The sequence below is a fragment of the Microbacterium sp. B35-04 genome, assembly GCF_010634885.1.
Lineage (GTDB): Bacteria > Actinomycetota > Actinomycetes > Actinomycetales > Microbacteriaceae > Microbacterium.
Genome location: NZ_MWLP01000006.1, coordinates 1 through 56848 on the forward strand (window position 1 = coordinate 1; position 56848 = coordinate 56848).

Genomic DNA, 56848 nt, shown 5'->3' on the forward strand with positions numbered 1-56848 from the left:
CTGGTCCTGATCCTGCTGGTCCTGATCCTGTTGATCCTGATCCTGTTGATCCTGATCCTGCTGCTCGTCCTCACCCTCCCCCTCAGGGTTTACGACGACGATGGCGGGCCCGGGCTTGACATGGCGGGCCACCACGATGTCGCAGATCTCCGATGTCGGGCACTCGAGTGTTCCCTCGAACAGGATCGACGTGCCGTCCTGGAAGTCCGCATCGGGACGCAGCAGGAGGCTGCAGGTGAGCTGGGAGTCGTCGGCGTCGACGGTCATTCCCAGACAGGAGCGGTCGGCGCCGCGCGACCCGCACACCCCGCCCTCGATCTGGAGTCCGCCACGATCGGTCACCGCGTGCTGGAAGGTGAACCGCACGCCCTCGGGAACCGTTCCGCCCCAGAACACCGCGATGGTCTTGCACCATACGCCCGCGTCGATGATCTCCGCCACGCCTTGATCGCCGTACGCGGGACCGCCGTACTGCGCGACGGGTCCGGTCCGAACGCGGTCCTGAGCCGGATCCTCATCTCCGTCCGGATCGGTCTCCCCGTTCTCCCCATCGTCCGTTTCAGTGGGCGACGGTGAGGGGCTCGCCGACACCGTGCGCCCAGCATCCGTCTGCGTCACGAGGCCGGCGCAGCCCGCGGTGGCGAGCACGACCGCGATGCTCAGCGTCGCTGTGGCGACGACCCTGCGTGACAGCGCCATGGTGCGCCTCCTGACGGCCGCGTGTGCGGCTCACGTCAATGATGAGCGTGCTCGGGCGCGCTGGATACCCCGGTCGATGCGAGCGGACTCAGGAGGCGGATGCGTCCGGCGTGTCGACGGCGCCGCCGAATCGACGATTGCGACCGAGGTACGTGTCGATGCCGTGCCACAGGTCCTGCCGCGAGAAGTCCGGCCACAGTGTGTCGAGGAAGACGAACTCCGCGTACGCCGACTCCCACAGCAGGAAGTTCGACGTGCGCTGCTCGCCGCTCGAGCGCAGGAAGAGGTCGACATCGGGCATGTCCGGGCGATAGAGCCGTCGCTGGATGAGCTTCTCCGACACGGCTGACGGCTTGATCCGGCCCGCCGCGACGTCGTCGGCGATGGAGCGCATCGCGTCGACGAGCTCGATGCGGCCCCCGTAGTTGACGCACATCGTGAGGGTCAGGACGTCGTTGCCCGCGGTGAGCCGCTCCGCGAACTGCAGCTCTTTGATGACGCTCGACCACAGCCGCGGCTTGCGCCCTGCCCACTGGATCCGCACGCCCCATTCGTTGAGCTGGTCGCGGCGACGGTGCAGGACGTCGCGGTTGTACCCCATCAGGAAGCGGACCTCTTCGGGCGAGCGCGACCAGTTCTCCGTGGAGAATGCGTACACCGACAGGTGCTTGACGCCGGCCTGGATCGCGCCGGCGACGACATCGAGGAGGGCGGCCTCGCCGGCCTTATGCCCCTCGATGCGCGTGAGACCCCGGCGGTTCGCCCAGCGGCCGTTGCCGTCCATCACGATCGCCACGTGGTTCGGCACCGCCCCTCGCGGGTACGTGGGAGGGTGAACACCGGTCCAGTCCAGCGGGCGATACGGCACCGCGTCGCGATGCGTGTAGGGCTTCGGGGTCACCGGTCGCCTTCCTGCGGGGCTGAGACGTGCGAGAGCGAACGGATGCCGCGCTCCAGGTGCCATTGAGCGTAGGCCGCGATGAGCCCCGACGCGGCCGCCGTCGAGCCGGCGGATGCGGCATCCACGATTTCCCACTCCCCCGCCATGAGCGATTGGAGCAGTGACACGGTTGCGGCATCCACGCGAGCGGCACCCGTCGGAGCGCAGTCGCGGCAGATGATCCCGCCCTGCTGTGCGACGAATGTGTCGTGCGGGCCGCTGCGCCCGCAGCGGGCGCACTCGCCGAGTCCGGGCGCCCATCCAGAGAGCGCCATGGCGCGGAGGAGGTAGGAGTCCAGCACGCTGCGCGAGGCGTGCTCGCCGCGCGACAGAGCGCGGAGACCGCCGACGAGGAGCAGGTACTGCTGAGGCGTCGCCTCTGCCTCGTTCAGCCGGTCCGCCGCCTCGACCATCGCGTGGGCGGAGGTGTAGCGGTCGTAGTGCGCGACGATCTCGGCGCCGTACGAGCCGAGGGACTCGGCCTGCTGAACGATGTCGAGCGACCGGCCCTGGTACAGCTGGACGTCGGCGACCATGAACGGCTCGAGACGCGCGCCGAAGCGCGACGACGTGCGGCGGACCCCCTTCGCGACCGCGCGCAGCTTGCCATGGCGGCGGCTGAGCATCGTCACGATCCTGTCGGCTTCCCCCAGCTTGTGGGTACGCAGGACCACGACTTCATCGCGGTAGGTGGGCACCCGTCAATTATGGATGCGGTCTCCCCGACTCGGGCGCTGACGCCCCGCGCGCTGTCAGGCGAGGGCCGCGGCGACCTCGGTGAGATCGGGCAGAGCCCGGTCGATGGTCGCCATCGTGGCGGTGAGCGACATCCGGAAGTGGCGCGGCTCGTCGAAGAGCGTGCCGGGCATCACATAGACCCCGCGCGCAGCGAGGGCGTCGCAGAAGGCGGCCGCGTCGCCGCCCGGCGCTTCGCCCCACAGGTAGAAGGTGCCCTCGGGGCGGGTGACACGCACGCCCGCATCGGTGAGCGCGCCGAACAGCCGATCGCGCTTCCGGGCGAGTTCGGCCATGTCGAGCGACACGGACTCGAGCGCCGGCACCGAGTACTGCATGACGGCGTCGGGGAATCCCCATCCGATCGCGAGACCCACGGGCATGAGCGCGGCACGCAGTTCGTCCCGTTCGGTCGGCGGAATGAGCGGCGACAGGGCGAGGTACCCGAGACGCTGCCCCGGTGCGAGCAGCACCTTGCCGTAGCTGTAGTCGATGACCGTCCACGGGTACGAGCCGGCGGGGCTCGCGAAGTCCATGCCGTCGAAGCGGATGCGCCGATACGGCTCGTCCGATACGAGCCAGATGCGGCGACCGTGCGTGCGCGAGGCCTGTTCGAGCACGTCCGCGAGCGCCTGCCAGGTTTCCTGCGAATAGACGCGTCCGGTCGGGTTGGCCGGCGAGTTGACGACGACGAGCCGCGTGCGCGGGCCGATCGCGCGAGAGATCGCGTCGATGTCGAGATCGAACGTCTCGGGATCGAGCGCGGCCCGGACGGGGCGGAGGTTCGCGGCGTGGAGCATGGGCTCGTAGCAGAACCATCCGGGCACGGGGATGACCACCTCGTCGCCCGCGTCCGCCAGCAGCGCGAACGCCAGCGAGAGCGCGCCGAAGGCGCCTTGGGTCATCGCTATGTCGTCGGGTTCGAAGTCGAGGTCGAGTTCGATGCGAAGGCCTGCCGCGATCGTCTCCTGCGCAACCCTCTCGCTCGACTTGTAGGCGAACCAGTCCACCGACCGTGGCTCGACCTGCGCCTGAATCGCCGCCGTCAGTCCCGGAAGGGCCAGCTCGTGCGGGTTGCCGAACGTGAAATCGAGGGCGTCGGTGTCGTCGGCCGTCGCCTGGATGCGTGCGAAGAACGCCGTGACGACGTCGACCGACGCCTTCGCCCGTGCCGCGCGATCGGACATCGCCATCGCCATCGCCTCTCCCCAGTGCTGCGAGCCCCTCCGCAAGGATCCCAACGGACGGGGCGTCGGTCAACCCCGGATCACATAATGTATAGTGTTCACTATGTCTGGCACACAGATTCTCGACACCCTCCTCGCCCTCTCGCAGGTGCTCGAGGCCGATCAGGCGCGCGAACTCGAGCGGCGCGGACTCACTCAGCCCCGCACCCATCTGCTGTGGGTGCTGTACCACGGCGGGCCGGTGACACAGGCTCAGCTGGCCGAGGCGATCGGCGTCACGCCGCGCCACGTCACGACGCTCGTCGACGCGCTGGAGGCGACGGGCTTCGCACGTCGGGAGCCGCATCCGTCCGATCGCCGGGCCGTGCTGGTGCACCTGACCGAACGCGGACTCTCGATCATGGAGACGATGGATGCCGAGCACGAGTCGCTCGGCAGCGACCTGGTTGCGGGGCTGGACGACGAGACCGTGCGCGTCACGGCCGACGCGCTGCAGCATGTCCTGACGACGCTGCAGCGCCTCGTCGCCGAGCATGCGGCGCGACAGGACGAGCGAGTGGTGCACGCATGAGCACCCCGACCACGACCCCGACGCCGCGACCGATGCCCGCGTCGTTGGGGCAGCGCCTACGACGTCTCGCTGCACTCGCGTGGCGCGCGGAGATCGGGATCTGGCAGAGCCTCTACCGCTGGATCTTCCGCCGCCCGCGCGTTCCCGCCGGGGCCACCGGGTTCGCTTACCACTCCCCCGTGTTCACGATCCTCATGATCTTCATCGTGCTGTCTGCGGTGGAGATCCCCATCATCGATCTCATCGTCCACCCGTGGCCGTGGGTGCGCATCCCGCTCCTGATCCTCGGGATCTGGGGGCTCACCTGGATGATCGGCCTCGCGCTGAGCTACCTCACGCGTCCCCATGCCGTCGGTCCGGACGGCATCCGTGCGCGCGTGGGCGCGGACGTCGATGTCGACCTGCCGTGGGAGGCGGTGGCGTCGGTCGAGCGGTCGCGCGACGTCGCCGAGAAGGCGCCGAAGCTGCGCGACGAGGAGCACGGGCGCACGCTGTCCCTGCGCATGGCGAACGAGACCAACATCCTCATCGTGCTCGAGAAGCCGGTGCGCACGAGGTTGTCGGGCAACGCGGTCGAGATCGATGCGGTGCGGCTCTGGACCGACGACGTCGACGGCTTCCTGCAGGCGGTCCGCACCCACATCCCCTGAGTTCGACGCCCGCTCATCGGATCAGGCGTCCTCGCCGCGTGGTCAGCGCGCGGCACGGCGGGCTGCCTCCCGCGCCGTCGCGAGCGCCGTGAGCTCGGCGTCGACCTCGTCGAGGATCTCGTTGTGCGCAACTGCCGCGATGCCGTCTCGTAGCCGCCCGGCCACGCGGGCGGCTCGTCGCCGGGCGCCCGCCCGCACCGCGAACCCCGACACGAGTGCGAGCAGGAGGCCGAGCGCCGCACCCGCCACGAGCAGCAGGGTCGGCCAGGGCACGTCGAACTCGCCCACCGTCAGCGTCGGCACGAGGCCCTCCGTCGGCATGCGGAGATAGTCCAGGAGGGCGAGCAGCCCGAGCCAGGAGCCCCCGGCGATGGCGACGGCGAGCAGCAGCCACTGCATCACGTTCGCCACACCCCACCAGCGCGAGCTGCGCACTTTGACTGTCCGCACGATCGCGCGGTCGACGGAGTCGACGATGCCGGCCGAGGCCGCGACCGCGCGTGCGTTGACGCGTTCCTGCGCGCCGCCGGGGAGCGCCGCGGCGGCGGCGGCGACGTAGGTGCGGGTGGCGGTCGCGACCTGCGCCCGAACGGCCGGGGATGCCGTCGGAAGCGACGAGCGGATGAGCTCCGACTCCGCAGGCGCGTCCACCTCGCGCCGGCGCTCGGGCGGGCGAAGCCCCAGTGTGCGCAGCGGGTCGGCGCGCAGCGCTCGCACCCAGCGTGTCGGTGGCCACCCGGTGCGGGCGAACCCGTCGCGCAGGCTCGAGTCGCGCACCGCGTCGACGACGAGAGGAATACCGGCCGCGTGCTCGAGCGCGTCGACGAGGCTGCGGCGGGCGTCGGCGAGTGCGCGTGCGTCCGGCGCCGTGCCGGGAAGGGCGGCGAGGAGCTCGGCCGCCGCGTGACGCACATCGGCCGTGAGACGCGCGGTCGCAGCCTCCCGCCGGTCGACGGCGCGCGCGATGAGGGCTTCGAGCTGGGGCATCCCTTCGCCGCTGCGCGCGGACGTGCCGAGGATGCGCGCTCGGAGTCCATCGGCCTGCACGAGGCGCGTCAGGTCCGCCAGGCACGCAGCAGCGTCTTCGTGGGTCAGGCGGTCGAGCTGGTTGAGCACGACGACCACCGAGTCCTCGTGACCGGCGAGGGGAATGAGGTAGCGGGAGTGAAGGACGGCGTCGGCGTACTTCTGCGGGTTCGTGACCCACACCAGCAGGTCGGCCCGCTCGGTCACGTGGTCGGCGCGCACCCTGTGCTCGGTGACCACGGAGTCGTGGTCGGGCAGGTCCAGCAAGACGAGGCCCTCGGGGTGCCTCGCTGAGACGTCGAGTTCGTGACGCTCCTTCACGCCGAGCCAGTCAAGGAGGGCAGCCGAGCCGGCTGCGATGTCGGAGGACTCGGCGATGGCGGCAACGGGGAATGCCGTCGTGGGGCGCTGCTGGCTCGTGCGGGCGAGGTCCGCTCCGGTGAGGAGATTGAACAACGTGGACTTGCCCGTGCCGGTCGCCCCTGCCAGTGCGACGACCGTGTGCTCTGCCGACAGCTGCGAACGCTCCCCCGCGCGTTGCAGGGCCAGCCGCGCAGCGGCGATCACCTCGTCCGCGATCCGTCCCTCCGCGGCATCGGCCGCGACACGCAGATCCTCGGCGCGCTGGGAGAGTGTCGTCCGCGCCATCAGCCCTGCCTGCCCAGCAGCCGCTGCCAGAATCCGGGCTTCCTCGGCTCCTCCGTGGGGCCTGACGTCGTCGGTGCACCGGATGCCTCGGCGCTGACGCCTCGCGCGGCGATGTCGACGGCACGAAGGTGCGCGCCACGGAGCGCGGGTACCGGACTCGCGGCGCGTGGGGCGCTCACCACCCGCGCGCGGCGTTCGTCGGCGGATGCGCGCGTCAGCTCCTCAGCGGCATCCCGCAGCTCGTCGCCTGCCGACTCCGAGACGGCGAGAGCAGTGACCGCCGTGAGAGCGATGGAGGCATCGGCCTCGAGAAGAGACCCCAGGCGCCGACTGAGTCGCTCGGATGCCTCGGCCGTGAGCCTGCGGACGGCGTCGTCGCCGAACACGGCTTCGAGCACCTTCTGCGCGAGCAGCGCCGTGCCCCCGGCGACGCCGACCTCGATGCCGGTGAGGCCTCCCGTGCTGCCGAAGACGACCAGCATGAGCGCCACGCCCAGACCGTTGACGCCGAAGCTCAGTCCCCTGGCCAGGCCGCGGCGGTCCGCTCCCTGCTCCTGCACGATGGCGAGCACGTCGCCCTGCCATGCGCGGATCTGCTCGGCGATCGCCGATCTGAGGTCGGCCGTGCTGACGCCCGTCACGCCCGCCGTCGCTCCGGCGTCGACGAGGATCCCCGCGCCGGCCGGGTCGCTGCGCCAGGCGGAGCGCACCCGTTCACGCGCCGTCTCCATCGCATCGATCGTGATGGCCTCGAGTCCACTGGCGATCGCGAGCTCGACCGGCTTCGCATCGGGTTCGCCGCCGCGCAGGAACGAGACGACGGCGTCGCGGGCGCGGCTCACGCCGCGTTCTATCGAGCGCATGAAGGTGCTTGCGCCGACGAAATCCTGCCATCGCGTGAGCACCTCGCCGCGGAGCATCGCGCCGTCCGTGGTGGCCGTCGCGATCTGCGACGACGCGTCGGCGTACGCACCCTCGACGATCTGGCGAAGGCGGGCGGCTGAGGCCGCCTGCCCGTCGGCTGCTGCGGCGACACCTTGCACGGCCTCAGCGAGATCGGCCAGGACCCCGTCGCGCGTGGCGAGCGCCACATCATCACGGGCGTCCGCGCTTCCGCCCAGGTCGGTGAGCCACCCGGAGATGTCGGCGACGGCTGCGTCGGGGAGCAGCCCGTCGGGATCGAGCCGGGCCTCGGGGACGACGAAGAGCGGCGCGTCGCCGAGGTCGTGCTCGAGCATCATGCGGCGGAGGTCCGCCACGACGGCTTCACCGCCCGCGTCGACGCGGTCCAGGACGAGGGCCAGCTGGGCATGGCGCCCTGCGGCTGCGCGCAACAGCTCCCACGGGACGGCGTCGGCGTAGCGCGCACCCGTCGTGACGAACAGCCACAGGTCCGCGGCCGCCAGCAGCTGTGCGGCGAGCTCTCGGTTGGCCACCTCCACGGAGTCGATGTCGGGGGCGTCGAGAAGCGCGAGCCCCGGCGGCATCCCGGCGAACGGAGCGAGGCGGAGCGCCCGCACACCGGACGCGGCGGTGCCGTCACGCTCGGCGACGGATGATCCTCCCGAGGCGACGGTCGTCGTGTGCACCCGCGTCAAGGTCGGGAGGATCCGCTCGGGCGCGAACCACGGTGCGTCAGCGGGGTGATGCACGAGGACGGGCGAACGGGTGGTCGGCCGGAGAACGCCCGGGGTCGTCAGAGCCGCACCCAGGACGGAATTGACGAGCGTGGACTTGCCGGCGCCCGTCGATCCGCCGACGACGACGAGAAGCGGGGCTCCGTCCGACCGCAGCCGCGGCAGGAGGTAGTCATCGATCTGCGCGAGGATGTCGTGCCGGCGCGCTCGCGCCTCCGCGACGCCGGTTCCCTCCAGCGGCAGCGTGGCAGCGGTGAGCCGGCCGCGCACGACGTCGACCGCACTGATGAGGCGGCCACGGGCGTGGGCCGCGGCATCCCTGCTCCCGTCGTCGCCGTCCGGCATGTCCCCATCCTGCACCACGTGTCCCTTTGCATACCCGGCATGCTCGCGCGAGGCGCGCGGCATGTTGCGGCTCCGGACGCGACAATGGAGGGGTGAACGAGCCTGTCTTCGTGATCCCCCTGTGGGCGGACCTCATCGCCGTCGGGCTCGGCGGCATCCAAGGCGCCCTGTTCGCATCCGGGTTCCGCGGTCAGCGGCGACTCGACATGCTCGGGGTCGCCATCATCGGCATCGTGGTCGGCATGGGCGGCGGTCTCATCCGCGACCTGCTGCTGAACGTCACGCCCACCACGCTCCAGAGCAACTGGTACCTGCTGACCGCGGCCGGCGCGGCACTGTTCGGGATGCTGCTCGCCGGCCTGTTCCAGCGGCTCAACGCGGTCATCGTCGGCCTCGACGCGCTGGTGATCGGTCTCTTCGGCGCGTTCGGCACCAGCAAGGCCCTCGCGCTCGGGCTGCCCCTCGTCCCGGCGGTGTTCGTCGGGGTCTGCGCCGCGGTCGGCGGCGGCATCCTTCGCGACATGATCATGGGGCTGCCCGTCGCGATCATGCACGTCGGCTCCCTCTACGCGGTGGCCGCGGGGGCCGGATGCCTCGTCCTGGCGATCTCGCACGAGCTCGGCGCGAACCTCGTGGTCGCCGCCGTGATCGGGATCGTGGTGACCACGGTGATCCGCCTGCTTGCGGTGATCTTCGACATCTCTCTGCCGGAACAGCGCGCGCTGTATCGGCGCAAGGTCGCCGTCGAGACGTCGGCGATCCCGATCGTCAAGCCCTGAGCGGGCTCAGCAGCCCTGCAGTGCCGGCATCCGACACCGGCCGAACGCACACCGACGGGCGCACGCGGGGATCACCCGCGCACACCCGTCGACGGTTCGCGCTCAGACGGCCGCGAGGGCCCCGGAGCGCTGCCGCGTGCGGATGGCGCGGTTCACGCCCGACACGATCGCTTTGAGCGATGCGGTCGAGATGTCCGAGTCGATGCCGACGCCCCACAGGCGCTCACCATCGACCTGCAGTTCGATGTACGCCGCAGCCTGGGCGTCGCCACCGGCGCTGAGGGCGTGCTCGACGTAGTCGTAGAGCGTCACGTCGAATCCCTGTGCGCGGATGATCTCGAGGAACGCCGCGACCGGGCCGTTGCCCCGGCCGGATGCCTCGAACCGGTCGTCGCCGTCACGCAGCGTGATGTCGAGCGCGACGTCACCCGACAGGTCGCTGCGGGTGCTCGTCGCCAGCAGCTCGAAGCGACCCCAGCGCTCATCCGCGACCTCGGCCGGCAGGTACTCGTCGGTGAAGATCTTCCAGATCTGGTCGCTGGTGACCTCGCCGCCTTCGGCATCCGTCTTGGCCTGCACAACACCCGAGAAGTCGATCTGCAGCTTGCGGGGCAGGTCGAGCGAGTGGTCGGTCTTGAGCAGGTACGCGACCCCGCCCTTGCCCGACTGCGAGTTGACGCGGATGACGGCCTCGTAGGAGCGGCCGAGGTCCTTGGGGTCGATGGGCAGGTACGGCACGGCCCAGTCGATCTCGTCGACCGTGACGCCGGCCGCGGCGGCCCGGGCCTCCATGGCCTCGAAGCCCTTCTTGATCGCATCCTGGTGCGATCCGCTGAATGCGGTGAACACCAGGTCGCCGGCCCAGGGGCTGCGCTCGTGGACGGGCAGCTGGTTGCAGTACTCGACCGTGCGCTTGACCTGGTCGATGTCGCTGAAGTCGATCTGCGGATCGATGCCCTGCGTCAGCAGGTTGATGCCGAGCGCGACGAGGTCGACGTTGCCGGTCCGCTCGCCGTTGCCGAAGAGGCACCCCTCGATCCGGTCGGCGCCGGCCATGTAGCCGAGCTCGGCTGCGGCGATCGCGGTGCCGCGGTCGTTGTGGGGGTGCAGCGAGAGAATCACGTTCTCGCGATGCGCGAGGCGACGGCTCATCCACTCGATCGAGTCGGCGTAGACGTTGGGGGTCGCCATCTCGACGGTGGCGGGCAGGTTGATGATGACCTTGCGCTCGGGCGTTGGCTCGAAGATCTCGATCACCTGGTTGCACACGTCCACCGCGAACTCCAGCTCGGTGCCGGTGTAGCTCTCGGGCGAGTACTCGTAGAACACCCGGGTCTCGGGGATGCGCTTCTCGAACTCGCGGCACAGCCGCGCGCCCTCCAGGGCGATGTCGATGATGCCCTGCTCGTCCGTGCGGAAGACGACCTCGCGCTGCAGCACGCTGGTCGAGTTGTACAGGTGGACGATCGCCTGCTTGGCACCGACGATCGACTCGTACGTCCGCTCGATGAGGTGCGCGCGCGCCTGCGTCAGCACCTGGATCGTGACGTCGTCCGGGATGAGGTTCTCTTCGATGAGCTGCCGCACGAAGTCGAAGTCGGTCTGGCTCGCCGAGGGGAAGCCGACCTCGATCTCCTTGTAGCCCATGCGCACCAGAAGGTCGAACATGACCCGCTTGCGCTCGGGGCTCATCGGGTCGATGAGCGCCTGATTCCCGTCGCGCAGATCGACAGCACACCAGCGGGGGGCGGTCGTGATGCGCTGAGCCGGCCAGGTGCGGTCGGGCAGTTCGACGGTGATCTGCTCGTGGTACGGCAGATACTTGTGGACCGGCATGCCCGAGGGCTTCTGATTGTTCTTCATGATGGATTGCTTCTCTCGTCTGTCACGAGCCTCAACCCGATCGGGGTGGCTCGATGCCTGATGATGCGGGCCAGGCGAAAGCTCCGCGACGAGGAAGGCCCTAGAACGAGGTCTCGTCGCGGCGGCTAAGAAGGAGAAGCCGGCCGAAGCGCATGGCACCAGGCTACACCCGGTTCCGCGCGCAGCGCGAACCGCTGGAACGCGGATGCCGCGGCATCCGCCTCTGAGACGATCGAGGCCGTTGCGACACCATGAGGGTATGAGAGGTCTGCGCCGTCTGCTCGGCATCGCCGCCATCGCCGTGTTCGTCCCCCTCGTCGTCGCATCCTGCGCGAGCGAGAATCCGGGCAGCACGCCCGCGTCGCCGCCACTGGGCACCGTCACCCCCGTTCCGCCGGCGGGCGAGGTGTCTGCCATCGGCACCGTGCTGGATGCGTCGGGCGATGCCGAGCTCTGCCTGGGGCCGGTGGCGGAGTCGTACCCTCCGCAGTGCACCGGGATCCCGCTCGACGGCTGGACGTGGGACGGCGTCGAGGGCGCGGAGTCGTCGGACGAGGTGACCTGGGGCGCGTACGCGGTCCGCGGCACGTACGACGGCACGACGTTCACCGTCACCGAGGACCCGATCCTGCTCGCGCTGTACGACCCGATCCGGCCCGAGGATCCGACGGGCGGCAAACCGGGGGCCGGCGACGAGTCCGAGCTCGCCGCGATCCAGGAGGAGCTTCCCGATCGCCTCGGCGACGCCTACCTGAGTTCGTACCCGCAGGACGGGTGGCTCTGGGTCGACGTCGTCTGGGACGACGGCAGCTGGCAGGATGCCGCGGACGCGGAGTACGGCGAAGAAACGGTCATCATCCGGTCGGCGATCACGCCGACCGGCGGCTGAGCCGCAGCGCCCGCGGACGCAGCGTCAGAAGCCGAGGCGGCCCAGCTGCTTCGGGTCGCGCTGCCATTCCTTCGCGACGCGAACGTGCAGCTTCAGGAAGACCTTCGTTCCCACCAGCGGCTCGATCTGCGCGCGAGCACGCGCTCCGACGTCGCGCAGGCGTGAGCCCTTGTGGCCGATGATGATCGCCTTCTGACTGTCGCGCTCGACGATGAGGTTCGCATAGATGTCGGTCATCGACCCCGTGTCACGCTCGGAGATGTCCTCGATCGTGACGGCGATGGAGTGCGGCAGCTCATCCCGCACGCCCTCGAGCGCCGCCTCACGGATGATCTCGGCGATGCGGTCCTCGGTCGACTCGTCGGTGACGACGCCGTCCGGGTAGAGCGCCGGGCCCTTCGGCATGAGGACGAGCAGCTCGTCGGTCAGCACGTCGAGCTGATCACGGGTGAGGGCCGAGAGCGGAATGACGGCGGCCCAGTCCTCGCGCAGCTGGTCCACCTCGATCAGCCTCTCGGTGATCTCGTCGCGAGTCGCGGCATCCGTCTTGGTGACGATCGCGACCTTCTTCGCCCGGCCGTACCCGCTCAGCGACTCGGCGATGCGACGGTCGCCGGGACCGACCTTCTCTGTGGCCGGCACGCAGAAGCCGATCACGTCGACATCGCCCAGCACCTGCTCGACGAGGTCGTTGAGGCGCTGTCCGAGCAGGGTGCGAGGCTTGTGGAGGCCCGGCGTGTCGACGATCACCAGCTGACCGCCGGGGCGGTTCACGATGCCCCGGATGGCGCGCCGCGTCGTCTGCGGCTTGTCGCTGGTGATCGCCACCTTCTCGCCGACGAGGGCGTTCGTGAGCGTGGACTTGCCCACGTTCGGGCGGCCGACGAAGGTGACGAAGCCGGAACGCCCAGCGACGGACCCAGGTTCGGGGGTCGACCCCGGGACAGCGGCTGGCTCGACGGCCGGCGTGGCGTCGTTCTCGGTCATGGGGTGTCTTCCTTCTTGGGCAGGCGGATCTCGCCGGTGCGAGGACTCGTGATGCGGATCTCGCCGGTGCGGGGCCGGCCGGGAGGGTCGAGGGCCGGGTCGCCGCGTTCGACGAACACCGTGGAGATGCCGCGGCCGCGTCCACGGGATGCGCCGCCGGTGAGGACCAGGCCCGCATACTCGGCCGTCGCGCCCGGCTGGGGCACTCGACCGAGAGCCTTGCCGAGGAGGCCGCCGATCGAGTCGACGTCCTCGTCCTCCAGTTCGAGGCCGAACAGATCGCCGACCTCGTCGAGGCCGAGGCGCGCGCTCACGCGGTAGTGACCGGGCTCGAGCTCGGTGACCTCCTCGGCGCGTGGGTCGTACTCGTCCGAGATCTCGCCGACGAGCTCCTCGATGAGGTCTTCGAGCGTGACGAGCCCCGACACGCCGCCGTACTCGTCGACCACGAGGCAGACGTGCACCGCGTCGCGCTTCATCTGCTGCAGCAGCGTCTCGGCCTTCATCGACTCTGGAACGAACACGGCAGGTCGTGCGATGCGCTTGATCGGGGCATCCCGCCACCCCGTCTCGTCGCGGAAGCCGAACTGCACGAGGTCCTTGAGATACAGCACCCCGACCACGTCATCGGCGTCGTCGTCGACGATGGGCACGCGTGACACGCCCTTCTCGAGGAACACCTTCATCGCCTCCCGGGTCGACGTGGACGCGTCCACGGTCACCATGTCGGTGCGCGGCACCATGACGGCGCGCACGAAGGTGTCGGTGAAGTCGAACACCGAGTGGATGAGCTCACGGTCGTCCTGCTCGATGAGCTCGTTCTCCGCGGCTTCGTCGATGATGCTGAGCAGCTGCTCCTCGGACGCGAACGACGACCCGCGCGAACCACCCGGCGTGATGCGGGTGCCGAGGGCGACGAGGCCGTGCGCGAGTGGACCGAGGATGATCCTCACGCCGCGGATGACGGGCGCCGCGCCCCGCAGCAGGGCCTTGGCATGCAGTCGGCCCAGGGTGCGCGGGCTCGCGCCCACGACGACGTACGACACGCCCGTCATCAGCACCGCGGCGGCGAGCATCGCCCACCAGATGTTGTTGAAGAGGTCGGTGAACGCGACCGTCACGAGCACGGCCGCGGTGGTCTCTGCGAGGACGCGGATGAAGATCACCGCGTTGGCGTGGGCGTCGGGATCGGCCGCGATCCTGCGCAGCGCCTCCGCGTTGCGGTCACCCGCGCCGAGCTCGGCGAGGTCTGCGCGCGAGGTCACGCTGAGCGCGGCGTCGATCGCGACCATCAGGGCGCCGAACGCGAGCAGCAGCGCCGCCGCGATCAGGAGGAGCGCAGCGGTCATGTGCGGGGTCGTCGACGCTCGGATGCCTGGAACGAGGTGATGAGCTCGCGCTGCAGTCCGAACATCTCCCGCTCCTCCTCGGGCTCGGCATGGTCGAAGCCGAGGAGGTGGAGGAGGCCGTGCGTGGTGAGGAGGATCAGCTCGTCGAGCGTCGAGTGCTTGGCCGCCACGGCCTGCGTCTCAGCGACCTGGGGGCACAGCACGATGTCACCGAGCAGCCCGGGCGGCGTGGGTGCGTCCTCGGTGCCCGGACGAAGCTCGTCCATCGGGAAGCTCAGCACGTCGGTCGGGCCCGGCTCGTCCATCCACTGCACGTGGAGTGCCTCCATCGCCCCCTCGTCGACGAGCAGGATCGCGACGTCGGCGTCGGGGCTCACATGGAGCTCGGCGAAGTTGTGCTCCATGAGCCGCAGCAGGACGGTCTCGTCGACGGCGATACCGGATTCGTTGCCGATCTCGATGGTCATGAGCGTCCTCGCTTCGGAAGGTGGTCACGGGGTCCGCTGCTGCGGGGCGCGGCGGCACGTCGCTCCGCGCGGTTCGCGAACTCGGCGGCCTCGTCCCGCTCGCGGCGAGCGGCGAGGCGGTGCTCGTCGTACACGCTGTAGGCGTCGACGATCCGCCCCACGAGCGTGTGGCGGACCACGTCGTCGCTGGTCAGGTAGGCGAAGTGGATGTCGTCGATGTTGTCCAGCACCCGGGTCACCAGGCGGAGACCCGACGCACCCTGGGGCAGGTCGACCTGCGTGATGTCGCCGGTGACGACCATGCGGGTGCCGAAGCCCAGCCGAGTGAGGAACATCTTCATCTGCTCGGGCGTGGTGTTCTGCGCCTCGTCGAGCACGACGAAGGAGTCGTTCAGCGTGCGACCGCGCATGTACGCCAGCGGTGCGACCTCGATGGTGCCGGTGGCCATGAGCTTGGGCACGAGCTCGGGGTCCATCATCTCGTTGAGCGCGTCGTAGAGCGGCCGCAGATACGGGTCGATCTTGTCGGTGAGCGTGCCGGGCAGGAACCCCAGCCGCTCCCCCGCCTCGACGGCGGGCCGGGTCAGGATGATGCGACTGACCTCCTTGCGCTGGAGTGCCTGCACGGCCTTCGCCATCGCCAGGTAGGTCTTGCCGGTGCCGGCGGGACCTATGCCGAACACGATGGTGCTCTCCTCGATCGCGTCGACGTACGCCTTCTGCCCGAGGGTCTTGGGGCGGATGACGCGACCGCGTGACGACAGGATCGCCTCGCCCAGCACCTCCGACGGCCTCGGCCCGCCTTCCGTGCGGAGGATGCGGTTCGACGAGGCGACGTCCTCCTCGCCGAGCGCGTGCCCGGCCTTCGTCATTGCGAGCAGCTCGTCGACGAGCGTCCGTGCCGCTGCGACGGCGCCGCGCTCACCGGTGAGCGTGATCTCGTTGCCGCGCACGTGCACATCGACACCGGGGTGCTCCCGTTCGACGACCCGCAGCAGACGATCCTGGGGACCGAGCAGCTGTACCATCGCGACGCCGTCCGCGTAGATGCGCTCGATCGTGCTGCCGTCGTCGCTCACGGATTCATGACCGTCTTGATCAGGCACCGACACTCTTCTCTTCGAGGCCTCCCGCGAGCACATGGGCGTGCACGTGGAAGACGGTCTGGCCCGCGTTCGGGCCGGTGTTGAACACGAGGCGGAAGTCTCCGTCGGACTGCTCCGCCGCGAGGGTGTTCGCCAGGCCGACCAGTTCGGCCATCAGCTCGGGATCACCGGCCGCGAGCTCGACGACGTTCCGGTACTCCTCGGTCTTGGGGATCACCAGCAGGTGCAGTGGCGCCTGCGGGGCGATGTCGCGGATCGCGAAGGCGTTCTCGGTCTCCGCGATGATCTCGGACGGGATCTCTCCGTTGCGGATGCGCGTGAAGATCGACGGCTCGCTCATGCCGCAAGTCTACCGACGGGGCCCTTCGACTGGCTCAGGGACCGGGGTGACGGGCTCAGGTACCGGGGTCGAGCCGTCGAACCGCTCACCAGCGGCCGAGGGCGGTGCTGACGACCGCGAGGGCCGCAGGGCCGGCGGTCGATGTGCGCAGCACGGTGTCGCCGAGACGCACGAGCCGCGCGCCGGCGGCGGCGAGAGCGTCGAGCTCTTCGGGCGCGATGCCGCCTTCTGGTCCGACGACCAGCACGACATCGCGGTCGTCTCCGTGCTCGACCGCGAGGGCGCTGAGCCGCTCGGTCGCCGTGGGTTCGAGGATGAGGAGACGGGATGCCGCCGCCCGCTGCACGAGCCCGGCCGTCGACGTCAGCTCCGCCACGCCCGGCACCCAGGGGCGGTGGGCCTGCTTCGCCGCCTCGCGCACGATGGTCGTCCACCGCGTCCGGCCCTTCACCGCCTTCGCGGCGTCCCACCGCGAGACGCTGCGTGACGCCTGCCACGGCACGATCTCATCGACGCCGAGCTCCGTCGCCGCCTGGACCGCCAGTTCGTCGCGATCGCCCTTGGCGAGTGCCTGCACGAGCACGACGCGCGGGCTCGGCTGCGGGGCATCCGTCCGCGCGGTGATCCTCACCACGACCTCGCGAGGTGCGACCGACTCCACCACGCCGGTGAGCCAGGCGCCCCGGCCGTCGCCGACGGTCACCTCCTCGCCGGCGCGGACCCGCCGCACGCTCGAGGCGTGGTGCGCCTCCGAGCCCTGGAGGATCACCGCATCGCCCGGCGCGGCGGTGGCCGGCTCGTCGAGGAGGAAGTGCAGGGCCACCGGTCAGGCGTTCCGGAACCGGTCGCGCAGCTTGGCGAACAGACCCTGGTGAAACTCCGAGAGCCGCGGGGCCGGTGCCTTGGTCCGCTTGGCGAACTCCTCGATGAGGGCACGCTCCTTGTGGTCGAGCCGCGTCGGCGTCACGACGTGCACGCCGACGCGGAGGTCGCCGCGCTGGGATCCGCGCAGCGGCGTGATGCCGCGGCCCTTGATCGTCAGGATGTCGCCCGCCTGCACGCCCGGGCGCACCTCGAGGTCGACCGGGCCGTCGAGCGACTCGATCGTCGTCGTCGTTCCGAGGATCGCGTCGGGCATCGACACCTCGAGCGTCGCCAGCAGGTCGTCGCCGTCGCGGCTGAACACCTCGTGCGGCGAGACGGTGACCTCGATGTAGAGGTCGCCGTTGGGGCCGCCGGCGGGGCCGACCTCACCCGAGCCGGGAAGCTGCAGCCGCAGTCCGGTCTCGACGCCGGCGGGGATGTCGAGCGACACGGTGCGGCGTGCGCGCACGCGGCCCTGGCCCTGGCAGGTCGCGCAGGGGTAGGGAATCGTGGTGCCGTAGCCCTGGCAGACGTTGCACGGCTGCGTCGTGACGACGTTGCCGAGGAGGCTCCGCACCTGACGCTGCACGTTGCCGGTGCCGTGGCAGATGTCGCAGGTCACGGGGCTGGTCCCGGGCTGGCAGCACGAGCCCTGACAGGTCTCGCAGAGCACCGCGGTGTCGACGTCGATGTCCCGGTGCGTGCCGAACACCACGTCGCCGAGCTCGAGCGTCACGCGCACCAGGGCGTCCTGCCCGCGCTCCCGCCGCGACCGGGGACGGCCGCCGCGGCCGCCGCCGGCCGAACCGAAGAAGGTCTCGAAGATGTCGTTGAAGCCGCCGAAGCCGCCGGCGCCGCCGAACGGCGAGTCGTTGCCGCCCATGTCGTACCGTGCCCGCTGATCCGGATCACTCAGCACGTCGTAGGCGTGCGTCACGAGCTTGAATCGCTCGGAAGCGTCTTCTCCGGGGTTCACGTCCGGGTGCAGCTGCCGGGCGAGCTTGCGGTACGCCTTCTTGATCTCGTCGGTGGTGGCGTCGCGTGAGACGCCGAGGACCTCGTAGTGGTCAGCCACTTTCGCCTTCCTGCCGCGGCGAGGCCGCGGAATCGATGATGCGCGTCCGCGTCAGCGGGAGTTGTCGTCCTGCTCGAGCATGCGCGTGAGGTAGCGCGCGACGGCACGGACCGTCGCGAGGTTGGTGGGGTAGTCCATGCGCGTCGGCCCGAGCACGCCGACGCGGGCGAGCGATCCGGTCGCGTCGTAGTCACTGGCGACGACGGATGCCTCGCCCAGGCCGAACGCCTCGTTCTCACGGCCGATGCTCGCGGCGAGGCCCTGCTCGTCGGCCACCATCTCTCCCATCAGTCGCAGGAGGGTCACCTGCTCCTCGATCGCCTCGAGGAGGGGGTAGATGCTGCCGCGGAAGTCGGATTCGCTGCGTGCGAGGTTGGCGCTGCCTGCCATCACCAGCTTGTCCTGGCGGAACTCCTCGAGCTCTTCGGCGACCGCGCGGATGATCTCGTCCGTCGCCTGCTCGTGCGCGGGCGCCTGGGCATCGGGCACCTCGAGCCGCTCCGCGATGCGCTGGAGCCCCTCGCGGACCGGCCGGCCGACCAGCAGCGTGCCGAGGCGGGCGCGGATGTGCGCGAGGTCGGTGTCGTCGAAGTCCTCGCCGACGAACGTCAGGCGCTGCGACACGCGGCCGGTGTCGGTGACGACGATCACCAGCATCCGTCCGCCGCCGAGCTGCACCAGCTCCACGTGGGTGACGTTGGCGCGTGCGAACGACGGGTACTGGACGATCGCGACCTGGCCGGTGAGTTGGGTCAGTGCCCGCACCGTGCGCACGAGCACGTCGTCGAGGTCGCCCGAGCCGTCCAGGAACGAGGCGATGGCCGAGCGCTGGGCCGAGGAGAGCGGGCGGATCTCGGCGAGGTGGTCCACGAAGACGCGGTAGCCCTTGTCGGTCGGGACGCGTCCCGAAGACGTGTGCGGCGCGACGATGAGCTCTTCGTCTTCGAGCAGCGCCATGTCGTTGCGGATGGTCGCGGCGGACACGCCGAACGCGTGCCGCTCGACGATCGTCTTGCTGCCGACCGGCTCACGCGTGTCGACGTAGTCCTGGACGATCGCCCGCAGCACCTGCAGACCTCGCTCGCTGACCATCCCGCCTCCTCACGCTGCTGTCGGCACCAGGGCGCCTGGCACTCGCATGACTCGAGTGCCAATTCTATCCGATGCCCCTGCCAGGATCGCCGAACGACGCCGTGTGCGGTGGGGGCGCGCCGCAGCGGATGGTGCCGTGCGGCAACGTGGTGTCGTCACTCGGTGAGCGCGCGGACGACGGCGTCGGCCAGCAGGCGTCCCCGCCGGGTCAGCACGACGTGTCCCCGCAGGGCAGTCGGGCCGTCGATGAGACCGTCCGCGATGAGCGCGGCGACCGCGTGCCGGCCTTCGCCCTGCAGTTCGGAGACGGGCAGCCCCTCACGGACCCGCGTGCGCAGCAGCACACTCTCGAGCGTGCGGGCCTCGGCATCCGGGCTCTCCCGTCCGGCGGCGGGCGACTCGCCCGCCGCGAGCCGCTGTGCGTACGCCGCGGGGTGCTTGACGTTCCAGAACCGCACTCCCCCGATGTGGCTGTGGGCTCCTGGACCGAAGCCCCACCAGTCCGAACCGAGCCAGTACGCGAGGTTGTGCCGCGAGCGGTGCCCGGTGTCTCGGGCCCAGTTCGACACCTCGTACCAGTCGAATCCGCCGCCTGCGAGCAGGTCGTCGGCGAGCTCGTACATGTCGGCCTGCAGGTCGTCGTCCGGGGCTGCGACTTCTCCGCGGCGGATCTGGCGGGCGAGCTTCGTACCGTCCTCGATGATGAGCGCGTAGGCCGAGATGTGGTCGGGCTCCAGGGCGATCGCGGCCTCGAGCGAGGCCCGCCAGTCGTCGATGGACTCGCCGGGGGCGCCGTAGATCAGGTCGACGCTCACGTCGAGGCCGGCATCGCGTGCCGCCGACACCGCGGTGCGGACGTTCTCGGGGTCGTGGGTGCGATCGAGTGCCGCGAGGACGTGCGGGACGGCCGACTGCATGCCGATCGAGAGCCGGGTGACACCGGATGCCGCGAGCTCGGCCGCGACGGCCGGTGAGACGGTGTCGGGATTGGCCTCGACCGTCACCTCTGCCCCCTCTACGACTCCGAAACTGTCGCGCACGCCGCCGAGCATGCGCGCGAGATCGCCCGGTGGCAGCAGCGTCGGCGTGCCGCCGCCGAAGAACACCGTCGTGGCCGGGCGATTGCCGCCCGCCCGCTCGAGCACCGCCGCCGCGAGGTCCACCTCGCGCAGGAGAGTGTCGGCGTACTGATCCTGGCGGGCGCCGCGCAGCTCCGACGAGGTGTAGGTGTTGAAGTCGCAGTAGCCGCAGCGCACGCGGCAGAACGGCACGTGCAGGTACACGCCGAAATCGGTCGAGGGATCGACGCGGGCGCCCGCCGGCAGCGAGCCGTCCGCGGGAACGGGCTCGCCGAGCGGAAGAGCCGCGCCCATCAGCGAGTCACGCGGGCGTCGTGTACAGCGGCGAGATGGCGCGCAGGTAGCGCGTGAACAGCTCCCGCCGACGGCGCTTGGTCAGCCCGGGCAGCACGCGGTAGAGCACCGCACGGGGTGCGTCGAAGGCGCGCACGGTGAACCACACCTCGTCGTTGTCGTACCAGTCGAGCATGAAGGACTCCTCGCCGCTGACGACCGAATCGCTCACCGTGCCGAGGGCGAAGCCGATGCGGCGCGGCTCCTCCACGGCGAAGATGACGCGCAGCTCGGCGTCGGCGCGCAGGCCCTTCACCCGGCCGTCGACCTTGATGGTCGTGCCGGCACTGACGTACGGCGTGCCGTCTGCGTCGAAACGCTGCTCAGCCTCGGTGCGGCTGGGAGCGACCGGGTTGCCCTCGGCGTCGAAGCTCACGCCGGAGTACATCGGGCCGGACGCGGGGCGCACGTCGGTGACGTCCAGCCCGGCGCCGCGTTGCGCCGTCCACGACAGCAGCGCCTCGCCGGCAGCGTGGAAACGGGCTTCGCCGCTGCCGATGCGCCACGACTGCTCGGCCGGGATGCTGCGCTCCGGCGGATAGTGCATGAGATCGGGCGCCTGCGTCGCCCCGACAGCGGCGTAGTCGACCGTGTCGTCCCGGAAGTTCCCTCGACGCATGACGACCAGCCTACTTGCCGTCCTTTTTCTCGGTGTCGCCCGACAGCGCGGCGATGAACGCCTCCTGGGGGACCTCCACGCGACCGACCATCTTCATGCGCTTCTTGCCCTCCTTCTGCTTCTCGAGAAGCTTGCGCTTGCGGCTGATGTCGCCGCCGTAACACTTGGCGAGGACGTCTTTGCGCATTGCCCGGATCGACTCGCGGGCGATGATGCGCGCCCCGATCGCGGCCTGGATCGGAACCTCGAACTGCTGTCGTGGGATGAGCTTCTTGAGCCGCTCGGTCATCAGCACGCCGTAGGCGTATGCCTTGTCGCGATGGACGATGGCGCTGAACGCATCCACCGGCTCGCCCTGCAGCAGGATGTCGACCTTCACGAGGTCGGCCTCCTGATCGCCGCTGGGCTCGTAGTCCAGCGAGGCGTACCCCGCGGTCTTCGACTTCAGATGGTCGAAGAAGTCGAAGACGATCTCGCCGAGGGGCATGCTGTAGCGGATCTCGACGCGGTCCTCGCCGAGGTACTCCATGCCGAGCAGCGTGCCTCGCCGGGACTGGCAGAGCTCCATGATCGTGCCGACATAGTCCTTGGGCGCGAGGATCGCGGCCTTGACCATCGGCTCCGTCACGCTGGCGATCTTGGTGCCGGAGGGGAACTCGCTGGGGTTCGTGACGGTGAAGCTCTTCCTGTCGTCGGTCACCACCTCGTAGGTCACCGACGGCGCGGTCGAGATGAGGTCGAGACCGAACTCGCGCTCGAGGCGCTCGGTCACGATCTCGAGATGAAGCAGGCCCAGGAAGCCGCAGCGGAACCCGAAGCCGAGAGCGACCGAAGTCTCGGGCTCGTAGTTGAGCGAGGCATCAGACAGCTTCAGCTTGTCGAGCGCCTCACGCAGCACCGGGTAGTCGCTGCCGTCGATGGGGTACAGACCCGAGAAGACCATCGGCTTCGGGTCGGTGTAGCCGGGCAGCGCGTCCTTCGACGGCTTGCCGGCGTTTGTGACGGTGTCACCGACCTTCGACTGGCGCACATCCTTCACGCCGGTGATGAGGTAGCCCACCTCGCCGACGCCCAGTCCCCGGGTCGGTGTCGGCTCGGGCGACGAGACCCCGATCTCGAGCAGTTCGTGGATCGCCCGTGTCGACATCATCTGGATACGCTCACGCGGGTTGAGGGTGCCGTCGACCATGCGGACATACGTGATGACGCCGCGGTAGGAGTCGTACACCGAGTCGAAGATCATGGCGCGGGAGGGCGCATCCGGATCACCCTTTGGCGCCGGGATCTGCGCGACGACGTGGTCGAGGAGGTCCTCGACGCCCATGCCGGTCTTGCCGCTGACCCGGAGCACGTCCTCGGGGCGCCCGCCGATCAGCCCGGCGAGCTCCTTCGCGTACTTCTCGGGATCGGCGGCGGGGAGATCGATCTTGTTGAGGACCGGGATGATCTGCAGGTCGTTCTCGAGGGCCAGGTACAGGTTCGCGAGCGTCTGGGCCTCGATGCCCTGAGCCGCGTCGACCAGCAGGATCGCGCCCTCGCACGCGGCGAGCGACCGCGAGACCTCGTACGTGAAGTCGACGTGCCCGGGCGTGTCGATCATGTTCAGCGCGAAGGTCTGGTCACCGGTCGTCCACGGCATCCGCACCGCCTGCGACTTGATCGTGATGCCTCGCTCGCGCTCGATGTCCATGCGGTCGAGGTACTGCGCGCGCATGTCGCGGTCGGAGACGACGCCGGTGATCTGCAGCATGCGGTCGGCCAACGTCGACTTGCCGTGGTCGATGTGGGCGATGATGCAGAAGTTGCGGATCAGCTCGGGCGGCGTGGCAGAGGGCTCGAGAGGCTTCAGGGCGCGGGGTGACATGTCCAGACGATTGTACGGGTGCGGGATGCCTCGCCCCTGCGAGTCGGCAGGTTCGGGGTGCGACGGCGGCGATTCCGCATCCCCCAGACGGCCGCGACCGTCACACGGGTGCGGGAAGACGGCTCAGCCCTTCGAGCAGTTGGGCGCGGTCACTCGCCACGCACACGCGGATCCAGCCCTCCCCTGAGGCGCCGAAGGCGCTCCCCGGCGCGACGGCGACGCCCTCTTCGTCGAGGAATCGCTCGCACCACGCCTTGACGTCGCCTCCCGAGACGTGCGAGACGTCGATCCACAGGTAGAACGCGCCGGTGGGGGTGAGGTAGCGGAGTCCACGCGCGGAGAGGACGGCGGTGGCGGCGGCCAGGTTCTCGCGGTAGTGCGCCGCGCTGCGCGCCACGGCGGCCTGGTCGCCGGTGAGCGCCTCCGCCGCCGCCCGTTGCGACGGCTCGTCGACGCAGCTGACGACGGACTCCTGCACCCGCAGCATCGTCTGGCGCCAGCCGGGCGGCGTCACCAGCCAGCCCACGCGGGCGCCGGTCATCGCGTAGGTCTTGGACAGCGAGAACACCGACAGCACGCGCCCGTCGGGATCGAGCGTCGCAGGGCTCACGTGAGGGGCTCCCCAGGTGAACCGCTCGTACACCTCGTCGCTGATGAGCCACAGGTCGTGCCGTCGGGCCAGGGCGAGGAGCTCGCCCAGAGTCGAGCGGTCGAAGGTGGAGCCGAGCGGGTTGGACGGTGTGTTCACGATCAGCGAGCGCGTGCGCGGCGTCACGAGGGAGTCGAGCTCCGCGAGATCCGGCTGGAAATCGCGCGCAGGGCGCAGCGGGTACGGCACGGGGACGGCTTGGAGCAGGTGGGCGTTCATGGTGAACGTCGTGTAGCCCGGGTCGGGAACGAGCACCTCGTCGCCGCGTGACAGCGTGAGCGCCATTGCGAGGTGCAGCGCCTGCGTGGCGCCGACCGTCACCCAGATCTGCTCGATGTCGACGTCCAGGCCGTTCTCGTGTGCCAGCTTCGCGCGGATCGCCTCCCGCAGCGCGGGCGTGCCGCCGTTGGGCGTGTAGCGGATCGCCCCTTCGCGCCACGCGTCGGCCGCGGCATCCCGGATCCGCGATGATGCGACCTCGCCCGGCTCGCCGACCGCCAGGATGATCGTTCCGGGCCGGCGCAGGGCACGCTCGAGGATGTGGCGCACACCCGAGCCCGGCATGTGCGCGATGTGCGGAGCGATCTCGGGCATGCCGCCATGCTAAGCGGCGCCCACAGCTAGCCTGTCGTCATGGTGGTGCAGGTCGTGCTCGTCCACGGCATCCGGACGTCCGCCACGATGTGGCGCGCCCAGGTCGAGTATCTGAACGCGCGCGGCACGCCGGTGACGGCCGTCGACCTGCCGGGCCACGGATCCCGGATGGCCGAGGACTTCACCCTCGAATCGGCCATGGCGACGATCGACGAGGCGGTGCGCGCCGCCGCCGAGCGCGGACCGGTCCTCCTCGTGGGGCACTCGATGGGCGGTCTGCTGTGCATCGAGTACGCGGGTGCAGAGGATCCGCCGCCCGTCACGGGCTTCGTCGCGGCATCCTGCACCGCGATACCGCGGGGTGTGGGACTCGCCGCCTATCGCGTGCTCACGCGCGGATTCGACTCACTGCCCGACCGGGGGATGTGGCTGACGAATCGCATGCTCGATCGCATCCTGCCCGATGAGACCCGCGCCGACTTCGGCGCCGGCGGCTACGCACTGGATGCGCAGGACATCGCGCTGCGCAGCCTCTCGGTGCTGGATCTGCTCGCCGCCCTTCACCGCATCGACGTGCCGCTATGGTTCGTCAACGGGCAGTACGACCAGCTCCGGGTGAACGAGAAGCTCTTCATGCGCATCGCGCAGCACGCCGAACTCGTCGTGGTCCCACGCACCACCCACCACGTCACCGTGATGCGCCCGCGGGCGTTCAACGTGCTGCTCGAGGTGGCGCTGGCGACCCTCGAGGCCTCAGACGGCTGACGTCGTGCGATTGCGATCGCGGACGCGGATCGCGTACGCCATGAAGCCGCCGATGATCGACAGGATGCCTCCCACGAGGAAGAGCAGCCAGAACCCGCCCACGAGCGCCACGAGCCCCGCGCCGAGGAGCGGCCCGATGAGCTGTCCCAGGCTCGCCGACACGTTCACGAACCCGAGATCCCGGGCATGGTCCTCCGCGCGCGGCAGCAGGTCGGTGCCGAGGGCGAGACTCACCGACATGTACGCCCCGTACCCGACGCCCAGCAGGGCGGCAGCGATCATCGCCGAGGTGAGCGAGGGAGCGACCACGAGGATGATCGAGGCGAGGCCCTGGATCACGGCGGGCCACACCACGAACGGCAGTCGACGTCCGGTGCGATCCGAGATCCGGCCCGACACGATGGACGACGCGACCACGAAGAGCGTGTAGACGAGGATCAGCAGCAGCAGCTCGTCCTCGGCGGTCGCGGCATCCCGATGCAGCCCGTAGAGCAGGAAGAAGAGCAGCAGACCCGTGCCCAGCGCGTTGCCGATGTTGACGGTGAGACGGCCCGCGAGCAGCCAGGCGAAGTCGCGGTCGCGGAGGGCGGCGAGGCGCTCTCGGATCGTCCTCGGCTCCCGCGCCACGGCCACCTCCGCGCGCGCGGGCGGGTCCGGAAGGAGCAGGGCCGCGACGGTGCCCACGACGGCGAGGAAGCCGGCCAACGCGAGGTAGCCGACGACGACGCCGAGCTCCAGCAGCACGATGACCCCCACCCCGACCACGATGCCGAGGGCCTGCGACGAGGAAACGGCAGCGGATGCCGTACCGCGCTGCGTCGTCAGCTGGTCGGCGATGAGCGCCGTGAAGGCCGCGGACGCGACGGCGACGCCCACCGAGACGCCGACCCACGCGAGCCCCACTCCCCACGGGCCGGAGGCGAAGGCGATCGCCGTCAGCGACGCCGTGCCGAGCCAGACACCGCCGAGCGCCCAGGGGCGCCGGCGCCCCCATCGCCCGCGGGTGCGGTCGGAGAGACCGCCCGCGAGCGGCGCGGCGATGACACCGGCGACACCGCCGATCGCGAGGACGAGTCCGGAAGAGACGACGCCCGAAACCCATCCGGCGGCGTCATCCGGTGTATCGAGCTGCAGGGGTATGAGCAGTTGCAAGGGCGTCAGCTGGACCGTCCAGATCGCGAGCCAGGCCAGGGTGAAGAGCGTGAACCAGCTCGCGCCGACCTTGCCGGGCTGCCGCGCGCTCACGAGCGCGCCTCGGCGATGAGCGTGCGGTACCAGTCGAACGAGGCTTTCGGCGTGCGCTGCGCCGTGTCGAAGTCGACGTGCACCAGCCCGAAGCGCTGTGACCACCCGTCCGCCCACTCGAAGTTGTCCAGCAGCGACCACACCGTGTACTCGCGGACATCGACACCCGCGCGGACGGCGGCGCCGACGGCACCGATGTGGCCCGCCAGGTACGCGACGCGTTCGGCATCGTCGACAGGGCCGTCGACGTGCTCCGGCTCGGGGAACGAGGCGCCGTTCTCGCCGATCACCAGCGGAGGAAGGTGCTCTCCGTAGCGTTCGCGGAAGTCCAGGAGAAGCTCCGTGAGCGCCGTCGGCACGATCGGCCACTCCGGTCCGAACCCGGTGACGGGCGCGCCCGGCGTGGGGACGATCTCGAAGGGAACGGGGCTGCCCCCGGCTGCGGCCGCCACCGTCGTCGGGTTGTAGAAGTTGATGCCGTAAAAGTCCCCCGGCGTCGAGATGAGCTCGAGATCGCCATCCTCGACCGGCATCGGCGGGATGCCGAACGCGTCCAGGTCGGGGTACGCCCCGGTGAGCACGGGCTCGGCGAAGAGGCGGTTGTGCAGCACGTCGTAGATCGCGGCGGCGGTGAGGTCGGCATCCGTCCCGCTCGCAGGGAGTACCAGCGTGTGGTTGTTGACGATGCCGACCTCTTCAGCGCCGGCGGCCCGCAGCGCCCGCTGCGCCAGGCCGTGGGCGAGCAGCTGATGGTGCACCGTCGGCAGCGAGCCGAACAGCAGCTGACGGCCCGGCGCCAGCGTGCCGACGGCATAGCCCTGCAGCGAGGTCGAGACGGGCTCGTTGAGCGTGTACCAGTGACGGATGCGGTCGCCCAGCGCATCGGCCACGATCGCCGCGTACTCGCCGAAGCGCTGCGCCGTGTCACGCTCCAGCCAGCCACCACCCTCTTCCAGCACGCTCGGCAGGTCCCAGTGGTACAGCGTCGCGAACGGCGTGATGCCGGCGTCGAGGAGATCGTCGGCGAGGCGGCGGTAGTAGTCGAGTCCCGCGTGGAGGACGGGGCCGCCCGGTTCGGGCTGCACGCGCACCCACGAGATCGAGAAACGGTAGCGGTCGGCGCCAAGCCCCGCGAGCAGGGCGACGTCTTCGCGGTGGCGCCGGTAGCTGTCCGGGCCGGGGTCGGCCGTCGCCGCTCCGTGGACGGCGCCGGGAGCATCGACGAAGTCGTCCCAGATCGATCGACCCCGTCCGTCCGCGGTGCGTGAGCCCTCCACCTGGAAAGCGGCCGTCGCCGTCGACCAGCGGAAGCCCGGCGGGAATGGGGCGAGGTCGACGGACGGATGCTGCGGCACGGTGGACTCCTTCGTCAGGGGCGCAGGCCTCGGGCGACGCGCGCGGCCACGCCTAGATCATGCATCATGAGGGGGATGCGGTGTGCGCACGGCGTCGGTCAACCGCACGTCGACCGACCTGATAGAATCCTTGTTTGGCTTGCGTGTGGGTTCGCCCTCACGACCGTCGCGAAGCGCCCCTCTCTCGCTGACCGGCACATCCATCCGATTCCCTTCGAACGAAAGAACGTCGACACGTGGCGAACATCAAGTCGCAGATCAAGCGCAACAAGACCAACGAGAAGGCGCGCGAGCGCAACAAGGCCGTCAAGAGCGAGCTGAAGACGCACGTCCGTCGCACCCGCGAGGCGATCGCTGCGGGCGACAAGGCCGCCGCTGAGAAGGCTCTGGGCACGGCGTCCAAGAAGCTCGACAAGGCCGTCAGCAAGGGCGTCATCCACAAGAACCAGGCGGCGAACCGCAAGTCGGCCATCGCCAAGCAGGTCTCCGCGCTCTGAGACTTCGACACGCTCTGCGACCGTGAGGTCGCCGCCGGCCGCGAGATCGCCCGGTGAGCATCCGTCGAAAAGGCCCGTCCCGTCAGGGGCGGGCCTTTCGCATGTGCGCCGTGCTCAGGCGCCGTACGGGGCGCGTGTCGCGATGACCGTGATCATGCGCTCAAGGGCGAAGACGGCATCCCGAGAGCCGCCCTTGACCTCGGCATCCGCCCGTGCCGTCGCCTGGATGGCGCGGCCCAGGCTCTCTTCGTTCCACCCCATCAGGTCGCGCCGGGCGCGATCGACCTGCCAGTCCTTCATACCCAGCCGGGCGGCGAGGGCCGCCGAGGGCTCGCGGTTGCCCGCCACCCGCGCCATGGTGCGCAGCTTCATCGCGACCGCCGCCACCAGCGGAACGGGGTCTGCCCCCGACGCGAGCGCGTGGCGGAGCGCGATGAGCGCCTCGCCGTAGCGGCCGGCGATCGCCGTGTCGGCGACGGTGAACGCCGACGTCTCGACGCGGCCGCCGTAGTAGCGCTCGACGATCTGGTCGGTGATGTCGCCGGGCACGTCGGCGATCAGCTGCTGGCAGGCTGCCGCGAGCTCGGTGAGGTCGTCGGCGAACGCGGAGACGAGAGCGCGCAGCGCGGTGGGTGCGATGCGCTTCTTGGCGGCCTGGAACTCCCCCGCGGCGAAGTCGAACCGGTCGGAATCGCGTTTGACGGCAGGGCACGCGATCTCGACGCCGGAGCCCTCCCCCGCGCGGATCGCGTCGAGCAGCTTCTTGCCGCGGACGCTGGCGCCGGTGTGGCGGAGCACGACGGTGGCGCCGTCCTGCGGCACCGAGAGGTACGAGAGCGCCTCTGCCAGGAACGTGTCGGAGCACTTCTCGACCCCGCTCACGCGCACGAGGCGTGCCTCGCCGAACAGCGACGGCGACGTGACCCCGAGGAGCGTTCCGGCGGCGTAGTCGTCGGCGCGGATGTCGGACACCTCGAGCGCCGGGTCCTCCGCGCGCAGGTAGTCCCGCACCCCGGCGATCGCGCGCTCGGCGCAGACCTCTTCGGGACCGGAGACCAGGACGATCGGCGCGGGTTGGGGCGCCCGCCACGACAGCTGGGGAATGGCGCTGCGCGCCGCCTTCGCGGGTGCTCGGCGCGCAGGGGAAGCCATTCCCCCAGCCTACCGACGACCACCGACGGCGGCCGCGCCGCCCGCCGAGGACCGGGGGTCAGCCGCCGCGCTCGCGCCAGATCGCAACCGCCTCCCCGGAGGCCCAGAGCGCGATCGCGCCGTCCTTGTCGGTGCGTACGGTCCGCGCGCGCAGGCCCTCGAGAATCGTGAGCGTCTCCTGTCGCGGATGGTCGTAGTCGTTGTCGATCCCGACTGTGAGGAGCGCCACCGTCGGCTGCGCGGCGACGTACAGCTCGGCATCCTGATCGGCACTGCCGTGATGAGCCACTTTGACGACCGCGTACGGCGGTGCGAGGGCGCCGGATGCCGTCAGCACGCGCTGCGGCGATGCGGACAGGTCGCCGAGCATCAGTGTGGGCGGGATGCCCCCGCCGCGCACGTCGAGGACGACACTGGCGTCGTTGCCTTCCGGGAAGGCGCGACTGCCGGGCTTCGGCCAGAGCACACGCCAGCGCGCCGTGCCGAGGGAACCGGTGAGCCCCGCCGACGCCTCGGTCGCCTCTGCCCCCTGCGCCGTAAGCGACGCGATCTGCGCCCTCGCGTCGGCATCGCCCCGACCGTGCAGCACGGTGCCGACACGGCCGCGCACGGCGGCGAGCCCGCCGATGTGGTCGAGGTCGTAGTGGGTGAGCACCAGCAGGTCGATGCGCTCGATCCCGGCGCGGGAGAGGCAGGCGGCGAGCGGCTCGGGGGCCGGGCCGGTGTCGACGAGCGCGACGGCACCGGCCGAGCGGAGCAGCACGGCGTCTCCTTGGCCGACGTCGCACGCGAGCACCGACCAGTCGGCCGGCAGCGTCCAGCGGCCCGCGATGGACGTGAGCGCCCCCGTGCCGAGCGCCGCACCCACGACCACCGACACGAGTGACACGGATGCCGCACGCACGAGCCTCTGCCCCCGCGTCCCGCCGCTTCGCAGCACGATGACGAAGCCGATGGCGAGCCCCAGGACTGCCAGCGCCACGGCGCCCGGCCACCCTTCCAGCCAGGGCAAGGCGTCCCCCGGGAGCTGCGCCGCCGTCGTGGCGGTCGCGGCGATCCACGACGCAGGGACCCACGCGAGCGCCGCCAGACCGGACTGCAGCCAGGGCAGGGGCGCGCTGAGGCACGCGGCGAGTCCGATCACGGTCGCCGCCGGCGCCGCCGGACCGGCGAGGAGGTTCGCGAGGACGCCGTACACCGGGACGGTGGGCTCGATGAGGATCAGGAGTGGCCCGCAGGCGAGCTGGGCGGCGAGCGGCACGGCCAGTGCGAGCGCGAGCGGGCGGGGCACCGCCCGGGCAAGTCCCGCCGCGAGCGACCGGGCGCACAGCAGGAGGGATGCGGTCGCGGCGACCGAGAGTGCGAAGCCGAGCGACGCGGCGAGCCAGGGGTCGAGGATCAGCAGCACCGTCACGGCCGTCGCCAGGAGTGCGATCCCCACCCCGGCCCGACCGAGGAGCACCGCGAGCATCGCGATGGCTGCCATGGCAGCGGCCCGCACCACGCTCGGCTCCGGGGTGACGAGCACCACGAACCCGACGAGCACCGCGAGTCCAGCGGCCACGCGCAGTCCGCGCGAGGCGCCGAGCGCGGCCGCGAGGGCGAACGCGATGCCGACGACGAGCGCGCAATTGGCGCCCGACACGGCAGTGAGGTGCGAGAGCGATGCCTCCTTCATCGCCGTGTCGAGCGTCGGTGACACGATCGACGTGTCGCCGACCGCCAGTCCCGGCACGAGACCTGCCCCCTCGCCGGGAAGGCCTCCCACGGCGCGCACGAGCCCGCGCCGCAGCTCCGCCGCTGCCGCGGCCCCACCCTCGGCGGCGTGGACGACGTCGACGCCCCGGGACGCCCAGAGCACCACGACGGCGCGCTCACCGGCGCGCGCCGGCCTCGCGGTGCCGCGGATCTGCACGACCGCGCCGACGTCGAGGCGAGCGAGGCGGTCGACGTCGTCCATCGCGACGCGCACGCCGACCTCGACGTCCGCCGCCTGCCCCTCGTTGCCGGTGCTGAAGCGTGAGGCGCGGGCATCGAACGCCAGAGTCCCGTCGGCACGGCGCTCGACCTTGCCGACCACTTCCGCCCGCACCTCCACCGCCCGTCCCCCGTCGAGCGCGAGATCCGCGATACTCGCCCGCGCGGGCTGCGCCCAGGCGACGTGGGACGCGGACGCGGCTGCGGCGGCGGCGGCGAGCACTGCGACCACGAGCGCACGGCGCACCGCGTCGCGCGGCATCCGGAATCTCCCCGGCAACCGCCCCGCAGCGGCCCGAACGCGGACGCGTGACGTCGGCCGCCCACTTGCGCGAAGGACCGCGAGGGTGCACAGCGCCGCGACGGCCCACAGCGCCAGGGCGATCCAGGGCGACGCCCCGGGCGCGAGGACCGCCGCACCCGCCACCGCCCAGCACGTGGCCGCGACCGGCAGGAGTCTCAGTGCAGCGGCGCGCGGCACGTCACACCGTCACGAGGTCGCGGAGGGACTCCAGCATCGTGTCGCCGATGCCCGGCACCGCGAGGAGGTCTTCGACACTCGTGAAGCCGCCGTTGTCGTCGCGCCACGCGATGATGCGCTCGGCGAGGGCGGGGCCGATGCGCGGCAGCGTCTCGAGCTGCGTCGCATCCGCCGAGTTGAGGTCGACCAGACCGGCAGCGGGCGCGGGGGCGACGGCACCGGCGGGCGGTGCCTCGCCCGTCCGCGGCACCGGCAGCTGCTCGCCGTCGTCGAGCGTGCGGGCCAGGTTGACGGCGTTCCGGTCCGCTTCTTCGGCGAAGCCGCCCGCAGCGGCGACCGCATCCACCACGCGGGCGCCCGCCGGAAGCACGTACAGCCCGGGACTGCGCACCGCACCCGACACGTGCACGTAGAGGTCTGCACTGCCGGTGACGGCGGGTGCGGGCGTCTGGTCGACGACGACTTGATCGACGGGTGCCATCGCGCCGCGCAGGATGCCGATGCCGACGGTGACGGCGAGTGCCGCGATCACGAGCACGACGACGGCGCCGATGCCGAGCCGGCGCCGTGACGAGGCATCGGGAGCGGGCGGCTCGTCGCGGTCACCGGCTGTCACCGGATTCACGCTAAGAGTCCGGTGACAGCGCGGGCGCGCGAAGTCCCGCGGATGTGGAGATCGCGGGACGAGGCCCTCCTGGGGAGGAAGGTCAGTGGGTGCTGAAGCTCACGACCTTGGGCGGCCGCACGACGGTGCGCGTGATCTCACGGTCGCCGAGCGCGCGGATGACCTTCTCGTCGGCGCGGGCGAGCCGCTCGAGCTCGGCGGCGTCGATGCGGGCCGGAACCTGGATCGTGCCGCGCACCTTGCCGTCGACCTGCACGATCGCCGTGACGCGCTCCTCCACCAGCAGGGTCGGGTCCGCGGTGCGCCACGGGACGAGCCCGACGAAGCCGTCGTAGCCGAGGATCTCCCACATCTCCTCGGCCAGGTGCGGGGCGAACAGGTCGAGGATCATCGCGGTGGTCTCGGCGGCCTCGCGCACGGCGGGGTCGGCCGGGCCTGCGCCCGAGTCGATGACCTTGCGCGTCGCGTTGACGAGCTCCATGAGGCGCGCGACCACGACGTTGAACTTCGTCTGCTCGACGAGCCCGGGGGCGTCGGCCAGCAGGCGGTGGGTGACACGGCGCAGAGACACGTCGCCCTCCGCCCAGACCACGTCCGGGTCGCTGGCCACGTCCGTGGCGACACGCCACGCGCGCGCCAGGAACTTCTGAGCCCCGGTGGTCGACACATCCTCCCAGTTGATGTCGTCCTCGACCGGGCCGGCGAACACCATCGCGACGCGCGACGCGTCGGCGCCCGGGTCGACCATGCTCGATGCGAACTCGACGAGGTTGCCCTTCGACTTCGACATCTTCGAGCCGCCCAGCAGCACCATGCCCTGGTTGACGAGGCTCGTGAACGGCTCGGTGAAGTCGATCAGCCCCATGTCGAACAGCACCTTCGTGATGAAGCGCGCGTACAGCAGGTGCAGGATCGCGTGCTCGACGCCACCGATGTACGAGTCGACGGGTGCCCAGCGGTTGGCCTCGGCGGACGGGAACGCCTGCGTCGGGTCGTTCGGTGCGAGGAAGCGCAGGAAGTACCAGGAACTGTCGACGAACGTGTCCATCGTGTCGGGGTCGCGCAGCGCCGGCTCGCCGGTCTCGGGATCCGTCGTCTTCATCCACTCGGTGGCGCCGCCCAGCGGCGAAGTCCCCCGGGGCTTCAGGTCCAGTCCGCGCGCATCGGGCAGCTCGAGCGGGAGCTGGTCCTCCGGCACCGGGACGATGCGGCCGTCCTGCGTGTGGATCATCGGGATCGGCGTGCCCCAGAACCGCTGGCGCGAGATCAGCCAGTCACGCAGGCGGTACGACTTCGCGGCACGACCCGTGCCGGCGGCCTCGAGCTGCTCGATGACGCGCGCGATGGCGTTGCGCTTCGACAGGCCGTTCAGCGACCCGGAGTTGATCAGCCGGCCCTCTCCGGTGAGTGCGATCCCGGTGCGGGCGGGGTCGACGTCGGACAGCGTCTCGACCGGGCCCGGATCGATCGGCACGCCGTCGTCGTCGAGTTCGATGACGGGGATGGCGCCGGTGATCGGCGCCGTCGTGTCGACCACGACCCTGACCGGCAGGTCGAACGCGCGGGCGAAGTCGAGGTCTCGCTGGTCGTGGGCGGGAACGGCCATGACGGCTCCGTGGCCGTAGTCCGCCAGCACATAGTCGGCCGCCCAGATCGGCAGGCGATCGCCGTTCACGGGGTTGATCGCGAAGCGGTCGAGGAACACGCCCGTCTTCGGGCGGTCGGTCGACTGGCGCTCGATGTCGGTCTCGCGCTGCACGCGCTCGAGATAGTCCTGGAAGCGCATGCGCACCTCGGCTGTCGAGCCCGCGGCGAGCTCGGCGGCGAGGTCGCTGTCGGGGGCGACGACCATGAAGGTCGCGCCGTGCAGCGTGTCGGGGCGCGTCGAGAAGACGGTGACCTTGTCGGCTCGGCCCTCGATCTCGAAGTCGATGTCGGCGCCGACCGAGCGGCCGATCCAGTTCCGCTGCATGCGGAGGACCTTCTGCGGCCAGAAACCCTCGAGCTGGTTCAGGTCGTCGAGTAGCCGATCGGCGTAGTCGGTGATCTTGAAGTACCACTGCGTCAGGTTCTTCTTGACGACCTCGGCGCCGCAGCGCTCGCAGTGACCGTCGACGACCTGCTCGTTGGCGAGCACCGTCTGGTCGTTCGGGCACCAGTTGACCGGGCTCGCCTTGCGGTACGCCAGACCGCGCTCGTACAGGCGCTGGAACAGCCACTGGTTCCAGCGGTAGTACTCGGGGTCGCTGGTGTGCAGAATGCGCGACCAGTCGTACGACGAGCCGTACGCGCGGAAGCTCTTCTTGTGCTGCTCGATGTTCGCATACGTCCACTCGCGCGGGTCGGAGCCGGCGCCGCCCTTGATCGCCGCGTTCTCGGCCGGCAGGCCGAACGAGTCCCATCCGATCGGGTTCAGCACGTTGTAGCCGCGGTGGCGCCAGAAGCGAGCCACGACGTCGACGTAGGCGTAGTTCTCGGCGTGCCCCATGTGCAGGTCGCCGGACGGGTACGGGAACATCCCGAGCACGAACTTCCGCGGACGCGTGTCGTCGGCACCGCCGGCCCGGAAGGGGTCGGCCTCGGCCCAGCGCGCCTGCCACTTCTGCTGGATCGAGTACGCGTCGTAGCCCTCGGCGGGCGCAGAGGTGACGGGGGTGTCGGTGTGACTCACGAGGGAAGTACCAATCATGGGATGCCGGGAAGCGCGCGCAGCGCGCGAAGCGCGTCTTCCAGGTTAGCGGAAGGGCGCGTTCACCAGCCGGGCGGCAGCGACGCACCCAGGGCGGCAAGGGGCGCGCGCGCCTTGATACCCACCTCGGCGACCTCGGCTGCGGCATCCGATCGCCACGTGATCCCGCCGCCGGCGCCGACATAGGCGCTGTCGTGGCGGACGACGATCGACCGGATCACCATCGCCAGGTCGAGCCGGCCGTCGTCGCCGATCCAGCCGAAGCACCCTGAGAACACTCCCCTGGGCGCCGCCTCGAGGCGGTGCAGGATCGTCATCGCCGACAGCTTCGGCGCCCCCGTCATGGAACCCGCGGGGAACGTCGCCGCCAGCAGGTCGCCGACCGTCGTCCCTGGTCCGAGGCGTCCGGACACGGTGCTCACGAGCTGATGCACGGCGGGGTACGACTCCACCTCGAGGAGCGCGTCGACGCCCACCGTGCCGGGCAGGCACACCCGCGAGAGGTCGTTGCGCATGAGGTCGACGATCATGACGTTCTCGGCGCGCTCCTTCTCGCTGGCGCGAAGCTCGTCCGCCAGCGCCGCGTCGCTCGCGGGATCCTCCCCGCGCGGCCGGGTGCCCTTGATCGGCCGGGTGCGGACGATGCCGGCGCCGTCGCGGCCGGGCCGCACGTCGAGGAAGCGCTCCGGGCTCGCGCTGAGCAGGGCGATCCGCCCCGACCGCACGAAGCCGCCGTGGTGCGCCGGCGTCGCCGCGCGCAGTCGCGCATACGTCTCGACGGGATCGACGGATGCCTCGACCTCGAACCGCGTCGTCAGGCACAGCTGGTACGCGTCGCCCTCGCGGATCGCGTCGCGGCAGCGTTCGATGAGCGCGGCGTACTCGCCGGGCGCGTGGCGGGAGCGCGCCGGCCCGTGCTCGGGGGCCGGTGCCGGCAGGGGCGGCCCGGGAACCGCGGCGATGGCGGCCACCACGCGCGGGACGTCGTCCGGCCCTCCGTACACGTGGATGCGCTCAGCACCATGGTCGAACGCGACGAGGCGATCGACGCGCAGCCAGAGGCTTTGCGGCACGCTGTCGCCATCCTGCGATGCGGGGGCGCCCGCGCGCGCGGCGGCGGCGTCATAACCGCTCCACCCGACCCAGCCGCCGCGGAAGGCGGCGCCGCCGTGTCCTCGGGCGCCGCCGTGTCCTGGGTCGTCGCCGTCCGACTGGTCTGCGCACACGGTCGCGGTCGCACGGGCAGGGTCATCGGGCGTGCCCGTGCCCATCCAGCTCCAGCCGTCGCGGGCGCCGGGTCCGGCATCCAGCCAGAAGACGTGCGGTTCATTGCTGAACAGGGCGGCGAAGACGGATGCCGGATCCGCCCAGTCCGCGGCCTCCGCGGCGGCGAGGGTGTCCGACATCTTCCCAGGTTAGAGGGGCGCACCGGCCTCTAGGCTCGTGGCGTGAACGAGTTCCTGACTTGGTTGCTCGACGCCGTCCAGAGCGTCGACCCGGTGCTCAGGACTCTTCTCGCGGGCTTCGCCATCATGCTCGAGACGAGCGTGCTGATCGGGCTCGTGGTGCCCGGCGACACGATCGTGATCGTCGCCGGCACAGCGGTCGCGTCGCCCCTCGAAGGTGTCCTGCTCGGCATCGCCGTCGTGGTCGGCGCGCTCATCGGCGAGAGCATCGGGTTCTGGCTCGGCCGCTTCCTCGGCCCGAAGATCCAGCACTCGCGTCTGGGCAGCCGGATCGGCGAGGCGAACTGGGAGCGCTCGGAACGGTATCTGCGCCGGCGCGGCGGCCCGGCGATCTTCATCTCGCGATTCCTCCCGGTGCTGCATTCGCTGGTGCCGCTCACCGTGGGCATGAGCGGCTATCCGTACCGGCGGTTCCTCGCGTGGACGATTCCGGCGTGCGTGATCTGGTCGGCCCTCTACATCTCGGTGGCGGCTCTCGCCGCCGGCACCTACCGCGAGCTGGCCGACCGGCTGCACTACGCGGGCTACATCTTCGTGGGCGTCATCGTCCTGTTCCTGGCCCTCGTGTTCGTGAGCAAGAAGGTCATCGAGCGAGCGGAGCGCAAGCATCTCGACCACGACGATCCCGACGAAGCGTCGGTGGCGGACATGAAAGACTGAGATGGTGCCGCAGACCGTTCTCCCGCCCGTGCGCGCCAAGGTCCTCTGGCTGGCGCGCCTGGAATACCGGTTCCACGCATGGCGCGAACGCCGTGCGCGCCGACGGGGCCAGAAGCCGACGGTGACGCCGTTCCCCGGCTACGGGGGGCCCGGCTGGGTCCGCGTGCTGGGGCGCGTCATGATCGTCCCGCCGGCGAAGGTCTCCGAGGCCGGAGAGTACGCCGGCGTCCGCGGCTGGCGCAGCTTCGTGGCCGTTCCGATCGGCTACGCGCAGGTCACGGTGGCGATCGCGGGAGTCGATCATGTGGTCGTCGCCGACCGCGGCGGTGTGATCGACACGCGCCTGCCGGCGGCGCTGGAGCCGGGCTGGCAGACGTTCACGATGTCGGTCGAGGGTGGCGAGCCGGTGGAGACGCGGGCGTTCATCGTGGCCCCCGACGTGAAGTTCGGCATCGTGTCGGATGTCGACGACACCGTCATGGTGACGGCCATCCCCCGTCCGCTCCTCGCGGCCTGGAACTCCTTCGTCGTCGACGAGCACGCCCGTCAGCCGGTTCCCGGCATGGCGGTGCTGATGGAGCGCGTCGTGCGCGAGAACCCGGGCGCGCCCCTGGTGTACCTCTCGACCGGCGCCTGGAACATCGCGCCGACCCTGATCCGGTTCCTGAGTCGCCACGTCTTCCCCCCGGGCGCGCTCCTGCTCACCGACTGGGGACCCACGCACGACCGCTGGTTCCGCAGTGGCAAGGCCCACAAGCTGTCGAACCTGCGGCGCCTGGCCGACGAGTTCCCGCACGTGCGGTGGCTCCTGGTCGGCGACGACGGTCAGCACGACGACGCCATCTACACGACCTTCACCGACGAGCACCCCTCCCGGGTGGTCGCGGTCGCCATCCGCCGCCTCTCCCCGGCTGAGGCCGTCCTCGCCGGTGGGCGGACGGCCGTCAACGACCACGCCGCGGCCGAGGTGCCCTGGGTGAGCGACAACGACGGCGCCGGCCTCCTGGAGCGGCTCGAGGGCGTCGGCGTCCTCGGGAGCACCGGCACCGCAGCCGTCTGACGTCGGAGCCCGCGCGTAGGCTGGCCGCATGTGCGGACGCTTCGTAGTGGCCAGTGCCGGTCCCGAGCTCGTCGGGGTGCTTCGTGTCGATGTCGAGGGCGAGGACCTTCCCGCGCCGTCGTACAACGTCGCGCCGACCGATCGTGTCGCGATCGTGCTGGACTCGGCCAAGACCGAGCCGCCCACCAGGCGGCTGGAAGCAGCCCGCTGGGGGCTGATCCCGTCTTGGGCCAAAGACACCAAGGTCGGGGCGCGCGCGTTCAACGCCCGCTCTGAGGAGCTCGAAGACAAGCCCATGTTCCGCAGCGCCCTAGAGAAGCGACGGGCGGTGGTGCCGACATCCGGCTATTACGAGTGGATGAACGTCGACGGTGTGAAGACCCCGCACTTCATCCATCCGGCCGACGGCGAGCCGCTGTTCCTCGCGGGACTCTACGAATGGTGGCGCGACAAGACCAAGGGCGATGACGACCCCGAGCGCTGGCTGCTGAGCTTCACGATCCTGACGAGGGACTCGATCGGGCATCTCGGATCGATCCACGATCGCATGCCGCTCTTCCTGGATCCCGATCACGCCGACGCGTGGCTCGACCCCACCACCGACAACGTCCGCGACGTGCTCGACGCGGCGATCGACGCGGCCCCGGCCCTGGCCGACACGCTCACCGATCACGAGGTCTCGAAGGCCGTGGGCAACGTTCGCAACAACTCCCCCGAGCTCATCGAGCCGGTCGAGTCCTGAACGTCTCACCGCAGCAGCAGCGGCGCCCCCGCGTATCCTCGAACGGTGACGACCGCGCCCCCTGCCGCTCCGGTGCTCGCCGGCGACGTCTGGCGTGCGCGTGAAGCGGAACACGAGGAGCGCGCCCGCGCGCTGACGCGCGCGCATCGTGAGCGGGCGAGCCGCGGCGAGGCGCATCCCGTCGAGGACTTCCTCTTCACGTACTACTCGTACAAGCCGTCGGTGCTGCACCGGTGGCACCCCGGCGAGGGCGTGGAGCTGGCGGATGCCGCGGCCGACGCCCGATCCGGCTGGCGCTGGTATCGCTCCGGTGCGACAGAGGGCTCGATCGCCGTCGACGGTGCGGGCTTCCGTGCCGATCGCGGCGCCCTCGTCGCGAACGTCGGCAGGATCCTCCGCGCCACGGCCGACAGGCCTCCGGGCTTCGGCTGCTTCGGCCTGCACGAGTGGGCGATGGTCTACCGCGAGCCGCAGCACCGGCATCCCGTGCCGCTGCGGCTCGGGCGGGACGAGACCGACGCGGTGGTCGAGGCGCACGAGCTGCGCTGTACGCACTTCGACGCGTTCCGCTTCTTCACGCCCGAGGCCGTGCCGCGCAACCGAGAGACGCCGACCCGAGAACGGCAGGCCGAGCTCGAGCAGCCGGGGTGCCTTCACGCCGGGATGGACCTGTACAAGTGGGCGTTGAAGCTCGGGCCCCTCGTTCCCGGGGACCTGCTCCTCGATGCGTTCGAGCTCGCCCGCGACATCCGGGTGCTCGACATGCGGGCCTCGCCGTACGACCTCGCCGGCTGGGGCTACGACGCCGTGCCGATCGAGACGGCCGAGGGCAAGGCCGCCTACGTGCGGGCCCAGCGAACGTTCGCGGATCGCGGCCGGGCGATCAGGCAGCGGCTGGTCGACGTGGTCGCGGGCTGAGTCACTCCGCGGGGGCGCAGGTCGTGCAGGGCAGGTCGCCCCCGCCCGCCTCGGCGACGGCGAATCGCAGTTCGATCACGCGAATCGCGGCGTCTTCGAGCCGGTCGGCCGGCAGCGCGCCGGACTCCACGGCGGCGACGATGCCGTCGATGATCCGCGTCGCGGTGTCGGGTGTCGAATACACCACCGTCAGGACCATGTCGTTGCCCGCGGCAAGCGCGGCCACGGCGTTGGCGACGGGGTCCGCGTACTGCGGCTGGCCGGAGCCCTGCAGCATTCCCAGGTCGTCCGTGACGGTGACGCCGTCGAAGCCCAGCTCCTCCCGCGCGATCCGGTGCCACTCGGCTGAGAGGCTCGCCGGCGCGGGATCCACGGCGGTGTAGGCGAGGTGCCCGAACATCAGCAGCTCAGCGCCGGTGTCGATGCCGGCCCGGAACGGCAGGGCATCGGCCGCACGCCACTGGTCCAGCGTCAGTGCCGTCGACGGGATCGCCGTGTGCGAGTCGCCGGGGGCGGCGCCGTGCCCGGGGAAATGCTTGAGCGTCGAGAACACCGAGCCCTCCTCGCCCCGCACGGCGGCGGCCACACGGGCAGATGCGGCGTCGGGCGTCGCGCCGAGCACGCGCCGATGGATGAACGAGCCGGTGTCGGGCGTGACGTCCGCCACGATGCCGAAGTTCACGGAGATCCCGGCCTGCCGCACCAGAGCCGCGCGGCCGGCGAACGCCGCCTCGGCCGCGGACGGGTCGGCCTGCTGCAGCTCGAGGGGCCCGGGGAAGGTGTCCCACCGCAGGCGCGAGACGTCGCCGCCCTCCTGGTCGATCGCGACCAGCGGGGGCCGTGCCGGGTCCACCGTCAGCGCGGCGGTGATCGTCTGGAGCGCCGCTTCGTCGCCCGGGATGTTCGCGCCCATCAGGAGGAACCCGCCGGCGCCGGACGACTCCATGTAGGCGTGGAGGGCGGCGGCATCCGTGGTCGGGATGTGGCCCATCACGACGCTCGCCGCGCGCTCGCGTAGCGACATCGCCGCCACGGCCGCTTCGGCCGGCGCCGCCTCGGGCGTCGGCGACGGCTCCGGTTCTGCCGACACCGTCGCTGACGGCGACGCAGACGGTCGCACAGCCGGGCTGGAGGCGCACGACGTGCACACCGCGGCGAGCGCCACGACCACCGCGAGCAGGGCGAAGCGCGGCGCAGAAGTCACCGGGCAAGCCTAAGCGTGTCCGGTGCAAAGCAACTGGGAACGACCAGCTGATCAGTGGCGCGCGACGATGGCCGCGGCATCCGTCCCCATCGGCAGCACGCCGTACTGCGCCCCGCGCTCCTCGCCCACGCGAGCGGCGATGAACGCCTCGGCGTCGCGGCCGGGCGCGTGCCGGAGCATGAGCGACGCCTGGAACGCCAGTGCGAGATCCTCGCTCAGGCGGCGGGCCTGCGACGCGGCCGCGTCCGGATCCGCCGTCAGCCGCTGCAGCAGGCCCAGCGTGCGGTCGACGTGGCGATCGAGCACGACGGAGGCGCCGGCGGTGCTCGCGAGCTCGTCGGCGAAGGCGTCGCCCGAGTCGCGGTCACGAGTGAGCGCCCGCAGCACGTCGAGGGCGATGACGTTGCCCGAGCCCTCCCAGATCGCCATGACGGGCTGCTCGCGATAGCGGCGGGCGAGCGGGAACGTTTCGGTGTACCCGTTGCCGCCCAGGCACTCCAGCGCCTCGTAGGCGTGATGGGGGCCGCGTTTGCACACCCAGTACTTCGACACGGGCGTCGCGAGGCGACGAAGGGCGACATCGCGATCGGATGCCTCGGCCTCGAAGAGCTGCGCGAGGCGCATGCCCGTGAGCATCGCCGCCTCGTACTCGAGAGCGAGGTCGGCGAGCACGCCGGTCATCGCCGGCTGGTCCACGAGCGGCGCCCCGAACGCCTCTCGCCCGCGCGCGTGCCACAGCGCTTCGGCGAGGGACTGCCGCATGCCCGCCGCAGTGCCCAGCACGCAGTCGAGGCGCGTGCGCTGCACCATCTCGATGATGGTGCGCACCCCGCGGCCGGGCTCGCCGACGAGGAATCCGACGGTCCCGTCGAACTCGACCTCCGCCGAGGCGTTGGAGCGATTGCCGAGCTTGTCCTTCAGCCGCTGGATGCGGAACACGTTGCGCATGCCGTGCGGCAGGGCGCGCGGCACGAACAGGCACGTCAGCCCTTCATCGACGCCGCTGCTGCGCGTGTGCGCCAGCACGAGGAATCCGTCCGACATCGGCGCCGAGCAGAACCACTTGTGGCCGGTGAGCTGGTACGCGTGACCGCCCATCGACTCTCCGACCGTGGTGCCGGCGCGCACATCGGATCCGCCCTGCTTCTCGGTCATCGCCATGCCGATGAGCGCGCTGCGCTTCTCGCCCTCCACGATGAGGCGCGGCTCGTACTCGCGCGAGTACAGGCGCGGCAGCCAGGTGTCGGCGATCCACGGCGAGCCCTCGATCGACGCGACGGCGGCATGGGTCATCGAGACCGGGCAGGCGTGCCCGGGCTCGACCTGGGCGAAGAGCATGAACATGGCGGCGCGCGCGACGTGCGCGCCCGGCTTCGGGTCGGCCCATGCCGAGGTGTGCGCTCCACGGGCGATGGCCTCGCCGATCACGCGGTGATACGACGGGTCGTACTCGACCTCGTCGAGGCGGTAGCCCCAGCGGTCGTGCGGGTACGCGATGGGGGTGTGGACGCTGGCGAGCTCCGCGTCGCGCTGGAACGAGCCCGAACCGACGACTCCCCCGGCCTCGCGCAGCGCGTCTTCGGCCCAGTCGGCGCCGAACGCGCGCACCGCGCCGCCCAGCGGCACGTTGAGCGCGTACTCGTCGACGTCGACGCGCCAGGGCGGTTGGTTCTCGACGTAGTGCGTCGCCGCGCCGATCACCCGCTGGCCTCGCGCGAACGCGGTCATGACCGCTCCGTCTCCACCGCCATCGCGCGGGCGTACTGCTCGCCGGGACTGAGCGGTGCCCGCGTCACGATGTCGTGGACGAACTCGAGCTTGTGGCGGACCGGTGTGACGATCTTGAACGGATACAAGTCGCCGAACCCCATCGCACGGTTGATGCGGTTGAAGCCCTGCGACAGCCATTCCCAGTCGGTGAGCAGACGCTGGATCGGCTCCCGCTCGTACGAGGCGAGCGGCACGACATCCGTGTCGCGGAGGTTCGTCACCGACGCATCGAGATGGATGCCGATGACCGCCGCGGTCTGCAGGGTGCCGGTGATGTGGAGATAGTGGGCGAACGTCTCGGCGAAGTCCTCCCACGGGTGCATGGTGGCGTACTCCGAGATGAACGACTGGCTCCAGTCGGAGGGAGCGCCAACCCGGTAGTGATGCTTCAGCGCGTCGCGGTAGCTGGAGCGCTCGTCGCCGAACAGCTCACGGCAGCGCGCCCACAGGGCGTCATCAGTGAGCAGCACGTTCTGGTAGTAGTGACCTACTTCGTGGCGGAGGTGCCCGAGGATCGTCCGGTAGGGCTCGCCCAGGCGCACGCGCAGCGCCTCGCGACGATCGTCGAGGCTTTCGGCCAGGTCGATCGTGATGATGCCGTTGGAGTGCCCGATCGTGACGGGCTTGCCGTCGGACAGGCTCGAGATGAGGTCGAACCCGAGGCCGCCCTTCTCGACGTCCCAGCCGACGATCGGCAGCCCGAGGTCGGCGAGCTGGAGGATCAGGCGACGCTTCGCCTCTTCGGTCTTCGCGAGCTTCTCGAGCGCGACGGTGTCGTTGCCGGCCGGTCGGCGACGGGTGAGCCGGCACGAGAAGCACCGGCCGGCCGGCGCGTTCTCCCACACGAGCCAGTTGCAGGCCCAGTCGCGGTTCGAGCAGGTGTACCAGGTCTCACCGTCGATGACGGCTTGATCGTGACGGATGCCGTGGAACTCGCGTGTCGGCACGTGATAGCCGATCTCGCCCTCGCAGTTCGGACACCGCAGGGTGTCGAGGTAGACGAAGTGGCGACAATGCGGACAGCGGGGCTGCGAGCTCACGGTCTCACCGTAGCGTGCGCGGGTGGGAGCGGAGGCATGCGTCATGCCGCCGGGACGAGCTCCACGCGCAGCAGCAGATCGCCATCAGGCCCCGGCGAGCCGCGCCCGTCGGTGTTGCTCGTGAGCACCCAGAGCGACCCGTCGGGCACTGCGACGACGTCGCGGAGACGCCCGTACTCGCCGGCGAAGGCCGGGATGGGATCGTCGACCGCTCCGTCCGCCCGCGTGTCGACCTGCCAGAGCCGCTCGCCGCGCAGACCCGCGACGAACACGGTGTCGCCGGCGGCGGCGATGCCGCTGGGGCTCGCGTCGCTGGTGGCCCACTGAGCGACCGGATCGACGAAGCCCTCCCGGCCGGCGACGCCTTCGACGAGCGGCCACCCGTAGTTCGCGCCGGGTTCGATGCGGTTCAGCTCGTCCCACGTGTTCTGTCCGAACTCGCTCGCCCACATCGCGCCGTCGGCGGTCCACGCGATGCCCTGCACGTTGCGGTGCCCCATCGACCAGACGCGGGTGCCCCACGGGTTGCCCGGCGCCGGAGCGCCGTCCTCCGTGATGCGCAGGATCTTGCCGCCGAGGGCGTCGGGATCCTGCGCGGCGTCACGCTGCTGCGCGTCGCCTGTCGTGACGTACAGGTAGCCGTCCGGGCCGAACGCGAGACGCCCGCCATCATGCGTATTCGCGCGCGGGATGCCGTCCAGCACCACCTCGGGCTCGCCCAGCCCGAACGATCCCGGCTCGCCGTCGAGCGGCATCCGCACCACGCGATTGTCGTCCGCGGCACCGAAGTAGGCGAAGAGCATCGGTGTGTCGCCGGTCGTCAGCAGAGCGAGTCCGTGCAGCCCCGATTCGCCTCCCGACACGACACCCGGCACAGCGCCCACCTCGTGCAGCGCTCCGTCTGCCGTCAGCTCGAGCACGGCGCCGTCATCGCGCTGCGAGACGAGCGCGCCGCCGTCGGCGAGGGGCACCACCGACCAGGGCGCGGCGAGGCCGGACGCGAGCGTGCCGGTCACCTTCCCGACGCGCCACCGGCCCTCGCTCGTCGGCGAGGCGCTCGGCCCCATCGTGGCCGCCTGCGAGGGAGGAGCCGGTCGCGGGGTGGTGGCGCTGCAGCCGGAGGCCGCGATCAGCACCACGAGGAGGCATCCGATCGCCGCCCGCGAAGGATGTCTCGTCATCCGTCCGCCACGGCGGCCTCGAGCGCGGCGAGGTCGATGCGCCGCATGCGGAGCATGGCCTGCACGGCGCGATGCGCGATGTCGGGGTCGGGGTGGCGGATCAGCTCGACCAGGCGGTCGGGGATGATCTGCCATGACAGGCCCCAGCGGTCCTTGAGCCACCCGCACGGCTGCTCCTGACCTCCGTTCCCGGTCAGCGCGTCCCAGTAGCGGTCGACCTCGGCCTGAGTCCGGCAGGGCACGTAGAGCGAGAACGCCTCGGTGAATGGGAACTGCGGTCCGGCATCCATTCCGAAGTAGTCCCGGCCCCCCAGGCGGAAGTGCACGTGCATGACCTTCCCGCCCATTCCGGGGACCTCGTCGGGGTAGCGGTCGATGCTCACCACCTCGGAGTCGGGAATGAGCGCCGTGTAGAACGTGACCGCCTCCTCGGCGGCGTCGTCGAACCACAGGAACGGGGTGACTGCGCTCATGGGTCCCACCTTCGCCGACGCGACCCGCGCACGCAATGGGTGGATCCGGGTGGTCAGGCCTGCCGCAGGGGAAGCCGCACCGCGACCCGCAGTCCGCCCTCGGCCCGCGCGACGATCGTCAGCGTCCCGCCGTGAGCCCCGGCGATGCTCCGGACGATGGCCAGGCCCAGGCCGACGCCGGCGTGGTCGTCGGTGCGGATGCGTTCGCTTCCCCGCTGGAACGGCTCTGCCAGAGTCGAGACGAGTTGCGGACTCAGCGTCTCCCCCGTGTTCTCGACCGCGATCTCGGCCGCGCCCGACTGGACGGATGTGACGATGTCGACCGTGCCGCCCTCAGCCAGGTTGTGGACGATCCCGTTGTGCACGAGGTTCGACGCCAGCTGCAGCAGCAGTGCGGGTGAGCCGGACGCGGGAGTGACGCCGCCGTGCGTGCGCAGCGTGATGCCACGCGCTTCTGCGACCGGCAGGAGCGCCTCGGCGGCCTCCTCCGCGACGAGCGACAGATCGACGTCCTCCCGGGTGAAGGACCGCTGGTCGGCCCGGCTCAGCACCAGCAGCGCCTCGGTGAGGCCGATGGCTCGGGTGTTGACGATCGACAGCCGGCGGATCAGCTCATCGACGTCGCGGTCGGGGTCGTTGCGGGCGACGTCGAGCAGCGTCCTCGTGATCGCCAGCGGGGTGCGCAGCTCGTGCGAGGCGTTTGCGGCGAACCGGCGCTGCTCGGCCACGTGGGCTTCGAGCTGCGCCAGCATCGCGTCGAAGCTGTCCGCCAGCTCGCGGAACTCGTCATCGGCGCCTTCGAGGTCGATCCGATGCGACAGCGAGCCGTCCGCGGCCCGGCGCGCGGCATCCGTGATCCGCCTCAGGGGTGCCAGCATCCGCCCGGCGAGGAACCACCCACCCAGCAGTCCGAAGGCGAGGAGGAACAGCAGGGCCCAGACCGCGGCGGGCGCGAAGGCGCGGATGAGGTCGCCGCGGTTCGGCACGAACGGGCCAGGACCGGTGATGGGCCCGTTGGGGACATAGCGCAGCAGGAACACCCACACGATCGCGAGCAGCACCCCGCCCGCGACCATCAGGAACCCCGCGTAGCTCAGTGTCAGCTTGAGCCGGACGCTGAGCCCCGGCTCCCTACTCACCGCCGGCACTTCCACCCGCCTCGATCCGGTACCCGACTCCGGGAACGGTGGCGATCACCCACGGTTCGCCGAGTCGCTTCCGCAGGGCCGACACCGTGATGCGCACCGCGTTGGTGAACGGGTCGGCGTTCTCGTCCCACGCCCGCTCGAGCAGATCCTCCGCGCTGACGACGCCGCCCTCCGCGCCCATCAGCACCTCGAGCACCGCGAACTGCTTCCGGGTGAGCGCGATGTACCGATCGTCCCGGTACACCTCACGGCGGAACGGATCCAGCCGCAGCCCCGCGATCTCCCGCACCGGCGGCCGGCTGTGCGCGCGCCGACGGTCGAGGGCGCGCAGGCGCAGGACGAGCTCCTGCAGGTCGAACGGCTTGGTGAGGTAGTCGTCCGCGCCGAGACCGAAGCCGGTGGCCTTGTCGTCGATCCTGTCCGCAGCGGTGAGCATCAGGATCGGGATGCCGCTCCCCGAGGCCACGAGGTGCGCGGCGATGTCGTCGCCCGAGGGTCCCGGGATGTCACGATCGAGCACCGCGATGTCGTAGGCGTTGATGCTCAGCAGCTCCAGTGCCGTGTCGCCGTCGCCCGCGATGTCGGCCGCGATCGCCTCGAGACGCAGGCCGTCGCGGATGGCCTCGGCCATGAGGAGTTCGTCTTCCACCACCAGCACGCGCATGCTCCGATGGTACGAGCCGGCGCATATCGTCCACCTATCCGAAACCGCATACGCCGTCGCAACACCCGCCCGCGTGGGGTGGGAGCATGACTGCAACAGCTCACACGCGCACGCGACCCGCGGTTCTCCGGAGGCTGATCCTCGCAGTGGTCGTCGTGTGCGCGGTCTCCATCGGCGCTGCCGTCCACCAGTCGGCCGCAGGTGCCGGCGCGCCCGGCCCCGGCGACCCGGGTACGGCCGCGCATCCACCGGCGACAGGGGCGATGGATGCTGCGGCCGCCGATGGCGCGATCACCGAAGCGGACGGGCTGCTTCCCGGCGGCGTCACGGTGTCCGCCGGCGCATACGCGGGCATCGCGCGCCTCACCCCCGCTCTGCTCGATGCGCTGCGGCACGCGTCGGAGGATGCCGGGCAGCAGGGCATCGTGATCCACGTGAACAGCGGCTGGCGATCGGCCGAATACCAGGACCGGCTTCTTCAGCAGGCGGTGGCGCAGTACGGCTCCGAGACGGAGGCGGCCCGTTGGGTCGCCACGGCCGCCACCTCGGCGCACGTCGCCGGCGAGGCGATCGACATCGGGTCGTTCGACGCCGTCGCCTGGCTGTCGGCCCACGGCGCCGGGTACGGACTCTGCCAGACCTACGAGAACGAGTCGTGGCATTTCGAACTGCGCGCCGACGCCATCAGTCGCGGCTGCCCCGCGCCGTACGCCGATCCGACCGCGGACCCCCGGATGCAGGGGTGAGGCACGCAGGTCGCCGACAAGACAGTGTCGGCGCGACGGGAAAACCGAAAGGCCGCCCTGATCGGGCGGCCTTTTCGGTGGACCTGAGGGGACTCGAACCCCTGACCCCCTGCATGCCATGCAGGTGCGCTACCAGCTGCGCCACAGGCCCGGATGATGCTCCCGCACTCGCGGGGCAACTCGTCAAGCTTACAACATTCCGAGCGGTGCTCCGAACCAGCGTCAGTCCTCGGCGGCCGCCGGCGCGGGAACATCGACGGGCACGACGGGGCAGTCCTTCCACAGTCGCTCGAGCCCGTAGTAGATGCGCTCCTCCTCGTGGAAGACGTGCACCACCAGGTCGCCGAAGTCGATCAGCACCCACCGCGATTCCTGGCGGCCTTCACGGCGCAGGCGCTTGTAGCCGGCCTCGAGGAGCTTGTCCTCGATCTCGTCCGCGATCGCCGCCACGTTGCGCTCGCTGCGCCCCGTGACGAGCAGGAAGATGTCGACCAGCGGAAGGGGCTCCGACACGTCGAGGGCGACGAGGTCCTCGCCGCCCTTCGAGTCCGCCGCGGCTGCGGCGATCTGCAGCATGTCATGTGACTGCGCACTCGCGACCATTAGAAGACTCCTGTCGCAAAGGCGAGGATGAGGACGCCGACCAGCGCGAGGGCGAGGACGCCCGCCGTGATGGCGAGCGACATCATGAGCTTGCCGCCCTTCTCGGGCGTGGGTGGCTTGATGACTTCGCCCGGCGTCTTGGCCGTGCTCACGGCGGCGCTGGCGGCGATGGGCGTCGGCGACGAATGCGACGGCAGCTCGCCGTCGACCAGCGTGGCGTCGATCTCCTTGCCGTCGGCCGTGCCCTTGGCATGGCCCGTCGAGCCGAGACCCTCCGGCAGATTGAACGTGCCGGTGATGATGACCTCGCCCGTCGCGGTGACGGGAGCCACCAGCGGCGCGACTTCGGGCGCCTGCGAGACGATCAACGTGTTGGGGATCGCGATGGATCCGGTCGTCCGCGACAGCAGCTGGTCGAACGACGGCGGGAACTCGACAGCCGTCGGCGCCGGTGCGGCCGGCGCGTCGTCGAGGAGGCTGGCGCCGAGGAGCGGGCTGACCGCTTTGGGCGCGGCGGCCGGCTCGTCGACGGCCTCTTCGTCGGCGGTCGGGGCGTAGCCGAAGACATCTGCGAACGGCTCGTCCTCGTCCTCGTCCGCTTCCTGGAGCTCGGGCGCCTGCGGCGCCGCGGAGAACGCGGGAACGGCCACCGACGCTGCGGCGGCCGGCTGCTGCCAACTCGGCGCCGGCGCCACCGGCTCGGACTCGGGCGGCAGGCCGAACAGCGCGTGCATTCCGCTGTCGGTCGTCACCTCGGAGTCGTCGGGAGGTGCGGTGACCAGCGGGCTCTCGGTCTCGCGGAACGGCGCGGCCGGCGGGGGCGCGACGGGGAATGCGAACGCGGGGACCGCTCCCGACGTCGCCGCCGCATGGGCCGCGACGACCTCGGGGGTGATGACGGGCACCGAGGCGGTGCGGATGCGCTCCTGCTGGCGCGCCTGACGACGGGTGAGCGGGGAGACCCCGAGATCGACCGCAGAATCGGGCATGGGTGCCGGCGCGACGGCGGCAGGTTCCGCAGGCCGTGGGAACGGCGCAGCCGTGACCGGCGCTGCGGCGAAGGGCGCCGCGGTGAGGGGCGCTGCCGTGACCGGCGCCGCGGCGAAGGGCGCCGCAGTGATGGGTGCGCCGGAGAACGGCGACGGCGGCGGCGAGATCGGCTCTGCGACCGGCGCGGGCTCGACCGGCGCGGCCGAGGCCTCGACGGGCTCGTCCGACTCCGGGTCGTCCGAGATCACGGGATTGGATCCCGTGTTCCGCAGTTCGCGGATCTGCTTACGGGTGAGGGCTGGCGTTGCCGGGTGCTCGGGTGTACTCATTCCTTGCTCCGGTAGAGATGATGCTTCGCAATGTATTGGACGACCCCGTCGGGCACGAGGTACCACACGGGGTGTCCTCGCTGAACTCGATCACGGCAGTCCGTCGACGAGATGGCGAGGGCGGGGACCTCGAGCTGACTGACATCGTCGCTGGGCAGTCCGTCCGTGTTCAGAACGTGTCCGGGCCTGGAGACGGCAACGAAGTGGGCGAGGTCCCACAACTCATCATGGTCTCTCCAACTGAGAATTTGCGCTATGGCGTCCGCGCCCGTGATGAAGAACAGCTCCGCGTCCGGCCGCTGGGCCTTCAGATCGCGGAGCGTGTCGATGGTGTAGGTCGGGCCGTCGCGGTCGATGTCGACGCGGCTGACGGTGAATCGGGGATTGGATGCCGTGGCGATGACAGTCATGAGATACCGGTGTTCGCTCGGCGAGACCTCGGTCTTCTGCCAGGGCTCGCCGGTCGGCACGAAGATGACCTCGTCGAGGTCGAACCACTGCGCGACCTCACTGGCCGCCACCAGGTGCCCGTGATGGACCGGATCGAACGTGCCGCCCATCACCCCGACCCTCGGAGCCGTCGTCACCGACATCCAGCGGCCTCAGTGACCGTGCCCCGCTTGCTGTACGTCGTCGGCGTGGGCTCTCGCGTATGCCTCCGCCTTGTGCGAGTGGCGGTTCGCCACGTTGCGGTACGACAGGGTCACGAGCGCCAGTGCGGCGAAGACCACGACCGCGACGATGCCGTACCCGACGGTCTCGAGGGCGACATTGCCGTGGTGCTCGGACTCCTCAGCAGCGAGGGCGATGATCGTGGCGAGTGTCATTCGTGCTCCGTTCGGGTTCGCCGCGAGGGCGCGGGACGGGTCAAGTCTATTCCGTTACGCGCGGACCTGCCCGGCACCCCGCGCGAGCCGCATCCCGCTGTGAGGTCGAAGAGGCCGATGGGACCCCGGAATCGACTCTCATCCGCCCAGCGCGTCGACCGCGGTGCGGACCGGACCCGTGGCGGCGGGCGCCGCGGGCTCGGGGTTGGGCTGGAACCAGGTGCCGATCTCGTCGCCCGACAGCGCTTCTCCGACGAGGTCGGCGCTGGTGACGAGGACGCCGATCCCGGATGCCGCGGCCAGCCGCGCCGCCGACACCTTGGTCGCCGCTCCCCCGGTGCCGACGCTGTTGACGACCACCGAGCCGAACTCGAAGCCGTGCAGGTCGTCGCCGTACGCCACGCGCGTGATCGGGGTCGCGCCGGGCTCGTCCGGCGGGCGGGTGTAGAGGCACTCGATGTCGCTCAGGAGCACCAGCGCGTCGGCCCCGATCAGCTGGGCCACGAGGGCGGCGAGCCGGTCGTTGTCGCCGAAGCGGATCTCGTGTGTCGCGACCGTGTCGTTCTCATTCACGATCGGGAGGATCCGCAGCCCGAGAAGGCGCTCCATCGCACGACGGGCGTTCGAGCGGTGCATGGCGTTCTCGAGGTCGCCTGCTGTGAGCAGCACCTGACCGGCGACGATGCGAAACGGGCGCAGTGCGTCCTGGTAGCGGTAGATGAGCACGTTCTGCCCCACCGCTGCCGCCGCCTGCTGGGTGGCGAGGTCGCTCGGGCGCTCATCGAGCAGGAGGTACGGCATCCCGGTCGCGATGGCACCGGAGGAGACGAGCACGACCTCGGTGCCGCGCCCGTGGGCGGCGGCGAGGGCGTCGACGAGCGGCTTGATCTTGTGGGCGTTGTCGCCGCTGATCGATGACGAGCCCACCTTGACGACGACGCGGCGAGCCGCCGGGATGTCGCGGCGCTCGCGCGCGCTCACTCGGCGTCCTCCTCGTTTCGGTAGCGCTCCGCGACGCGCTCGGCCTCGAGCTCGGCGCGCGCCTCGGCCTTCGCGTCCATCATGTCGTGGTACTTCTCACGACGCTCGGACGTGGTGCGGCGGGTGTCGCGCAGCAGACGCGGATCGGTGCCGCGCGGCGCGGCCATCAGCTCCGCGTTCGACGAGATCGACGGCTCCCAGTCGAAGACGATGCCGTCGCCCTCGCCGATGACGACGGTCGCACCGGGGGTCGCGCCGGCGCGGAACAGCTCGAGCTCGACGCCGAGCTTCTCCAGGCGGTCACCGAGGTAGCCGACAGCCTCCTCGTTCTGGAAGTCGGTCTGCTGCACCCACTTGAGCGGCTTGTCGCCCAGGATGCGGTAGATGTTGCCGTAGGTGCCGCCCTCGACACGCACCGAGAACTCCTTCTGCGTGCCCCGCGGCCGGATGACGATGCGCTCCGGCGCCGGCGTCGCAGCGAGCGTCGCGCGGTGCTGGGCGACGATGTCGCCGAGTGCGAACGTCAGCTGTCGCAGCCCCTCGTGGCTCACCGTGGAGATCTCGAACACTCGGAAGCCGCGCGCCTCGAGATCGGGGCGCACCAGGTCGGCGAGTTCCTTCGCCTCCGGGACGTCCACCTTGTTGAGCGCGATGAGCTGGGGGCGCTCCAGCAGCGGGAGCTGGCCCTCGGGGACGGGGTATGCGGCGAGCTCGGCGAGGATGACCTCGAGGTCGCTCAGCGGGTCGCGGCCGGGTTCCAGCGTCGCGCAGTCGAGGACGTGCACGAGCGCCGTGCAGCGCTCGACGTGGCGCAGGAATTCGAGCCCGAGGCCCTTGCCCTCGCTCGCGCCCTCGATGAGCCCGGGCACGTCCGCGACGGTGTACCGCTGCTCCCCCGCCTGGACGACGCCGAGGTTCGGGTGCAGCGTCGTGAACGGATAGTCCGCGATCTTGGGACGGGCGGCCGAGATCGCCGCGATGAGGCTCGACTTGCCTGCCGAGGGGAAGCCGACGAGTGCGACATCCGCGACCGTCTTCAACTCGAGGAAGACGTCGCCCTCCCAGCCGGGCGTGCCGAGGAGGGCGAAGCCGGGCGCCTTGCGCTTGGGGTTGGCGAGCGCGGCGTTGCCGAGTCCGCCGAGGCCACCGGGAGCGGCCACGAAGCGCATGCCCGGCTCGATCATGTCGACGAGCGTCTCTCCCGACTCGTCCTTGACGACCGTGCCGACCGGCACGAGCAGTTCGAGCGTCTCGCCGGCTGCGCCGGAGCGGTGATCGCCCATGCCGAAACCGCCGTTGCCGGCGGAGCGGTGCGGCGAGTGGTGGTACGACAGCAGGGTCGTGACCTGCGGGTCGGCGACGAGCACCACGTCACCGCCGTGACCGCCATTGCCGCCGTCGGGACCGGCGAGCGGCTTGAACTTCTCGCGTTTGACCGACACGCAGCCGTTGCCGCCCTTGCCGGCGCGCAGATGCAGCGTCACTCGGTCGACGAACGTGACCATGCGGTCCCCCTGACGTTCTGATGTTCCCGGTCGCCCGGGAACGAATAAAGAGAAAGGGCGAGCCGAAGCCCGCCCCTTCCGGAAATCTGCGCCACTTTCGCGGTGCCTGAGCCTGTCGAAGGCTACTGCGCAGCCGCCACGATGTTGACGACCTTGCGGCCGCCCTTCTTGCCGAACTCGACCGCACCGGCGGCGAGAGCGAACAGCGTGTCGTCGCCACCGCGGCCGACGTTGGCGCCGGGGTGGAAGTGCGTGCCGCGCTGACGGACGATGATCTCGCCTGCGAGGACCTGCTGACCGCCGAAGCGCTTCACGCCCAGTCGCTGAGCGTTGGAGTCACGACCGTTGCGGGTGGAGCTTGCGCCCTTTTTGTGTGCCATCTCTGCGTCTCTTCCTGGACTTACTTGATGCCGGTGACCTTGACGCGCGTGAGGTCCTGACGGTGCCCCTGGCGCTTCTTGTAACCGGTCTTGTTCTTGAACTTCTGGATCACGATCTTCGGGCCGCGCTCCTCACCGAGCACCTCGGCGGTCACCGTGACCTTCGCGAGCTTGTCGGCGTCGGTCGTGACGGCGTCACCGTCGACGAACAGCACCGCGGGGAGCTCGATCTTGTCGCCGATCTTCGCGGCCTGGCGGTCGAGGACGACGATGGTGCCGACCTCCACCTTCTCCTGCCGGCCTCCGGCGCGCACAACTGCGTAAACCACTTCACACCTGTTTCTTCTGGGAGCGCACGCGCTCATGACGTCATCAAAGACTTGGTGCGGATATCTCGACGCACCAAAGGTCTACTTTATCAGATGCTCGGACAGACCGCGAAAGCGCGCCCGACCGTGTCGCGAGTCCGGCCCGTAGGATCTGCATGTGGCCATCTTGATCGACGATCCTCGATGGCCGGCGCACGGCCGGCTCTGGGCGCATCTCGTCACCGATTCCGACCTCGACGAACTCCACGCCTTCGCCGCCGCGAACGGGATCCCCCGCCGCGGCTTCGACCTGGATCACTACGACGTGCCGGAAGAGGCGCACGCCCGGCTGATCGCCGCGGGCGCGCAGCACGTCACCGGCCACGAGCTCGTCAGGCGCCTGATCGCCTCGGGACTCCGCGTGCGGGCGCGCGATCGCCGCTGACGCGTCAGCGGGACGCGGATGCCGACAGCTCGAGCACGGTGGCCGCGCGAGCAGGTCCGTCGAAACCGCGGATGGCCTCGCCGAGCCGGCGCGCGCGATCGCGCATCGCCCGGTCACGGAGTGCCGTGCCGATCGCTCGGCGGATCTCGGCGGGCTCGGCGCGGCGCGACATCGTGACGCCGACGCCCGCGCGCGCCACGGCTCGCCCCATGCGCGGCTGATCCGAGGTCGCGTCCAGCGGCAGCGCGAGCACCGGAACCCCGTGCGCGAGCGCAGCCAGCGTTGTGCCGTGGCCGCCGTGACACACCAGCAGCGATGCGCGTGGGAGCAGCTCGTCATGCGGCATCCATTCATGCACCTCGACGCCCGGCGGAGCGGCGACCTCACGCGGCGACATCGCCGGTCCGAGTGTCGCCACGACCCTCGCGTCGAGCCCGTCGACGGCGGCGAGCACGCGCCGCCACGTCTCGGCGAGGTCGGCGAACCGGAACGTGCTGAGGCTTACCACCACGGTCGGCTCCGACGGAGTCGCGTCGCCCTGGGCGCGGGCCATCGCACCGGCGTAGACGACCGCACCCGGCGACGCCGACAGCGCCGGCTGAGGCGGGAACGGCGTCATAAGACCGGGGACGGATGCCACGACGATCGGCGCCGCGTGCGCCCGAGGCCGGCCCACCCGCAGGCCGCGGGGCCAGACCATCGCACCGAGTGCCCGGAAGCCGGGCACCAGGAAGCCGTGCATCGTGTGCTCGAGCACGGCGAAGCGCTGCTCCATCCGGTCGAGAACGTCCTGGACGGCGAACAGCATGCAGTCCACGACGACGACGTCCGCCGGGTCAGCGGCGAGCTGCGACAGCGTGTCGTCCGCGAGCCCGCGATCGGTGAACAGCCGCAGCATCCCCGCCGGACGCGGGTCGAGCGCGAAACCGGGCGCACTGGCGTAGGCGGTGAACCGCAGCCCGGCGTCCCGGTACGCGGCGGCCTGCGAGTCGTGTCCGAGAACGCGCACTGCGTGGCCGCGCTGCACGAGGGCGTGGGCGATCGCGATGGTGGGCATGCGGTTGCCTCCGCCGTCCCACGTCACGAACACGTAGCGCGCCATGGCGGCCCCCGTTCCCCGGCCCCGCGCCCACCTTAGCGAGCGCGCGCCTGCGGCGACAGAGTCCGCGCTCCCGGTCCGGCGGAGGCCGCACCGGGAGCGCGGGCGCCTCAGTCCTCGGACGTCGTGTGCGGCACCGGGGTGCCGGTCAGCGCCGCGGTGGTCACGCGACGCCGCGAGCGTCCCTGACCGGGCGCCTTGGGCTCGGGAAGGGCGTTCAGCACCGAGTCCAGGAGCAGATCCTTCTCGGTCCGGGAGTCCTTCTTCGAGCCCGCGTCCGGCCGCTTCTTGCGCTGCTTCTTGGGGCGCTCGGCGGGTGCCTGCTCCACCACGGGCGCCGGCTCGGCCGCGGCGGCCTCATCGTTGTGGTGGATCGTGGATGCCGCGATCTGCGCGAGCGCGGACTTCACGCCCTCCGTGATGACGTGCGTGCCGTTCGAGCCACCGTTCGCCGGCGCGGGCGCGCCGCCGCGCGGGCGACGTGCCGAGGTGGGAGCTGCTGCAGGTGCGCGGTGCTTGACGACGGGGTCGTGGTGCACGATGACACCGCGCCCGGCGCAGACCTCGCACGCCTCGCTGAAGGTCTCGAGCAGGCCGAGGCCGAGCTTCTTGCGCGTCATCTGCACGAGGCCGAGCGAGGTGACCTCTGCCACCTGGTGCTTCGTCCGGTCGCGGCTCAGGCACTCGACGAGGCGGCGCAGCACGAGGTCACGGTTGGACTCGAGGACCATGTCGATGAAGTCGACGACGATGATGCCGCCGATGTCGCGAAGGCGCAGCTGGCGGACGATCTCTTCCGCTGCCTCGAGGTTGTTCTTGGTGACGGTCTCTTCGAGGTTGCCGCCGGAGCCGACGAACTTTCCGGTGTTGACGTCGACGACCGTCATCGCCTCGGTGCGGTCGATGACCAGCGACCCGCCCGAGGGCAGCCAGACCTTACGGTCCAGTGCCTTCTCGATCTGCTCGGTCACGCGGAAGGCATCGAACGGGTCCTGGTCGCCCTCGTAGCGCTCGACGCGGTCGAGGAGGTCCGGCGCGACCGACTCGAGGTACTTCGAGATGGTGTGGTGCGCGTCCTCGCCCTGGATGAGCATCTTCGAGAAGTCCTCGTTGAAGACGTCGCGGACGATCTTGAC

At 70.7% G+C, this 56848-nt stretch carries 54 protein-coding genes, 1 tRNA gene and 1 pseudogene (1 of these 56 cut by a window edge); 12 read left to right on the forward strand and 44 right to left on the reverse strand.

Annotation, left to right across the window (positions count from 1 at the left end; translation table 11 throughout):
* From B1729_RS01505 to B1729_RS01520, 4 genes and pseudogenes are all read right to left on the reverse strand, one after another.
* A pseudogene (locus B1729_RS01505) lies at positions 1-699 on the reverse strand (hypothetical protein); the annotation flags it as partial.
* 88 nt (positions 700-787) lie between these two features.
* Complete coding sequence (locus B1729_RS01510; protein WP_163630341.1) at positions 788-1600, reverse strand: isoprenyl transferase; 813 nt, start codon at positions 1598-1600, stop codon at positions 788-790.
* Positions 1597-2337, reverse strand: coding sequence for a DNA repair protein RecO (gene recO / locus B1729_RS01515; RefSeq protein WP_163617218.1), 741 nt, complete (start codon positions 2335-2337; stop codon positions 1597-1599). The genes B1729_RS01510 and recO overlap by 4 nt, the downstream gene beginning before the upstream one ends.
* Before the next feature lie 54 nt (positions 2338-2391).
* Positions 2392-3567: an aminotransferase class I/II-fold pyridoxal phosphate-dependent enzyme gene (locus B1729_RS01520; RefSeq protein ID WP_204318836.1), complete on the reverse strand. Its 1176-nt coding sequence runs from the start codon at positions 3565-3567 to the stop codon at positions 2392-2394.
* Between the two features lie 97 nt (positions 3568-3664).
* Here B1729_RS01520 and B1729_RS01525 point away from each other — a divergent pair, with 97 nt between their 5' ends.
* A complete protein-coding gene (locus B1729_RS01525; RefSeq protein ID WP_163617220.1) occupies positions 3665-4132 on the forward strand; it encodes a MarR family transcriptional regulator in 468 nt (155 codons plus the stop codon).
* Positions 4129-4782, forward strand: coding sequence for a hypothetical protein (locus B1729_RS01530; protein ID WP_239539310.1), 654 nt, complete (start codon positions 4129-4131; stop codon positions 4780-4782). Before B1729_RS01525 ends, B1729_RS01530 begins: the two co-directional genes overlap by 4 nt.
* 42 nt (positions 4783-4824) lie before the next feature.
* On the opposite strand, the gene B1729_RS01535 is transcribed toward B1729_RS01530, so the two are convergent.
* Positions 4825-6456 carry a GTPase gene (locus B1729_RS01535; protein WP_163630345.1) on the reverse strand — a complete coding sequence of 544 codons (1632 nt, stop codon included), beginning with the start codon at positions 6454-6456 and terminating at the stop codon, positions 4825-4827.
* Positions 6456-8438 (reverse strand): dynamin family protein, encoded by a 1983-nt coding sequence (locus B1729_RS01540; RefSeq protein WP_204318837.1) that lies wholly within the window; start codon positions 8436-8438, stop codon positions 6456-6458. Before B1729_RS01540 ends, B1729_RS01535 begins: the two co-directional genes overlap by 1 nt.
* 92 nt (positions 8439-8530) lie before the next feature.
* On the opposite strand from B1729_RS01540, the gene B1729_RS01545 reads away from it, so the two are divergent.
* Entirely contained in the window at positions 8531-9217 is a 687-nt protein-coding gene (locus tag B1729_RS01545; RefSeq protein WP_163617223.1) for a TRIC cation channel family protein, read from the forward strand.
* A 102-nt stretch (positions 9218-9319) separates the two neighbouring features.
* On the opposite strand, the gene leuA is transcribed toward B1729_RS01545, so the two are convergent.
* Positions 9320-11080, reverse strand: coding sequence for a 2-isopropylmalate synthase (leuA, locus tag B1729_RS01550; protein WP_163630348.1), 1761 nt, complete (start codon positions 11078-11080; stop codon positions 9320-9322).
* A 259-nt stretch (positions 11081-11339) separates the two neighbouring features.
* Here leuA and B1729_RS01555 point away from each other — a divergent pair, with 259 nt between their 5' ends.
* Positions 11340-11969, forward strand: coding sequence for a hypothetical protein (locus B1729_RS01555; RefSeq protein WP_163617225.1), 630 nt, complete (start codon positions 11340-11342; stop codon positions 11967-11969).
* A gap of 24 nt (positions 11970-11993) precedes the next feature.
* On the opposite strand, the gene era is transcribed toward B1729_RS01555, so the two are convergent.
* From era to B1729_RS01615, 12 genes are all read right to left on the reverse strand, one after another.
* Positions 11994-12956, reverse strand: a complete 963-nt coding sequence (era, locus tag B1729_RS01560; RefSeq protein ID WP_204260014.1) for a GTPase Era — start codon at positions 12954-12956, stop codon at positions 11994-11996.
* Positions 12953-14305: a hemolysin family protein gene (locus B1729_RS01565; RefSeq protein WP_163617226.1), complete on the reverse strand. Its 1353-nt coding sequence runs from the start codon at positions 14303-14305 to the stop codon at positions 12953-12955. Before B1729_RS01565 ends, era begins: the two co-directional genes overlap by 4 nt.
* Positions 14302-14772 (reverse strand): rRNA maturation RNase YbeY, encoded by a 471-nt coding sequence (gene ybeY / locus B1729_RS01570; RefSeq protein WP_163617227.1) that lies wholly within the window; start codon positions 14770-14772, stop codon positions 14302-14304. Before ybeY ends, B1729_RS01565 begins: the two co-directional genes overlap by 4 nt.
* Positions 14769-15800, reverse strand: coding sequence for a PhoH family protein (locus B1729_RS01575; RefSeq protein ID WP_239525799.1), 1032 nt, complete (start codon positions 15798-15800; stop codon positions 14769-14771). Before B1729_RS01575 ends, ybeY begins: the two co-directional genes overlap by 4 nt.
* A gap of 70 nt (positions 15801-15870) precedes the next feature.
* Positions 15871-16218 carry an HIT domain-containing protein gene (locus B1729_RS01580; RefSeq protein ID WP_163617228.1) on the reverse strand — a complete coding sequence of 116 codons (348 nt, stop codon included), beginning with the start codon at positions 16216-16218 and terminating at the stop codon, positions 15871-15873.
* 85 nt (positions 16219-16303) lie between these two features.
* Positions 16304-17041, reverse strand: coding sequence for a 16S rRNA (uracil(1498)-N(3))-methyltransferase (locus B1729_RS01585; RefSeq protein ID WP_163630350.1), 738 nt, complete (start codon positions 17039-17041; stop codon positions 16304-16306).
* 3 nt (positions 17042-17044) lie between these two features.
* On the reverse strand, positions 17045-18157 hold the full coding sequence (gene dnaJ / locus B1729_RS01590) for a molecular chaperone DnaJ (RefSeq protein WP_163617230.1): 1113 nt from the start codon (positions 18155-18157) through the stop codon (positions 17045-17047).
* 51 nt (positions 18158-18208) lie between these two features.
* A complete protein-coding gene (gene hrcA, locus B1729_RS01595) occupies positions 18209-19249 on the reverse strand; it encodes a heat-inducible transcriptional repressor HrcA (RefSeq protein ID WP_163617231.1) in 1041 nt (346 codons plus the stop codon).
* A gap of 155 nt (positions 19250-19404) precedes the next feature.
* Entirely contained in the window at positions 19405-20622 is a 1218-nt protein-coding gene (hemW, locus tag B1729_RS01600) for a radical SAM family heme chaperone HemW (RefSeq protein ID WP_163617232.1), read from the reverse strand.
* A 7-nt stretch (positions 20623-20629) separates the two neighbouring features.
* Entirely contained in the window at positions 20630-21280 is a 651-nt protein-coding gene (locus B1729_RS01605) for a DUF1990 family protein (protein ID WP_163617233.1), read from the reverse strand.
* Positions 21281-21290: 10 nt separating this feature from the next.
* The gene (lepA, locus tag B1729_RS01610) at positions 21291-23144 is read right to left on the reverse strand and encodes a translation elongation factor 4 (RefSeq protein WP_163617234.1); all 1854 of its coding nucleotides are present in this window, start codon (positions 23142-23144) and stop codon (positions 21291-21293) included.
* 100 nt (positions 23145-23244) lie between these two features.
* Complete coding sequence (locus B1729_RS01615) at positions 23245-24387, reverse strand: aminotransferase class I/II-fold pyridoxal phosphate-dependent enzyme (protein WP_163630352.1); 1143 nt, start codon at positions 24385-24387, stop codon at positions 23245-23247.
* A 39-nt stretch (positions 24388-24426) separates the two neighbouring features.
* Here B1729_RS01615 and B1729_RS01620 point away from each other — a divergent pair, with 39 nt between their 5' ends.
* The gene (locus B1729_RS01620) at positions 24427-25152 is read left to right on the forward strand and encodes an alpha/beta hydrolase (RefSeq protein WP_163617236.1); all 726 of its coding nucleotides are present in this window, start codon (positions 24427-24429) and stop codon (positions 25150-25152) included.
* On the opposite strand, the gene B1729_RS01625 is transcribed toward B1729_RS01620, so the two are convergent.
* Positions 25141-26397, reverse strand: a complete 1257-nt coding sequence (locus B1729_RS01625) for an MFS transporter (protein WP_163630354.1) — start codon at positions 26395-26397, stop codon at positions 25141-25143. The two genes, B1729_RS01620 and B1729_RS01625, sit on opposite strands and share 12 nt — an antisense overlap.
* Positions 26394-27752, reverse strand: coding sequence for a GH1 family beta-glucosidase (locus tag B1729_RS01630; protein ID WP_163630356.1), 1359 nt, complete (start codon positions 27750-27752; stop codon positions 26394-26396). Before B1729_RS01630 ends, B1729_RS01625 begins: the two co-directional genes overlap by 4 nt.
* Before the next feature lie 236 nt (positions 27753-27988).
* Here B1729_RS01630 and rpsT point away from each other — a divergent pair, with 236 nt between their 5' ends.
* Entirely contained in the window at positions 27989-28249 is a 261-nt protein-coding gene (rpsT, locus tag B1729_RS01635; RefSeq protein ID WP_163617239.1) for a 30S ribosomal protein S20, read from the forward strand.
* Between the two features lie 114 nt (positions 28250-28363).
* Here rpsT and holA read toward each other — a convergent pair whose 3' ends face one another.
* The 5 genes from holA to B1729_RS01660 form a co-directional block, all read right to left on the reverse strand.
* Positions 28364-29401 (reverse strand): DNA polymerase III subunit delta, encoded by a 1038-nt coding sequence (holA, locus tag B1729_RS01640; protein WP_163617240.1) that lies wholly within the window; start codon positions 29399-29401, stop codon positions 28364-28366.
* A 58-nt stretch (positions 29402-29459) separates the two neighbouring features.
* The gene (locus B1729_RS01645; protein ID WP_239539312.1) at positions 29460-31859 is read right to left on the reverse strand and encodes a ComEC/Rec2 family competence protein; all 2400 of its coding nucleotides are present in this window, start codon (positions 31857-31859) and stop codon (positions 29460-29462) included.
* Position 31860: 1 nt separating this feature from the next.
* Positions 31861-32412, reverse strand: coding sequence for a helix-hairpin-helix domain-containing protein (locus B1729_RS01650; protein ID WP_239525801.1), 552 nt, complete (start codon positions 32410-32412; stop codon positions 31861-31863).
* Between the two features lie 154 nt (positions 32413-32566).
* The gene (leuS, locus tag B1729_RS01655) at positions 32567-35155 is read right to left on the reverse strand and encodes a leucine--tRNA ligase (protein ID WP_239539314.1); all 2589 of its coding nucleotides are present in this window, start codon (positions 35153-35155) and stop codon (positions 32567-32569) included.
* An 80-nt stretch (positions 35156-35235) separates the two neighbouring features.
* Positions 35236-36579 (reverse strand): anthranilate synthase component I family protein, encoded by a 1344-nt coding sequence (locus tag B1729_RS01660; RefSeq protein WP_163630360.1) that lies wholly within the window; start codon positions 36577-36579, stop codon positions 35236-35238.
* A 42-nt stretch (positions 36580-36621) separates the two neighbouring features.
* Here B1729_RS01660 and B1729_RS01665 point away from each other — a divergent pair, with 42 nt between their 5' ends.
* From B1729_RS01665 to B1729_RS01680, 4 genes are read left to right on the forward strand one after another with little or no spacing between them, the layout of a single operon-like run.
* Positions 36622-37299, forward strand: coding sequence for a DedA family protein (locus tag B1729_RS01665; RefSeq protein ID WP_163617243.1), 678 nt, complete (start codon positions 36622-36624; stop codon positions 37297-37299).
* Between the two features lie 4 nt (positions 37300-37303).
* Entirely contained in the window at positions 37304-38359 is a 1056-nt protein-coding gene (locus B1729_RS01670; protein WP_239525751.1) for a phosphatase domain-containing protein, read from the forward strand.
* Between the two features lie 28 nt (positions 38360-38387).
* On the forward strand, positions 38388-39101 hold the full coding sequence (locus B1729_RS01675; protein ID WP_163617245.1) for an SOS response-associated peptidase: 714 nt from the start codon (positions 38388-38390) through the stop codon (positions 39099-39101).
* 45 nt (positions 39102-39146) lie between these two features.
* A complete protein-coding gene (locus B1729_RS01680) occupies positions 39147-40019 on the forward strand; it encodes a 3-methyladenine DNA glycosylase (protein ID WP_239539315.1) in 873 nt (290 codons plus the stop codon).
* Position 40020: 1 nt separating this feature from the next.
* On the opposite strand, the gene B1729_RS01685 is transcribed toward B1729_RS01680, so the two are convergent.
* Genes B1729_RS01685 through B1729_RS01715 form a run of 7 tightly spaced genes read right to left on the reverse strand, consistent with a single transcriptional unit; the run spans position 40021 to position 47499 of the window.
* A complete protein-coding gene (locus tag B1729_RS01685) occupies positions 40021-41223 on the reverse strand; it encodes a glycoside hydrolase family 3 N-terminal domain-containing protein (protein ID WP_239539317.1) in 1203 nt (400 codons plus the stop codon).
* Between the two features lie 51 nt (positions 41224-41274).
* Positions 41275-42951: an acyl-CoA dehydrogenase family protein gene (locus B1729_RS01690; protein WP_163630362.1), complete on the reverse strand. Its 1677-nt coding sequence runs from the start codon at positions 42949-42951 to the stop codon at positions 41275-41277.
* On the reverse strand, positions 42948-44033 hold the full coding sequence (locus B1729_RS01695) for a putative zinc-binding metallopeptidase (RefSeq protein WP_239525754.1): 1086 nt from the start codon (positions 44031-44033) through the stop codon (positions 42948-42950). The genes B1729_RS01690 and B1729_RS01695 overlap by 4 nt, the downstream gene beginning before the upstream one ends.
* Before the next feature lie 41 nt (positions 44034-44074).
* Positions 44075-45214, reverse strand: coding sequence for a PQQ-dependent sugar dehydrogenase (locus B1729_RS01700; RefSeq protein ID WP_163630364.1), 1140 nt, complete (start codon positions 45212-45214; stop codon positions 44075-44077).
* Positions 45211-45687 carry a VOC family protein gene (locus B1729_RS01705; RefSeq protein WP_163617250.1) on the reverse strand — a complete coding sequence of 159 codons (477 nt, stop codon included), beginning with the start codon at positions 45685-45687 and terminating at the stop codon, positions 45211-45213. Before B1729_RS01705 ends, B1729_RS01700 begins: the two co-directional genes overlap by 4 nt.
* A gap of 53 nt (positions 45688-45740) precedes the next feature.
* Positions 45741-46826, reverse strand: a complete 1086-nt coding sequence (locus B1729_RS01710; protein WP_204318838.1) for a HAMP domain-containing sensor histidine kinase — start codon at positions 46824-46826, stop codon at positions 45741-45743.
* Positions 46819-47499 carry a response regulator transcription factor gene (locus tag B1729_RS01715; protein ID WP_163617251.1) on the reverse strand — a complete coding sequence of 227 codons (681 nt, stop codon included), beginning with the start codon at positions 47497-47499 and terminating at the stop codon, positions 46819-46821. The genes B1729_RS01710 and B1729_RS01715 overlap by 8 nt, the downstream gene beginning before the upstream one ends.
* An 86-nt stretch (positions 47500-47585) precedes the next feature.
* Here B1729_RS01715 and B1729_RS01720 point away from each other — a divergent pair, with 86 nt between their 5' ends.
* Complete coding sequence (locus tag B1729_RS01720; protein ID WP_163617252.1) at positions 47586-48245, forward strand: M15 family metallopeptidase; 660 nt, start codon at positions 47586-47588, stop codon at positions 48243-48245.
* Positions 48246-48323: 78 nt separating this feature from the next.
* On the opposite strand, the gene B1729_RS01725 is transcribed toward B1729_RS01720, so the two are convergent.
* The 9 genes from B1729_RS01725 to rplU all read right to left on the reverse strand — a co-directional run bounded on the left by B1729_RS01725 (position 48324) and on the right by rplU (position 54189).
* Positions 48324-48396 (reverse strand) — tRNA-Ala (locus tag B1729_RS01725).
* A 71-nt stretch (positions 48397-48467) separates the two neighbouring features.
* The gene (gene rsfS / locus B1729_RS01730; RefSeq protein WP_163617253.1) at positions 48468-48848 is read right to left on the reverse strand and encodes a ribosome silencing factor; all 381 of its coding nucleotides are present in this window, start codon (positions 48846-48848) and stop codon (positions 48468-48470) included.
* Positions 48848-50167: a hypothetical protein gene (locus B1729_RS01735; RefSeq protein ID WP_163630366.1), complete on the reverse strand. Its 1320-nt coding sequence runs from the start codon at positions 50165-50167 to the stop codon at positions 48848-48850. Before B1729_RS01735 ends, rsfS begins: the two co-directional genes overlap by 1 nt.
* Positions 50164-50760 (reverse strand): nicotinate-nucleotide adenylyltransferase, encoded by a 597-nt coding sequence (gene nadD, locus B1729_RS01740; RefSeq protein ID WP_163617255.1) that lies wholly within the window; start codon positions 50758-50760, stop codon positions 50164-50166. Before nadD ends, B1729_RS01735 begins: the two co-directional genes overlap by 4 nt.
* A 9-nt stretch (positions 50761-50769) precedes the next feature.
* Positions 50770-50994, reverse strand: coding sequence for a hypothetical protein (locus B1729_RS01745; RefSeq protein WP_163617256.1), 225 nt, complete (start codon positions 50992-50994; stop codon positions 50770-50772).
* A gap of 138 nt (positions 50995-51132) precedes the next feature.
* Positions 51133-51975 carry a glutamate 5-kinase gene (gene proB / locus B1729_RS01750; protein ID WP_163630367.1) on the reverse strand — a complete coding sequence of 281 codons (843 nt, stop codon included), beginning with the start codon at positions 51973-51975 and terminating at the stop codon, positions 51133-51135.
* Positions 51972-53480 carry a GTPase ObgE gene (gene obgE / locus B1729_RS01755; protein WP_163617258.1) on the reverse strand — a complete coding sequence of 503 codons (1509 nt, stop codon included), beginning with the start codon at positions 53478-53480 and terminating at the stop codon, positions 51972-51974. Before obgE ends, proB begins: the two co-directional genes overlap by 4 nt.
* A gap of 122 nt (positions 53481-53602) precedes the next feature.
* Complete coding sequence (gene rpmA, locus B1729_RS01760) at positions 53603-53860, reverse strand: 50S ribosomal protein L27 (protein ID WP_163617259.1); 258 nt, start codon at positions 53858-53860, stop codon at positions 53603-53605.
* A 20-nt stretch (positions 53861-53880) separates the two neighbouring features.
* On the reverse strand, positions 53881-54189 hold the full coding sequence (gene rplU / locus B1729_RS01765; protein WP_204260017.1) for a 50S ribosomal protein L21: 309 nt from the start codon (positions 54187-54189) through the stop codon (positions 53881-53883).
* A gap of 157 nt (positions 54190-54346) precedes the next feature.
* On the opposite strand from rplU, the gene B1729_RS01770 reads away from it, so the two are divergent.
* A complete protein-coding gene (locus B1729_RS01770) occupies positions 54347-54613 on the forward strand; it encodes a DUF4031 domain-containing protein (protein WP_163617260.1) in 267 nt (88 codons plus the stop codon).
* Between the two features lie 4 nt (positions 54614-54617).
* Here B1729_RS01770 and B1729_RS01775 read toward each other — a convergent pair whose 3' ends face one another.
* Together B1729_RS01775 and B1729_RS01780 are read right to left on the reverse strand one after the other, a co-directional pair.
* Complete coding sequence (locus B1729_RS01775) at positions 54618-55715, reverse strand: nucleotide disphospho-sugar-binding domain-containing protein (RefSeq protein ID WP_163630369.1); 1098 nt, start codon at positions 55713-55715, stop codon at positions 54618-54620.
* Between the two features lie 107 nt (positions 55716-55822).
* Positions 55823-56848 carry the 3' portion of an Rne/Rng family ribonuclease gene (locus tag B1729_RS01780; protein WP_163630371.1) on the reverse strand. 1317 nt of this gene lie beyond the right edge of the window, so the window shows 1026 of its 2343 coding nt (coding positions 1318-2343); its start codon lies off the right edge, out of view — the gene reads right to left on this strand; its stop codon occupies positions 55823-55825.

What these genes read in the sequence shown, in the direction of transcription:
- B1729_RS01620 (WP_163617236.1), top strand. Translation starts at nt 24,427, where the DNA reads ATGGTGGTGCAGGTCGTGCTCGTCCACGGCATCCGGACGTCCGCCACG.
- B1729_RS01615 (WP_163630352.1), bottom strand. Translation starts at nt 24,387, where the DNA reads ATGCCCGAGATCGCTCCGCACATCGCGCACATGCCGGGCTCGGGTGTG.
- B1729_RS01660 (WP_163630360.1), bottom strand. Translation starts at nt 36,579, where the DNA reads ATGTCGGACACCCTCGCCGCCGCGGAGGCCGCGGACTGGGCGGATCCG.
- B1729_RS01575 (WP_239525799.1), bottom strand. Translation starts at nt 15,800, where the DNA reads ATGGTACAGCTGCTCGGTCCCCAGGATCGTCTGCTGCGGGTCGTCGAA.
- B1729_RS01580 (WP_163617228.1), bottom strand. Translation starts at nt 16,218, where the DNA reads ATGAGCGAGCCGTCGATCTTCACGCGCATCCGCAACGGAGAGATCCCG.
- rsfS (WP_163617253.1), bottom strand. Translation starts at nt 48,848, where the DNA reads ATGGTCGCGAGTGCGCAGTCACATGACATGCTGCAGATCGCCGCAGCC.
- B1729_RS01555 (WP_163617225.1), top strand. Translation starts at nt 11,340, where the DNA reads ATGAGAGGTCTGCGCCGTCTGCTCGGCATCGCCGCCATCGCCGTGTTC.
- obgE (WP_163617258.1), bottom strand. Translation starts at nt 53,480, where the DNA reads ATGGTCACGTTCGTCGACCGAGTGACGCTGCATCTGCGCGCCGGCAAG.
- B1729_RS01745 (WP_163617256.1), bottom strand. Translation starts at nt 50,994, where the DNA reads ATGACACTCGCCACGATCATCGCCCTCGCTGCTGAGGAGTCCGAGCAC.
- lepA (WP_163617234.1), bottom strand. Translation starts at nt 23,144, where the DNA reads ATGTCACCCCGCGCCCTGAAGCCTCTCGAGCCCTCTGCCACGCCGCCC.
- B1729_RS01535 (WP_163630345.1), bottom strand. Translation starts at nt 6,456, where the DNA reads ATGGCGCGGACGACACTCTCCCAGCGCGCCGAGGATCTGCGTGTCGCG.
- B1729_RS01605 (WP_163617233.1), bottom strand. Translation starts at nt 21,280, where the DNA reads ATGCGTCGAGGGAACTTCCGGGACGACACGGTCGACTACGCCGCTGTC.
- leuA (WP_163630348.1), bottom strand. Translation starts at nt 11,080, where the DNA reads ATGAAGAACAATCAGAAGCCCTCGGGCATGCCGGTCCACAAGTATCTG.
- nadD (WP_163617255.1), bottom strand. Translation starts at nt 50,760, where the DNA reads ATGTCGGTGACGACGGCTCCGAGGGTCGGGGTGATGGGCGGCACGTTC.
- B1729_RS01705 (WP_163617250.1), bottom strand. Translation starts at nt 45,687, where the DNA reads ATGAGCGCAGTCACCCCGTTCCTGTGGTTCGACGACGCCGCCGAGGAG.
- B1729_RS01675 (WP_163617245.1), top strand. Translation starts at nt 38,388, where the DNA reads ATGTGCGGACGCTTCGTAGTGGCCAGTGCCGGTCCCGAGCTCGTCGGG.
- B1729_RS01715 (WP_163617251.1), bottom strand. Translation starts at nt 47,499, where the DNA reads ATGCGCGTGCTGGTGGTGGAAGACGAACTCCTCATGGCCGAGGCCATC.
- era (WP_204260014.1), bottom strand. Translation starts at nt 12,956, where the DNA reads ATGACCGAGAACGACGCCACGCCGGCCGTCGAGCCAGCCGCTGTCCCG.
- hemW (WP_163617232.1), bottom strand. Translation starts at nt 20,622, where the DNA reads ATGGGCGCGGCTCTTCCGCTCGGCGAGCCCGTTCCCGCGGACGGCTCG.
- ybeY (WP_163617227.1), bottom strand. Translation starts at nt 14,772, where the DNA reads ATGACCATCGAGATCGGCAACGAATCCGGTATCGCCGTCGACGAGACC.
- B1729_RS01525 (WP_163617220.1), top strand. Translation starts at nt 3,665, where the DNA reads ATGTCTGGCACACAGATTCTCGACACCCTCCTCGCCCTCTCGCAGGTG.
- B1729_RS01530 (WP_239539310.1), top strand. Translation starts at nt 4,129, where the DNA reads ATGAGCACCCCGACCACGACCCCGACGCCGCGACCGATGCCCGCGTCG.
- B1729_RS01775 (WP_163630369.1), bottom strand. Translation starts at nt 55,715, where the DNA reads ATGGCGCGCTACGTGTTCGTGACGTGGGACGGCGGAGGCAACCGCATG.
- rpmA (WP_163617259.1), bottom strand. Translation starts at nt 53,860, where the DNA reads ATGGCACACAAAAAGGGCGCAAGCTCCACCCGCAACGGTCGTGACTCC.
- B1729_RS01540 (WP_204318837.1), bottom strand. Translation starts at nt 8,438, where the DNA reads ATGCCGGACGGCGACGACGGGAGCAGGGATGCCGCGGCCCACGCCCGT.
- B1729_RS01700 (WP_163630364.1), bottom strand. Translation starts at nt 45,214, where the DNA reads ATGACGAGACATCCTTCGCGGGCGGCGATCGGATGCCTCCTCGTGGTG.
- B1729_RS01565 (WP_163617226.1), bottom strand. Translation starts at nt 14,305, where the DNA reads ATGACCGCTGCGCTCCTCCTGATCGCGGCGGCGCTGCTGCTCGCGTTC.
- B1729_RS01690 (WP_163630362.1), bottom strand. Translation starts at nt 42,951, where the DNA reads ATGACCGCGTTCGCGCGAGGCCAGCGGGTGATCGGCGCGGCGACGCAC.
- holA (WP_163617240.1), bottom strand. Translation starts at nt 29,401, where the DNA reads ATGGCTTCCCCTGCGCGCCGAGCACCCGCGAAGGCGGCGCGCAGCGCC.
- B1729_RS01520 (WP_204318836.1), bottom strand. Translation starts at nt 3,567, where the DNA reads ATGGCGATGTCCGATCGCGCGGCACGGGCGAAGGCGTCGGTCGACGTC.
- hrcA (WP_163617231.1), bottom strand. Translation starts at nt 19,249, where the DNA reads ATGGTCAGCGAGCGAGGTCTGCAGGTGCTGCGGGCGATCGTCCAGGAC.
- B1729_RS01720 (WP_163617252.1), top strand. Translation starts at nt 47,586, where the DNA reads ATGACTGCAACAGCTCACACGCGCACGCGACCCGCGGTTCTCCGGAGG.
- B1729_RS01735 (WP_163630366.1), bottom strand. Translation starts at nt 50,167, where the DNA reads ATGAGTACACCCGAGCACCCGGCAACGCCAGCCCTCACCCGTAAGCAG.